The organism is Mesorhizobium tianshanense (genome assembly GCF_007830515.1).
Taxonomy (GTDB): Bacteria; Pseudomonadota; Alphaproteobacteria; order Rhizobiales; family Rhizobiaceae; genus Mesorhizobium; species Mesorhizobium tianshanense.
Window position 1 is genome coordinate 1 of the sequence record NZ_VLKT01000056.1, and the last position, 42982, is coordinate 42982.

Below are 42982 nucleotides of genomic sequence, written 5' to 3' on the forward strand. Positions count from 1 at the left end.
GTCAGCATTCGATACACCGAGCGCCTGGCTGAGGCCGGCGTCGAGCCGTCCGTGGGCAGTGTCGGCGACAGCTACGACAATGCTCTCGCCGAAACGATCAACGGCCTCTACAAGGCCGAGGTGATCCATCGACGCGGACCATGGCGCTCGTTCGAGGCCGTCGAGTTCGCGACGTTGGAATGGGTCGACTGGTTCAACAATCGCCGGCTGCTGGAGCCCATCGGCAACATCCCGCCGGCCGAAGCCGAGGAACGCTACTATGCCATGCTGGAAGAACCAGCCATGGCCGCGTGACTCAAACGAAACGGCCTCTGGAAAACCCGGCGCGGTTCAGTGAGCCGCATCTTGGCGTCGATGAGGGATTGCGGTGTCCAGCCTTTTACTCATCCCTGGAACTGTTCGGTGTGCCAATGGATCTTGCCGTCAATCTTCATCGGCTGTGGATCAATAAGCGCTTGGGCAGATGCTCGGGGTGCACCTCGAGTAAGGCGATCTTCACCGTCGCTTTGCAACGGCTGCAGTCGAATTTGAGCTTCAGGGGATCGACGCCGCCGCCATAGACCATCATCAGGTCCGCTGACCGACACAAGCAGACCTTCGTGTTGTATGTTGGAATACTTTCTCCGTCCGTAACAACGAAGGACTCCAACGATGGCTATCCATACGCAACGGCTTCAATTTGCCGGCCATTCCGGCGCGACTTTGGCCGCTCGCCTCGATCTGCCGAACGGACAGCTGCGTGCCTACGCTTTATTCGCGCATTGCTTCACATGCTCCAAGGATTTGGCGGCAGCGCGCCGTATAGCGGCGGAGCTCGCGCGTGAAGGTGTCGCTGTCCTGCGCTTCGACTTCACCGGCTTGGGGTCGAGCGAGGGCGAATTCGCCTCGACGAATTTCACCTCAAATGTTGCCGACCTTCTTTCGGCCGTCGACTATCTGCGCAATCACTACCAGGCACCGTCTTTGCTTATCGGCCACTCGCTCGGAGGAGCGGCTGTCCTAGCGGTGGCCAAAGATGTTCCCGAGGTGCGTGCCGTCGCCACAATTGGCGCGCCGGCCGATGTCGCCCACGTGTTGAAGAATTTCGGAACGAGCCTCAAGGAGATCCAAGAGAGCGGTGAGGCGGAAGTCGATCTTGCCGGGCGCAGGTTCCTTGTCAAAAAGCAGTTCGTCGATGACGCGCGTGCGCAGCGCATCAGCGACGCTGTTGCGGCTCTGAAAAAGCCGCTCCTCATCCTCCATTCACCCCTTGACCAGACGGTGGGGATCGAAAACGCCACGAACATCTTCGTGGCGGCGAAGCATCCAAAAAGCTTTATCTCACTCGACCGGGCTGACCATCTTCTCACCAAGCCCGAAGACGCGATCTTCGCGGCGCGGGTCATTTCAGGATGGCTGACGCACTATCTCACCCCCGACGAACCGCAAGGCATGGCGCCGGTCGAGCATGTCGGCGTCACTGAGACGGGCGAAGGTAAGTTTCAGAATGCGGTGCAGGCGGGCCGGCATCGCCTCTTTGCCGATGAACCCGAACGCGCAGGTGGGCTCGATTCCGGACCCTCGCCCTACGATTTCCTGTCGATTGCGCTAGGCGCCTGCACATCAATGACACTACGCGTTTATGCCGAACATAAAAAGCTGACACTTGGGCGCATCAGCGTCGACGTCTCGCACGCCAAAATCCATGCCCGGGACTGCGAGGAGTGCACGGAGGCGGAACGAGGCGGTGGCGCCAGGATCGACCGCTTCGAGCGCGTCATTTCGGTAGAGGGCGAGGTCTCCGAAGAGCTTCGCGCGAAGATTGCGGAAATTGCCGCCAAGTGCCCCGTTCACAGAACGCTCGAAACCGTCGCGAAGGTAGCAACTGTCGTGAAACCAGAAAGCGAGTCAATGTTTGTGACGGCTTTGACAGGGCCGCCTGCCAAGTTTCCATAATTGGATCCATCCGGTGGTCCGCCTGCTACCCGGCCACATTCAATTTCGAGAACCGGCTGACCGTAGTAGTCGCAGAAAGTTGCTTCCGGATCGCGATCAAAGACCAGCAACATCGATCACTGCCTGAGCAAAAGCCTCAGGCGCTTCCTGGGGCAGGTTGTGACCTATGCCGCCTGAGATGGTGCGGTGCTCGTATTTGCCCGAAAACATGTTGGCGTACGCGCTTGGTTCCGGATGCGGCGCGCCGTTGGCGTCACTCTCAAGGGTGATCGTCGGCACGGTGATGACCGGCGCCTTGGCGAGCCGCTGCTCCAACTCGTCATACCGCGTCTCTCCGTCAGCCAGTCCTAGCCGCCAGCGATAGTTGTGAATCACGATGTCGACGTGATCCGGATTGTCGAATGCCGTCGCACTCCGTTCGAATGTGGCATCGTCGAAACTCCACTGCGGCGAAGCGATCTGCCAAATCAGCTTCGCGAAATCGCGCGTGTATTTTTCGTAGCCGGCGCGACCGCGTTCAGTGGCAAAATAATATTGATACCACCACTGCAACTCGGCTTTCGGCGGCAACGGCATCATGCCGAGCTTCTGATTGCCGATTAGATAGCCGCTCACCGAGACCATTGCCTTGCAGCGTTCCGGCCAAAGCGCGGCAATGATGTTCGCGGTTCGCGCTCCCCAGTCGCAGCCGGCAATCGTGGCTTTCTCAATCCGCAACGCATCGATCAGAGCGATAACGTCGGTGCCGAATGCTGACTGCTGGGCATTGCGCGGAGCCTCGTTTGACAGGAAGCGTGTTGTGCCGTAGCCGCGCAGGTAGGGCACGATGACCCGAAGTCCCTTTGCCGCAAGGATGGGGGCGACGTCGACATATGTGTGGATGTCGTACGGCCAGCCGTGCAGTAGGATGATCGACGGTCCGTCGTTGGGACCGATTTCCGCGTAGCCAATATTTAGCACACCGGCCTCGATCTGCTTCAACGAGCCGAACGACGTGTTCGTACCTGGCTTGATGGTCGTCGCCCCTGTGCCATCCGTCGCGCTGGATTGCGCGTCTGCCGACGCGGCCATTATCAACGGGGCTGCTGCAATCATCGCGGCAGCGCCGAAGAGGTCGCGGCGGCGGTGATCGATTCGCTCGAGATATTGATTCCTATTCATGACCGAACCTTTGATATTGCGGATGCGAGGGCGGTGGCGGAAAGGCGACCAGCCGCTCAGGCTGGGACTTCAACCCGCGTGAATTCAGCGGCGTTCGATTTCACGAACTCGTATACACTCGTCGCTTTTCTTCCGGTGAGGTTCGACAGGTCATCTGTCATACGATCATACCGGCCCGCTGCATGCAGTTCGGCCATTACTGCCAGATGTTTAGCGAGATGCGTCGGCACTCCAAGCTCGCGGAGCTTGTCGACCCACGGCGAGATCGGCACATCGCGATAGCGTATCGTACGGCCAAGCGCAGTGGAGAATGCGCGCGCGAAGTGGTCCAAATCCGCAGATTCATAACCGGTAAGATTGTACACTCGGCCGATGTGGTGGGCAGGATCGTCGAGTATCACGGAAACCGCGTGTGCCACATCAACAGCCGAAATCGGCGATGTCCTGCTGTTGCCCAACGGGAGGGCCAATTCGTCGCGGTCTCTCACGCCAGCAGCGGCAAGACGCAGGAAAATGCTTTCCAGGAAAACCGTTGGCCGCAGTGTGATGATCGGCAGCCCCGACCACGCCAATGCCTGTTCGGCAAGCCAGTGCAGCTTGTGCTGCGGGCTGTCAGTGGTCTCAATGATGCTCATCTGGGTCACCGTCATCTGCGACATATTCACGAACGCCTCAATGCCATGATGGCGCGCCACGGCGGCGACGTTGACCGTGGCTTCGAGATAAGCCGCAGAGACTGACATTCCAAAATAGATGTGCCGGCAACCTTCGACGGCCCGGTGCATCGAGGCAAGATCGATCAGGTCGCCCTGCACAACCTCGGCCCCGAGTTGTCGCAGGCGCTCAGCGCGTTCATCCTCGCGCCGGACCAACGCGCGCACCTTGTGACCTTTGGCGAGTAGCATTGCGGTGACGTGGCGGCCGATAGCTCCGATATCGCCGGCCGCTCCGGTCACGAGAATAGGGCTGGCGTGTGGGACCTTTCTGATCATATGGTTCGACCTGCGTTGTGAGCCGTAGCGGCTCTCCTTGGGTTTAGTTTTCGGGAGTGCCTCGTTACGCCGCCGCAGCGATCCGGTAGCGTGCCGGCACGAGGTTGAGGGACAGGTTCGGGATGAGCTTCTGCCGCGCCGCCTCGTAGGCGAGCCAGTCGGCCGCGTCAGGCAGCGAGGGTATGGTGATGAGTTCGCCCTGGTCGAGGCCGGCAAGCGCGGCGTCGACCAAGTCGTCCGACCGCATGACCATCTGCTCCGGCAACTGCTCTACCGAGCTGCCTGCCGCGTCCCAGAAGTTCGTGGCGGTCGCACCGGGCAGAACGGCCTGGATATGCACGTTCTTGTTCGCGAGCTCCTTGTGGAGCGACAGGCTGAGCGCCAACACGAAGGCTTTCGTCGCGCCATAGACACCGTTCAGGATTTCCGGCGCGATGGCAACGGCCGACGAAATGTTGATGATCGTGCCGCCGCTGCGGGCGACGAACGCCGGGACCACGGCGTAGGTGAGACGGGTGAGCGCCGTTACGTTAAGCGCGATCATCTCCTCCATGGCGTCGGTGTCAGACTCCAGCAGCGGCGCGACGGCGCCAACGCCGGCGTTGTTGACCAGCATGGTGATGCCGGAATCTGTGGCGAGCAGCGCCTCGATGCGGTTCAAATCGGCTTTGTTGTTGAGGTCGGCCGCGACGACGTTGACGGCGCGGCCGGTCGTGCCGGCAATACGCTTTGCCACCTCGGCCAGCTTCTCTTGGCTTCGCGCCACGAGGATCAGGTCATGACCGCGGCGTGCCAATCGGTCCGCATAGATCGCGCCAATCCCTGAGGAGGCGCCCGTCACCACTGCAATGCCCTTGAGGCTCGTAGACATTGTTCTTGCTCCTGTTCGGTTGCGCGGCTGAGGCGCGCGAGTTCACATGCGGCGGACCGGGATCGATTCCCCGGTCCGCGCCTCGGGAGGAGAGCGGGCCGCCCCGCTCACTGGGATGATGTCTTCCTCTGGGCACACAGATCGACTGTCAGAGCAGCCAAAGCTATTGCACGATGGTATCGGCAATACTTTTGTCTTGGTGGAACGGCGAGACACCTATTTACCGCCCAAAACCGACACCAAGGCACAATAGACCTTTGGATTGGCCCGGCGCATGCTCATGCGCGCAGACACACGCGAAAGGATGGCAATGGAGATGGATCTCGGCCGCGTCTTCGACGCGCTTCCGGCCATGGTGTGGACTGCGCAGCCCGACGGGCATTTCGACTTCGCCAATCGACGCTGGTCCGACTACACCGGTCTCAGCCTCGATGAAGCCCATGGCTGGGAGTGGCAGGCCGCGGTAAATCCAGACGACATGCCCACGGTACTCGAACGCTGGCGATCGATTCTGGCGACTGGCGAGCCCGGCGACTTGGAAGCGCGCGTACGGGGCTTCGATGGGCAGTACCATTGGTTCCGCGTCCAGTGCAGTCCGATGCGGGACGATGCCGGACAGATCATTAAATGGTGTGGAGTGGGCACGGACGTCGACGATTTTCGCCGAGCTAAGGAGACCCTTAGGCGGCGCGAGCTTGATTTTCAGCTGATCGTCGACAGCATTCCGATGCCGGTCGCCGTGACCACACCGTCGGGCGAGGTCGAGGGCCTCAATCAGCTCACCCTCGATTACTTTGGCAAAACATTCGAAGAACTGAAAGGCTGGAAGGCCTCTGACGTTGTCCATCCGGATGACCTGGAGCGGACGATCGCTGCTCAGCTGGATGCGCACCGGAAGGGCCGCACCTACAATGTCGAGAGCCGCCACCGCCGTGCTGACGGCGTCTATCGCTGGCACAACGTCCTTGGCCTGCCTTTGCGTGATCCGCAAGGCAACATCCTCCGTTGGTTTCATTTGCTGGTCGATATCGACGATCGCAAGCGGGCTGAGGACGCGCTCAGCGCAAGCGAAAGTTATGCCCGATCGATCGTGGACAGTATTCCAGGCATGATCGCGGCCTTTACGCCAAATGGTGAGCTCGAATTCGTCAACCGCCAGATCATCGAGTTCTTTGGCAAGCCACTTGAGGAGTTGAAGCGCTGGGCAACCAGCGATATGACACACCCGGAGGACCTACCGCGTGCCGTCGAGTACTTCACGCGATCGATCGCGTCGGGTGAGCCCTTCACAGACGAAGTCCGCGCTCGACGTTTCGATGGCGTCTACCGCTGGTTTCAGTCTCGCGGATTTCCGCTTCGGGACACGAACGGGCGCATCGTCCGCTGGTACAACCTGCTCATTGACATTGACGAGCGCAAGCGCGCCGAAGAAGCCCTCACGGCGCGCGAGCGAAATCTCAACGAGATCATCAACACGATTCCCGTTCTAGCATGGTCTGCCCGCCCAGATGGTTCCACCGAATTCTTCAACCAGCACTATCTTCATTATGCGGGCCTTTCGATCGGTCAATCAAAGGATTGGGTGCCGACAACTGCGCTGTCCGATTACTGGGACCTGACAGCGGCGGTCCATCCAGACGACGTGGACGGACTTACTGCTGCTTGGGAGGTCATTTTAGCATCCGGAAAATCGGGGGAAGCTGAGGCACGCCTCCGCCGTTTCGACGGCATTTATCGATGGTTTCTAGTTCGTGCCAATCCGCTGTGCGACGAATCCGGGAATATCCTAAAATGGTACGGAGTAAGCATCGACATTGACGACCGGAAGCGCGCCGAGCAAGCGCTTCGTCAGAGCGAGCGCAGTTTCAAACTAATCATCGACACTATTCCGGCTCTCGCTTGGTCGGCTCGTCCTGATGGTTCAGCCGAATTCTTCAGCAAGCACTATCTCGACTACGTCGGTCTTTCGGCCGAGCAGGCACAGAATTGGGGCTGGACCGTCGCCGTTCATCCCGACGATCTCAGCGGGCTGGCGGCCACGTGGCAGGCAATCATGACTTCCGGAAAGCCAGGAGAGGCCGAAGCGCGGCTGCGCCGGTTTGACGGCGAATATAGATGGCTCCTGTTCCGCGCCAACCCATTGCGCGATGCATCCGGGAACATCGTCAAATGGTATGGGGTCAATACTGATATCGATGACCGCAAACGCGCGGAGACCAACCTTGCTCGAGAGAAGCATCTGCTGGAGATGATTGCGTCGGGCAGTCCGCTTCGTGATGTTCTCAGCGCACTATGCGAGATGGTCGAAGAGGCTGGCCCCGGCTGCTATTGTGATGTTCACCCGATCGATTGGAGCGGCCCAAGCATTGAATACAGCGTGGCGCCCTCGCTTCCTGCCAGTTACACCGACCCGATTGCTGGGCTCTCTCTTAACGGCGACGCTTTGCCCTGCGCGATAGCAGTCCGTGAGAAGGCACAGGTAGTCGCGGAGGACATGGATACGGATCCGCGGTGGCGCGACTCCTCTGTTCGAATCCACGTTCTGGAGCACGGATTGAGATCGGTCTGGAGTACGCCGATTTATGCAAAAAATGGACGTATCCTTGGCACACTTTGCCTCTATCAGCGCCAGCCTGCCAGCCCGTCGCCGCAGCATCAAAGTCTCATCGCTCATGCGACGCACCTCGCGAGCATCGCCATCGAACGTTCGCGGACTGAAGCGGCGCTTAGGCGCAGTGAAACGCTGCTCGCCGAAGGTCAACAGCTCAGTTCGACCGGCAGCTTCTCTTGGCGCGTGGACACGGACGAGATCGCGTTTTCGGAAGAACTTTGTCGTATATTCAAGTTTGACCCGAATGCCGTTGTAACGCTCGAGCAGTTTCGTGCGCGAGTCCACCCGGACGACATGCCCTCGCTGTCGGCGCAATTAGATCGGGTTCGCGCTGGCCACGGCTATCCGGGTTACGAGATCCGGCTTCGCATGCCGGATGATAGGGTGAAGTACCTGCGCACCTTTGGTCGTGTGGTCCGTCACCAGGATGGCGGACTTGAGTGCCTAGCTGCGGTCCAGGACGTGACGGAGCGCCGGCTCGCGGACGAGGCACTGAGCAAGGCCCGTTCGGAACTCGCACATGTCAGCAGGATTACGAGCCTCGGAGCGTTGACGGCGTCGATTGCCCATGAAGTCAACCAACCGCTGTCGGGCATCATAACCAATGCCGGCACCTGCCTTCGTATGCTGGCCGCCGATCCGCCGAACATGGACGGCGCGCGGGAGACCGCGCGACGCACCATCCGCGACGGTAACCGTGCAGCCGACGTGATCACGCGACTGCGCGCACTCTTCAGTAAGAGAACCCCGTCGATCGAGCCCGTCGATCTCAACGAAGCTGCACGAGAGGTGATCGATCTGTTGTCGAGTGATCTTCAAAGAAGCCGGGTGGTTCTACGCACCGCATTTGCCGACGGTCTTCCGCTTGCAGGCGGAGACCGCGTGCAGCTTCAGCAGGTCATCATGAATCTGCTGCGTAATGCTGCCGATGCAATGAGCGGTGTTGACGATCGCCCAAGGCGGCTGCTTATGAAGACCGAAGCGGACGAGGACAATCATGTACGTCTGACCGTGCAGGACGCCGGCGTCGGGCTGACGTCCGAAGCTGCGGAGCGGCTTTTCGAGGCGTTCTACACGACCAAAAACGACGGTATGGGGATCGGCTTGTCCGTCAGCCGCTCCATCATCGAGAGCCATAACGGCCGCTTGTGGGCAGCATCCAATGATGGACCCGGGGCCACGTTTTCGTTTTCCATCCCCAAGTACTCAGGGGATGAGGCACCCGCGCAAGATATCAGCGCTGCGGGGGCGTCCATCACCAGCAGTGTCCAAGTGTAGCGGGGATTTCATGAATATTGCGCATCCACTCGTATCGGTCGTCGATGACGACGAGTCCGTACGGGAGTCGCTACCCGATCTGATCAAGGAGTTCGGCTTCAGCGTGAGGGCGTTCTCCTCGGCGGAAGAGTTTCTGGCGTCTGATATTGTCGACAAGACCAAATGCTTGATCCTCGACGTCTCCATGCCAGGGATGACAGGCCCCGACCTGCAGCGGGAACTCAAACGTCGGGGCCTTCCGATTCCGATCGTCTTCATCACTGCGCATCGGGACGACACCGTTCGGCCGCGTTTGCTCGAGCGAGGCGCGGTGGAGTGCCTATTCAAGCCGTTCAGCGATGCGGCCCTTCAGGAAGCGCTCAGTTCAGCGCTCAGTGAGCCCTAGCGTCACGCCATTTTGTGGCCATCTCGTGGAGATATAAGCAATGATTACGCGTTTGGCGACTGCACTGGGCGACGGAGCGAGATCGGCATCCATGTCGCACGAAATACCTCTCGTATTCGTCGTTGACGACGATGTTTCCGTGCGCGAGTCCCTCGAATTGCTGATCCGCTCCGCTGGGTGGCAGCCGGAGACATTTGAGTCGGCGCGTGGATTCCTGGCTTGTCCCCGTCCGCTGGTTCCGAACTGTCTGATCTTGGACGTCAATCTCCCGGATCTCAGCGGGCTCGATCTGCAGCGGTTCGTCTCCGTCGAACGGACCGACATGCCGATCATCTTCGTCACGGGCTACGGCGACGTGCCGATGACCGTCAAGGCGATGAAGGCCGGGGCTGTCGAGTTCCTCACGAAGCCGTTCAGCGACGAGGTGCTGCTGACTGCGATCGAGCAGGCGCTCGAGCGCAGCAGGAGCGTGCTTGCATTAGACTCTGAGATTCATGCGCTGCGGGATCGTCACGCATCCCTTAGCCGTCGGGAGCGAGAGGTCATGGCGCTGGTGGTCACCGGCCTGCTGAACAAGCAGGTCGGCTTCGAGCTCGGTATCAGCGAGATCACCGTGAAGGCACATCGAGGCCAGGTGATGCGTAAAATGAAGGCTCGCTCTCTCCCCGACCTGGTCAACATGGCGGCGAGGCTCGGAATCGCACATTAACTAGGGATTTGGCAACCAGTAGCGCTCCGTCTTGATCAAGGCCGGATCTATTCCAGCCGCGAACGTTCCCCCTCGGTCGCCGTCTCCAACGAAAGGATTCGAACCGCAGATCAGGACTGGGCGAACCGGCATTCTCATGGCCGCGGAACAGAAAACGAAAACGTAGCCCCCGGGCCATCGTTTAGAGCCGCCGATAGGCGGCCATGATGGTTCTCAATAATCGAGCGGCTCACTGCAAGTCCGACTCCCATCCCGGCATTCTTCGTACTGTAAAAAGCCTCGAATAGTTTTTTCATAGTGTGAGGGTCGAAACCGACCCCCGCATCCTTCACGCTCAACCGCACCGAATCCCCTTCCTCCCGTTCGGTTCTGATCAGCAAGTCTCTTGGACGATCATCGACCGTTGTCATAGCGTCCAACGCGTTCCGTAGCAGATTCAGGACGACTTGCTGCAACTGAATGCGATCTGCCGAGACACACGGGAGGTCGTCGGCGAGTTCAGTCCGCAAAATCACCTGACTGTTCTGGATCTCACCAAGCGACAGCGCAATCACCTCTCGCGCCGCCTCATTAAGGTCCACTGGCTCAAATGCGGGCTCTTTGTTGCTAAACAGAGCACGCAGCCGCGTAATAACCTGCGAGGCGCGGTCACCGTCTCGCATGGTGCGCCGCACGGCTTCTCGCACTCCGTCAAGGTCTTGGGGATCGCTGGTCAGCATTCGCAAACAGGTACCGCAGTTCGTAATGATGCCTGTCAGCGGCTGGTTAATTTCGTGCGCAATCGACGCGGACAACTGCCCTAGCGTCGCGATTCGGCTTGCGTGTGCGAGTTCCAACTGAATTTCGTGGTATCGCCGCCGCTCATCCTCGAGGCGCTTCGTATCTGTCATATCGCGATAGATCACGTACCCAACCCTCCCACCACTATTGGATGGAACCGGAACGCAGATAAGGGAGACTGGCACATGCTTGCCGTCCTTACGTCTGCGGATGGTCTCAACGGCGAATGCCTCCCCCGTATGGAACATCCGATACAAGAAACCTTCGACCTCCTCCTGACGATCGTCCAGTGCAATGAGTTCCTTGATTCCCTGACCGATCGCTTCTTCTGCCGTGTACCCAAAAATCTTCGTGAACTCCGGGTTGACACGCGTAATCCTGAAGTCGCCATCGACCATGACAACAGCTTCTGGAACCCGCGCGAACAGTTCACTGAGATGTGCCTTTTGATCCTCGAGCTCGTTGCCGAAGCGGACCAGCGTCTGCAGGTCCGCTTGCAGGACATCGCGGCAATGCAATAGGAGTTCCTGGTAGAGGTCGCTGTATCGATTAGCCTTATCATCAAGGACGCAGATGGTTCCAAACATCCGCCCATCAGGCCAGACAACGGGGAACCCCAAATACGACACCATCCCCACTTGGATCTCAGGAGCCAGCTTCCACTGATCGTCTTCCAAGGCGTCGATAACAAGCAGCGGTTCGCGGCTCTTGATTACAGCTTCGCAAAAGGTACCGATATTCATCGAGAAAGTATCATCGACTGGAAAAGGATTTCCCTCCGAGTTGCTAGAAGCCAGGATTCTGTAATGCGTGTAATGCGGCGGTTCGAGTTTGCACACCACCGCCGACGGCACGTGCACGATATTTGCCAAGAGGTCGGCGATCCGCTGCCATTTCCGAAGAACATCGGACGGAATTGCGATCTCTGCAGAATCTGACTTCATGCCCCGGCCTCTGTGAAGCGTCCCGTGGGATCGTCACCTCTCCAGCGAAACGCCACATGGTAGCGGATTTGGCCACGTGGACACCTCGATGGCCCGAATTGCCCAGGCTAGAGTCGGAGCGCTCGCGCCAGTCATTAGCCCACGCCCACGCCGGACGATGGAACTCACTCACGTAGTATGGACTTACCCCCACTAAGGTCTATGAGACTTTGGTATCGGATCTCCACTGCTGCCTTCGTGGCGAGTACCCGCCTGACCACTCTACTGCATTGCACCGATCACAGTTGGTATTAGCTCCGAGACCGTCGGATGGATCGGCACTGCCCATTGAAGGTCGCGATACTGTGTGCCTGCGTTAATTGCCTCGAGGATGCCGTGGATCGCCTCGTCACCGCCCGTCCCGAGAATCGCGGCTCCGAGGATCTTGCCCGTTTCCGCGTTGGCGACAACCTTCATGAATCCGAGCGTCTCGCCCTTCTCGACAGCGCGGCTGACTCGCGTCATCGGCCGCGTGCCGACGAGAACGGAGAGGCCGGCCACCCGCGCTTCCGCTTTGCTCATGCCGGCGCGTCCCAGCGGCGGGTCGATGTAGAGCGGGTAGCCCGCAACCCGGTCGCTCAACGGGTGCGCAGAAATGCGAGAAGACGCGAACTCTAGAAAGTCTGACGCTCTTTGCAGGTTCCGAATTCAGCGAGGTGCATCACGTCTGTGCATTCTTGAACTACCTTGAACTACGACGTGGAAGCCCTTTCGCGCCTTGTTCCCTTTGCGCCAACAAAGGGTCACGTCGGCAACCCCCGGGGCACGCTCTAGTATCTTGAACGGCTGACTGCGGCCGATATCGCCACGACGGCCGCCGAGCAAAGAGGCAAGATCAACTTGGGGCCGACACGGAAGCCTCTTTTCGTGACGGCCGCTTCAATCAGGACTGCAGCTTATGCCACGCTTAGCGGCCCAGACTGATGCCAAAGTATTGACGACACCATCGTGCAATAGATTTGCCTCCACATTTGATTGAACCTGCTCATAGCATCCGACTATGGAGATGTTCTCCGTGATAAGGAAATCGCGTCATGAAACAATTGTCTCTCATCGCGCCGATTCTATCAGAGTTTCGTGAATTCGTCGCGCCACACTACCGGCCGGAGCTTCACTACATGCGCGGCCCCGGCCCAGCCTACGCGCGCAGCAAGGTCATGGTCGACACGCCGAGACCGCGCGGCGACCGGTGATGATGATGTAGGACTTCGGCAAAGAGGGGCGCCAGCGGCGTGTTCCGTTTAGTGCCTTCAAGAGTCGATTTCCACAGCTCGCAGGCGGCCTTTGCCGATCACTGGAGCGACTGCGGCCAGTACAGGAGTTCTGATATGAAACTGAAGCACGCACTCGACTGCAAACGTGATCCGCTCTGCCGCTGCCATGCCAGTGATCCGCTCTGCCGCTGCCGTATCAAATGCGACGTGGACAGCGACAGCAAGCCGGCGCGCCACAAGGGCTTGGCGGGCATGACGCTGCCGGCTCTGGGCATCGCCTTTGTGGTCGGCGCTTGCGGACTCCTCATGGCGCCAGATGCGCGGGCGCATGACGCGTTGCCAACCACCGCGCAGCCGCACGGATGGACTTATCCCTTCTCCTGTTGCTCCGGCTACGATTGCCGTGAAGTCGCAGAAAACGCCATCAGAGAGCGGCCGGAAGGCTACGTCATCGAGGGTACCGGGGAGGTGATTGCCTACACGGACAGCCGCATTAAGAACAGCCCCGATGGCGTTTTTCATTGGTGTTCGGTGGCCGGAGCAAATGACGGGCACACGGTGTGCCTATTTGCACCGCAGAGAGGGTTCTAGTTCTCACAACGGTTCGCTCCTAGCCACGTTGCTACTTCTGGATCGCCACGACCATGAAATCTGCACACGACAGCCCGATCCTCGTCCCGCAAACCATGCGTCTGGCATTCGAAGACGACACGACGGTTGAGGCATTCAGTTTGCTGGCTAGCCTGACCGAGATTGAGACTCTCCTCAATAATACTTGGGAGCCGAATATTCGTTTCGATCTACAGATCAGCCCGGCTAATCCAGTTGTGACATGCAGTCGTGTTGGCCTTCAAAGCGCTATCATGAACCTGCTGTTCAATGCGCGCGACGCAATGCCGAACGGCGGCGTGATCTCATTCGTCGCTGCTCTTATCTATGAAGGGCAGGTCGCGACGGATGTTGAGCTACGTGTAACAGACAACGGGTTCGGCATAACCAAGGATACGCTGCTCCGTGCCACCGATCCTTTTTTCACCACAAAGACGACCGGATTAGGCGGCCTTGGCTTGCCAATGGTGATGAGCTTTGTCCATGGGGCAGGAGGACGCCTCTACATCGAAAGCGAACCAGGCGTCGGCACGACCGTGACCTTGCGATTGCCCATTTCCGAGACGGAGGCTCAGCACCAGCCGGCTTCGCCGGAGTTGCCGAAGGTCAATAGCGCTTCGAGTTGCCATTATCTTTCGGTATCTGGCCGGGACATCCGTCCATAAGTATCTCCCCGCGATGAATAGCGCATGCCGCTCGAACATGTCCTCTTGACCATGTTGTGGCGGGTGAAGGACCGCGCTGCACGACTTGACCAGCGTTGCTATTAGCTGCGAGAAGGACTCCGAACGCTCGCTCTTACCCCGATCTAATTACAGCCCCTGGGTTGGTGTCGCGGATGAGTCCGAACCGACCAGTTGAAAATCTGAGTGGTTGGGCGACCAGTGATTAGTCGTGCGCGATACGGGAATCGAACCCGTACGAGGCTTTCGCCACACCCGATTGGAAACCCTCTACTATGAGTGCTTTGGCATCGGATCCGTCTGCCATGTTGCGGCAATCGCGCGATCCAAACCCTAACCGAAATCTGCCGTTACGGCAACATGGGTCACACCAACGTATAGGTCCCAAAACTATTGGACCCGCAGCGTGACAAGCAGAGGGACCGAATGTGAAAATCATTCTAAGCATCCGGTAAGACTTTGGCTTTCCGCGCGCTCGGCACACTCGCGCAAACCGATGCAAAAGTATTGAGGATACCATCGTCCAATAGATTTGCCTGCTCGATTGACCAATTCTGTTCATTGCATCCGTACCAAGCGGATGTAAGAAGCGCACTGGAAATCGCGTCAGGAAAGCCGTCAGCTCGACGGTCAGTGGCTTCGCCTCGCCACCGTCAGCCTGCGAGAGTTTCCAGAGATGTTCTTCCGGCCACTCCGATGGAGAGAGGACATGATCGAAAAACAGCCTCTGACATCCCGGTATCGCAGCGTGCATGAGAACAGCACTGCGCGATCGGGGACCGATCCGCGAGTATTGCTCGCGTCGATCGTCCACGATTTCAACAATTTCCTCACCCCGATCGTCACGATCCTAGAGGAAATGCAAACTCACAAGATGGGCTCCCCAAGCCAACTCAGGCGCATCGATGCAGCATTATTCAGTGCGTTCCGCGCCAAAACACTGGCACGGCAGCTGCTTGATTTTGCGAACCCCCGGAAACTCCAGCCTTCGGCGGTCAATATTAGCCAGCTTCTGGAGTTTATCGAGCCAATCCTGGCGAGCGTGTTGCCTGCCGATATCATCCTTCGGTTCGATGTTGCCGAAGATCTTGCTCCTGCTTTCATCGATCGGCAGCTTATGGAACGGGCACTGCTTAATCTGATGCTCAACGCCCGCGATGCAATGCCGGACGGCGGCGAGGTTGTCGTTGCCGCCGCCATTGATCGACAGACCGGTAGCAGTGCCGCGACGCGCGAACCGATGATCCGCCTTTCGGTTGCCGATACCGGTATCGGCATGAGCCAGGCGACGCTGCGAAGTGCGGGGGTGCCCTACTTCTCGACCAAAAGTCACGGAACAGGCCTCGGCCTGGCAATGGTGAGCCAACTCATGGAAAGTCAAGGTGGTGGTCTGTCGATCACAAGCACCCCGTGCCAAGGAACTGCGATCGACCTGTGGCTGCCGGTGATGCCGTCTTCCATTACCGGATTGCGTTGACTATCGAACGGAAAATCGGGCCATGAAATTCCGGGAACTTATCTCACGGCCGGCAACAACGTTTTGCGTATTCGTGCAGATGCGCGACGCTGGCACAATCTCGCTCGATCATCCGGCCGGGCGCTCGTCCCGTCGGAGTTGAACGACGTTGCGGGCGCTCGACGAAACCGGGGCGATAGTGGCCGGGCAGGTCATGAGCGGTGGGCATGTCGCTCCGGCACGGAGGCCGCGCGTCGTGATCATTGGGGCCGGATTCGGCGGCATCAACGCGGCAATCGGGCTGAAGAAGGCGGACGTCGAAGTGACCGTCATCGACCGCCGCAATTACCACCTTTTTCAGCCGCTGCTCTACCAAGTCGCCACTGCTGGCCTGTCGCCCGCCCAAATCGCCATGCCGATCCGACACATACTGAGGCGCCAGAAGAATGCGACCGTGCTGATGGACAAGGTCGATGACATCGACAAGGACGCGCGTCTGGTGATCACGGGGAGCCGGCGCGTCCCCTATGACTGCCTCGTCGTCGCCACCGGCGCGCGGCATGCCTATTTCGGCCATGACGACTGGGAGGAGTTGGCGCCCGGCTTGAAGACTATCGGCGACGCAACCGAGGTCCGTGCCCGCATCCTCGCGGCCTTCGAGAAGGCGGGGGTGAACGAAGACCCCACCTCGCGCGCCAGGCTGCTGACCTTTGTGATCGTCGGCGGTGGGCCGACCGGCGTCGAGCTCGCCGGCGCGATCGCCGAGTTGGCGCGCAAGGCGATCGTCAGCGAGTTCCGCCGTATCGACTCCTCGACCGCTCGTATTGTGTTGGCCGAAGCCGGACCGCGTATGCTACCGGCATTTCCGGAAAGCCTGTCGGCGTCGGCAAAGAAGCAGCCGGAAAGGCTCGGCGTCGAGGTGCGGCTCGGCCAGGCCGTGACGCAATGCGACGAGAACGGCGTCGTGCTGGCTGATGGCCGTGCGATCGCGTCGGCCTGCGTGTTGTGGGCAGCCGGCGTGCAGGCTTCGCGCGCCGCCAAGTGGCTGAAGGCCGAACCCGACCGCTCCGGCCGCGTTATCGTCTGCGAGGATCTAAGTCTGCCGGCGCATCCTGAGGTCTTCGTCATTGGCGACACCGCCTTCGTGGTGGGCGAGGACGGCAAGCCGGTGCCGGGTATTGCGCCGGCGGCCAAGCAGATGGGTAAATATGTCGCCAAGGCTGATCAAGGGGCGGCTTGCGGGAAGACCGATCGGTCCGTTCCGCTACACCGACTATGGCAACCTCGCTACGATCGGCCGCAAGGCAGCCGTCGCCGATTTCGGCTGGATCAGGCTGAGCGGGTTCATCGCCTGGCTGCTGTGGAGCTTTGCGCACCTCTGGTTCCTGGTCGGCTTCCGCAACCGCATCGTCGTTTTCCTCGATTGGGCATGGGCCTATGTCACATTCGACCGCGGTGCACGCCTAATCACCGAACGACGCAGCACCTGATAGAGTCCCTTCCTGCGGATCGAACTCGGCCGCGACCAGTGGCGCTGCTCCTGCTGGCGGATCTGTCCACGGCTGGCTTCGGGCGGCTCACCTGGGAGCGCGGACGCAGTGCGATAAGTCAAAAGCCAAATGCATCTTCCCAGATTGCGCGGTGAGGCACAAAGGACGGTGACAGATGCACTCGCCCAAAGACCAGATAGCGCGGGACGCTGACTCAGCACAGCGCGAACATCTCCCCTCAAGCATACAGGTTAGCACGTTCGGATCGCATCGAAGCCGTTCTCGGGAGCGGTCGTCGCCTAAACCTTCGGCTCCATTGCACCGATCACAGTTGGGATGAGCTCTGAGACCGTTGGATGGATCGGCACAGCCCACTGAAATTCCCGATATGGCGTGCCGGCGTTGATGGCATCGAGTATGCCGTGGACGGCCTCGCCGCCGCCTGGCCCCAGGATCGCGGCGCCGAGGATTTTGCCCGTCTCGGCATTCGCGACGACCTTCATGAATCCAAGCGTCTCGCCCTTCTCGACAGCGCGCCCGACACGCGTCATCGGCCGCGTGCCGACGAGAGCGGACAGACCGGCTCTCCGCGCTTCCGCCTCACTCATCCCAGCGCGCCCCAGCGGCGGATCGATGTAGAGCGCATAGCCCGGCACCCGGTCGCTGACCTTGCGGGCTTCGCCGTCGAGCAGATTGGCTGCGACGATTTCGAAATCGTTGTATGCCGTGTGGGTAAAAGCACCGCGGCCGTTGCATTCGCCGAGCGCGAAGACACCTCCGACATTGGTTGAGAGACGGTCGTCGACCGTGACGAAGCCGCGAGCGTCCCGCGTGATTCCTGCCTCCTCGAGGCCGAGGTCTTCCGTGTTGGGGCGGCGCCCGACAGCGAGTAGCACGTGACTGCCGACCACGTCGCGGGGCTCGCGCGCACAGTGAAGGCCGACGCGGATTTCATCGCCGTGTGGCTCGAAGCGGATACATTCGGCGTCGAGTCTGATCGTAATACCTTCGCGTTCGAGAATGTCTTTGATCGAGGCGGAGACGTCTTCGTCCTCGCGCGAGACCAAACGGGGACCTTTCTCCACGACGGTGACGTCGGCGCCGAAACGGCGGAACATCTGGGCGAATTCGAGCCCGACATAGCTACCACCTACCACGACAAGATGGCGCGGCACCTGATCCAGCGCCACCATGTCGGTGTTGTCGAGGACCTTGACCAGTCGATGCCGGGTATATCCGGCCTCGCCGCCCGGCCGCCGACGTTGATGAATACCCTCGGCGCCGAGAGCGTTTCGCCGCCGACCTCGACCGCGTGCGGTCCGATAAACCGGGCATGGCCCCGGATAACGGTGCAGTTCTCCATACCGGTCAGCCAGTTCTCGAGGCCCGAACGGGCATCGAGCGATATTTTGGCTGCACGCGCGTGGCCCTTCTTCATGTCAACTGCGATCTCGCCTTCCAACGAGACGCCGTAGTCGTTCGCGCGCCGGGCGAGATGCGCGGCATAAGCGCTGGCGACCATCGTTTTGGTGGGCATACAGCCGGTGTTGACGCAGGTCCCGCCGAAGAATTTGCGCTCGATCAGAGCGACCTTGAGACCTGCGGCTGTCAAGCGTCCAGCCAGGGAGGGTCCCGCTTGCCCGGCTCCTATGATGATGGCGTCGAAGCTATCGTTCATGACACGCCTCCTAGGACCTGCGCAGCGCCATGATCGCAATCGCGATCTCGAACGGTGCCGCGGGCAGGCTGCGGTCGAAACCGCCGGCGAGCCTTGCGCGCCGCGCCGTCCAGCGTCCCGATGAGGGCGCCGACCGGGCCGCCGATCAGTCCGGCGACGTAGCGGGTCGGCATTAAATCGAAATTGGAAGATCCGGTCATAGCGGTCTCCTGACTAGCGCTTCAAGGCGCCGGCAAGTCGCCGGACCTCCGCTTGTACGTCGGTCGCGCCGTAGCGTTCAGTCTTGATTATGGCCGGATCTATTCCGGCCGCGATCGTTCCCTCGGCCGCTGTCTCGACGAACGGATGTGAACCGCAGATCATAACCTGGCGCACCGGCATCTTCATGGCCCCGACGATGCCAGCGATGAATTCGGTATCAATACGGCCAGCCCGGAATGGATGCGCTCCGGCCTCACGTGTCAGTGCCACCATCAGGCTGAAGCCGTCGCCTGAAGCCGCCAATTTCGAAAGCTCGTCAAAGAACAGTAGATCCTCGCGTAACCGGGCCGAAAACACCAAAACTACCGGTACCTGCGATACAATTGCTGCTCGGTGACGCAGCATCGACATGAATGGTGCCACGCCCGAGCCGCCGCCAATGAAAAGCACCGGGCCGCCGTCCTCAGGGCTCCAGTTGAAGTGTCCACCGATAGGGCCGCCTATCTCAATTTCATCTTCCACCTGCGCGACGTCATGCATGAAGGGTGAGACCTCGCCGTCATCAAACCTTTCAATCGCGAGTTCGAGCTCTTCTGCTGTGCCAAGCCCTGGCGCGGAGGCGATCGAGTAGCTGCGTTGGGCGCGATAACCGTCTGGTGCCGTCAGCCGCAGCAAAACGTGCTGACCGGGCCGGAACGAAAAGGGCTCCGGGCGACGAAAGAAGAAGCTTTTCACGCGCGGCGACAGCGTCTCGATACGTGTAATGATCGCGTTTTGCCAGTTCATGGATGTGTCAATCGTTCGTGTAGCGCTGTTCCCGCCACGGATCCCCGTAGCGGTGGTAGCCGCGCAGTTCCCAGAATCCCAGCTCGTCCTTCTGGGTGAACTGCAGCCCGTTGATCCACTTGGCCGACTTCCAGAAATAAAGATGCGGCACGAGCAGTCGCGACGGCCCGCCATGGTCGGGCGGGATCGGCTTTCCTTCATAGCGCAGCGCAACCATAGCCTTGCCGACGACGAGGTCGGCGGTCGGCACATTGGTGGTGTAGCCGTCATAGGAATGGGCGAACGTGAAGCCGGTCGGCGGCTCGATGCCGGCGTCGCCGAGGATGTCGTCCACCAGCACTCCCTCCCACGCCGTGTCGAACTTCGACCATGTGGTCACGCAATGGATGTCGCGCGTCATCCTGGTCTGCGGCAGCGCGTTGAATTCGGTCCAGTTCCAGCTCTTCACCGGCCTGATGCCGTCCTTCAGCGTGAACGACCAGTCCTCCGTTTTGATGCGTGGCGTCGGCCCGGCCGTGAGCACCGGGAAATCCGCGACGACATGCTGACCCGGCGGAAGACGCATCGACTGATCGAAATTGCCCGCCTTGCCCGCAAAGCCCCGTGTCACCATGGCGATACCCCTTTCTGGTTTTGAACGGTTGGTAAGGATGAAGAGAAGAAGTTCACGTCGCCGATGTCGATGGAGACCAACAGCATGTTCAGGATGGGGCGACGATCCGGCCCGCGCGCATAAGCACGACGCTTGGTCGGTAGACGAATACCGTCGGCCTCAGCATAGGTTGACGTTAACTGCGCGGCGGCTAAGCCGCCTGCAATGTTCACAGTGTAGTCATGGCGGCGCAGCATCAGGTCTTCACCGAAGTAGAAGTCCTGAACGAGGCAATGCGTCTCAATCGAACCAGGAAAGCAAGCGCGCAGCACTCGCCACGTCTCTTCGCCTTCCCGCCACGGCTCAGTCTCCTCGACCCGAACGCCGTCCATCGCAAGAAGGAAGGGTGTGGCTAGATAGGTCCACAGGGCCTCGCCGTTGAAATAGGCTCGATGCAGTGGGTCCCAAGGCGTATTCATCTGGTGGCCCGCAAACGAATCCCTGGGTGCGTGGCGCTCAGCAACCAGCGCGCCATCGAGCTTCTCAATGGCGATCCGCTCGGGCGTAAACATCGTGCGCTGATCGGGAGCTCCATAGGGCGATACGGACGAGCGTTCCTCATGCAACCACACGGCCATGCGGCGCGGGGCTGAATCCTGCAGCACGCCTTTGAGCGCGAACAAGCCCCCGCCGCTTACGATCGTGGCCTCGACCTTTTCGTAGCGCGTCCAGCGGTCCACCCCACCGTGTGCGTCCAGAATTCTGGCAAGCAGCTCGTTCATCCCGTATTTCCGTTCATACCGGCTGCTTCAAGGCGGAGGCCTCGACGGGCAGCTTTCGCAGGCGCTTGCCGGTGGCCGCGAAGATCGCATTGGTAACGGCGGGGCCGATGGCCGAAGTTCCGGCCTCGCCCATGCCGCCTGGCAACTCCTGGCTTTGCACGATGTGGACCTCGATATTCGGCGCCTCGTCCATGCGCAGGATTTGGTAAGTGTCGAAGTTGCCCTGCTCGACGCGGCCGTCCTTGAGCGTGATCTCGCCATAGAGCGCCGCGGTGATGCCGAATATGATCCCGCCCTGAATCTGAGCCGCGACAGTGTCGGGATTGACAGCTGTGCCACAATCGACCGCGCAGACGACGCGCCGAACGCGAACTGTGCCGTCCTTCGCTACTTCAACCTCGGCAATCTGCGCCATGTGGGTTGCAAACGCGTTCTGTAGTGAGACCCCCCGGCCGACCCGTGGCGGCAACCTCTCCCCCCAGCCGATCCTTTCGGCGGCGAGCGCGAGGACAGCCTTAGCCCGAGGCGTCTTGTCGAGCAGCGCGAGCCGGTATGCGACCGGGTCTTGCTTCACGGCCGCCGCCAGCTCGTCCATGAAGCTTTCGACCACAAAGACATTGCGCGAGGGTCCGACACTGCGCCAAAACGCGGTCGGAATGCCAGGCGGCTCCACCCGCACATACTCGACGTGCAGGTTCGGGAGGTCGTAAACGAGGTCGATGGCGCCTTCGGTCGTGTCTGGATCGAGACCATTGTTGAACGCGGGCGGCAGGTATCTCGCGATGACCGACGAGCCGGCATAGTGGTTGTTCCAGGCGACCGGCATTCCCATGCCGTCGAGGCCGGCGGACAGCCGGTGGGCGAACATCGGCCGATACATGTCGTGTTGGATGTCTTCTTCACGCGTCCACACGACCTTGACGGGGCCGTCGACGTGTTTGGCAATCTCCACAGCGCGAGCGATCCAGTCTGCCTCGAGCCTGCGGCCGAAACCGCCGCCGATCAGGTGATTGTGCACGACGACCTTGTCCAATGGCAGGCCAGCGGTTTCCGCAGCAGTCGCCTGGGCCTTTGCGAGGGCTTGCGTGCCAACCCAGATCTCGCAGCCATCCTCGCGCAGATGGACCGTGCAGTTCATCGGCTCCATAGTCGCATGCGCGAGGAACGGAAGCCGATAGGTTGCCTCGACCTTGGTGGCGGCGCCCGCCATCGCGTGGTCGACATCGCCAATGTTTTCCGCAACGGCTCCCGGCGTGAGCAACGCCTCGTCGAGTTCGGCGGCGATCGCTTCGGTGGTGAGCCTGGCGTGCGGCCCGTCGTCCCATTCAGTGACCAGTGCCTCGAGGCCCTTCTTCGCCGCGCCCATGTGGTCGGCCACCACGGCGACAGCGTCGTCGAGCCTCACAATCTGACGCACGCCATTGATAGCCTTGGCCGCCGTATCGTCGACGCTTTTCAACCGACCGCCGAAGACCGGCGACTGGGCAAGGGTCGCGACCTTCACCCCGGGCGGGCGAACGTCAATGCCGAAGACCGCCGTTCCGTTCACCTTCGCGGGCGTGTCGAGGCGCTTGGCCGGCGTGCCGATGAGGTTGAAGTCCTGCGGTCGCTTTAGCGCGACGTTTTCGGGAACAGGCATTCGTGCCGCTTCCGCGGCAAGCTCGCCGTAGCTCAAGCGCCGTCCCGTCGCCTCGTGAATCACCTCACCGCGTTCCGCGTGGCAGCTCGTCGGGTCGACATTCCAGTGTCTCGCCGCCGCGGTCACAAGCATGTTCCTCGCGACAGCACCGGCCTGGCGGAGCGGCTGCCATGCCCCGCGGATGGCATTTGAGTTGCCGGTCGCCTGAATTCCCAGCAACGGGTTCACGTAAAGCTTTTCGTTGGGCGGAGCATGTTCCAGCCGAATCTGTTGGAGCTCCACCTCCAGCTCTTCAGCGATTAGCATTGGTATCGCCGTATAGGTGCCCTGACCCATTTCGACGTAAGGCATAATCAGGACGATCTTGCCGTCACTGCCGATCCGGACAAAGGCGTTCGGCGTGAAGACATTGTCGGCGGCGGCTTCGGCTTCGCCGGTTGCGAACGGCAGGCGAAGACTCAGCACCAGACCTCCGCCCGCAGCGGCGCCGGCCCGGAGAAAGTTGCGCCGGGAGAGGGTGTTCACCGAGGGCGGTTCGCTCGGACCGGAAACTCGGGGTGCCTGTTGATCGACTATCATGGCTGACCCTCCTCTCAGGTCGCTGCGGCCTGCTTGATGGCTTCGCGAATGCGGGCATAGGTTCCGCAGCGGCAAATGTTGCCCGACATTGCGTCGTCGATTTCGGCATCGGTTGGATTGGCGTTGGTGGCGAGGAGGTCCGCAGCAGACATGATCTGGCCCGACTGGCAGTAGCCGCACTGAACGACTTCCCGATCGAGCCAGGCCTTCTGGATCCTTGCGCCCACCACCGTCGCGCCGATTGCCTCGATCGTCGTGATCTCGGAGGTTCCGACGCTGTCGATGGGCGTGACGCAGGAGCGGATGGCGACCCCGTCGACATGCACGGTGCAGGCACCGCAGAGCGCCATACCGCAGCCGAATTTCGTGCCGGTCATGCCAAGCACGTCCCGCAGCACCCACAACAAAGGAGTGTCGTCGTCGACATCCACGATATGCGCCTGGCCGTTGACTTTGATGGTGAAGATCATGGCGTCCTCTGCTGCATGGCGGCGATCGTCCGTATTGTCCACGGGTGCTGCATCCGAGTTGTCGACGCGAGCCGGTTAGTTAGTGCCCACACCTTGGAATCTCGCCTGGCCCGGCGCACAAGATCGACTGTTCTGCGACAACAAATCTATTGCACGATGGTGTCGCCGATACGTTGGTATTGTTCGCGCGCAGGAATTCCAACTTATTGATCGCGGCCGGCGAAGACACCTGGCAGACTTCGTTTGCCAATACCAAAGTATTGGTGACACCATCGCACTATCGATTCAGCGCGACTCCTCTGGCATGCTGGGCCGCATCCGGTGTCATATCAGTCAGACACGAGATACTTTGAAGGAAAACAACAGTCGCGACCTCCAACAGGCGCGAATACCTCTGCGAAAAATTGGCCGGCTCGTTCACTCAAGGAGCATGAAATGATCGCCAGCAGCACAGTTCGTGAAGCCGACTTGGATCAGTCGGATAATTCAATGATGGCTTGGCGCGTGCATCAGTTTGGAGGCCCGGACGTTATGAGGTTCGAACAAGTCTCTCGGCCCAAGCCCGGTCCCGGCGAAGTCCTCATTAAGATTGAAGCTGCAGGGGTCGGACCATGGGATGGCTGGATTAGAGCTGGCAAGAGCGTTTTGCCGCAACCGCTCCCCCTCACTTTAGGCTCGGATCTGTCCGGTGAAATCGTCGCCTTGGGGCCTGAGGTGTCTGACTTGCGTGCGGGCGAACAGGTTTATGGGGTTACGAACCCCCGTTTTGTCGGCGCCTACGCCGAATTTGCCGTGGCTTCCGCGGCGATGGTATCAAGAAAGCCAAACTCGCTAACCCACACTGAAGCTGCCTCTGTTCCTGTCATTGCCGTGACTGCCTGGCAGGGGTTGTTTGACCAAGCCCAACTAAAAGCTGGCCAGACAGTGCTCATTCATGGAGGGGCAGGGAATGTTGGAGCCTATGCGGTCCAGCTGGCCCGTCGCGCGGGTCTGCGAACTTTCGCGACGGCTGCCACGGAGGACCTACCCTTTGTGCACGAGCTCGGCGCTAGCTCGGTGATCGATTTCCAGACCCAGCGCTTTGAGGACGCGATTCGCGACGCGGACGTGGTCATCGATCTAGTCGGTGGCGAAACACAGGAGCGTTCGTTTCAGGTCCTCCGTCGAGGCGGCAAGCTGATTTCGGCAGTTTCAAGTCCAGATCAGAACCTCGCTCAGAGCCATGGTGTCGAAGCAGCCTTCTTTCTGGTCAAGGTCACAAGCCAACATCTGGCGGAGATCGCAGGCCTGATCGACGGTGGAAATCTCAAAACTCATGTCGGTGCGGTCCTACCCTTCGCGGATGCGCACGAGGCCCACCTAATGCTCGAGGGCGTACGGCCTCGGCCGAAGGGAAAGATCGTCCTCACCGTTGGGACAACCTAAGCGATCAAACCGGCAGCAGGCCGTACAGTCTGTTTGAGATGTGGATCAATTGACGATGGCCCGCGCCCAGGAACGCGTAAGCGCGTCGACGTGATATGAGCTGGGTCTCTACCGCTTGGAGGTAGTAAGCTTGATCGACTTCGAGTGGACGGTCCTGATCCCACTTTTCTCCGGCCTGATCGGCGCGTTGGTAGGCGGCGGCATCGGCTACTTTGCCCAAATCCGGACTCTCGAGGCAGATCTCGCTGTGCGACGAAAGTCTTTGGCTCAAGCGCTGGCTGCCGAAATTGAGGCGTTCCAGAGGATCGTCAACAGACGGGACATGCCCGCCCGGTGCCAAGCGGCGGCCGACGCCGCGAGGGCGGGGAACGAAAACGCCGTTCGGGAGTGGCTAAGCGAACAGGACGGGAGAATGGAAATCCTGTCGATCTACCACGCGAATTTGGGAAATATCGGCCTTCTTGGTCCTGTTTGTGTGGAGCTAGTGACTTTTGTCGGCCTAGTCCAGGCCATCTTGAGCACGATCAGGGGAGCCCACGAGGGGATTTATGACAGACTGGATGGCGGGCAGGTTGCCGATCTATTTGAAGGTGAACTAGAGTTGTGGCGTTTATCGGAGAAACTGGCCACGAAGGTAATTGCCGATTTGAGAGCTATCACCTGACCGCGCAGCGCATGGGCGGGTGCAAGACCCGAGGTTTCTCGGATCGCGCCGTCGGCGCGTGATCCAAGCCCTCAACTGGGGGGCCTTGAATATGCGACCGTGAGTGGGCTGTCATCAAGCCGATGCTAAAGGCAAGCCACGCGGGTGCTGCGGGTGAACGACCGTCGTGTCTTCCTCAACTGCATCTTCTGGGTCTTCCGACTGGGCGCCATGGAACCGTAGACGACCTGCTACACCAGCTTCGTTCGATGGGGTCGGTCAGTGTTTGGAATCGCAGCATAGCGCTCGCCGCTGGCGCATGATGCGGCTGTCCAGGTTATGATCGATTGTGCGGGTCCATCAGCAGGGCGCTCCTTTCGCGAGCGGCGAGGTCGAATGCCGGTGGAAATTTGCCGCATGGCCGGCCGCCCAGGAGCGGCGGGCGCGCGAGGCAATCTGCCGCTCCTAGATCTTGTGTGGAAAGTCGCCGAAGGGCTCGGCGACTCCTCTAGCTGATGTTTCAGCATCGGATTGTCCGACCGCTTTGCACTTTTCGGTCCAATGCTTACTCCTTCTCCTGCGTGTGCGCCTCCAGAAACCACAACAGCTTGTCGAGCGAGCGCGAGTAGGCGGTGAAAATGTCCGCGGTGCCGGCGTCGCCCGTCTCGTCGCTATCGTCGATCGCGGAGCGCGCCAGCTTCGCCGCTTGCGCATAGCGTTCGATGAGTGCCGCCAGATGGTCCTTCGTCTTGGAAATGTCGGTCGGGTATGGCTTCAACGGCGTCGCCTTCGCGATCACTTGCGACGTGCCTTCCGCAATGCCGCCAAGCTGCACCGCGCGCTCCGCGATCGTGTCGACGTGGCCGTCGATCTCCGTGCGGAACGCGTCGAGCATCTCGTGGACAGCAATGAACTGCGGACCCTTGACGTTCCAGTGGGCTTGCTTGGTGAGCAGAGCGAGATCGATCGCGTCGGCGAGCCGGGCGTTTAGAAGTGCGATTGATGCCTTCTTGGCATTGGAGTCGAGATCGTTCCTGGTGGCGATGGCGTCCATTGGGGCTCCCTCAAAAACTTGGCCTGGCTGGCAAATCGATCACGCGGTAGCCGCTGCTCACCAGGGCAGCGGCTTGCCGGCCTGTTCCGCCACCATGTACTCGGCATACCAATCCGGCCAGTTCTCGTCCCGCTGGCCGCCGTTCCGCTTCTCGTGCTCGCCGTGGGCGGCCGACGCGCGCCGCATCGCGTTCGCCAGGTCGGAGGCGGAGGTGAAGCTCGTCGTGTTCGAATCGATCCGGCCCGGGAACCGGGCGTTGATCTCCTGCAATAGCCAGGTGTTGCCGTCCGGGTCCTTGAACGTGGCGTAGGTGTGGTAACTGCGCCGCTCCGGATCCAGGCCAGGCACCGGCGGATGTCCCGGGCCGGCGACATGGAAGATTTCGCTCACATCGACACTACGGCTGACAAGCTCGGCGCGCGCCGCCTCGATATCTGAGACGACGAGAAAGAGCCCACTCGCAGTGCCTGGCGCGGCCGGTGTGACTCCCTTGCCGAAGTGGATCGAGGCGGGGGAGCCCGGAGGCGTGAACTGCACGCCCCGGAAGGTATCGCCGACGACGAAATCGGCATCGAGCCTCCATCCGAGATTGCTATAAAAGTCCTTGGCGCGTTCGACGTCCGACACGGGGATGGCGGTCACCTCGAACTTCAGGTCGACGGGTCGCGCGCTCTCGATTACAGCCTCGTTGTGCACTTGAGTCATGGTGGCCATTTGGGTCTCCTTAAGCTTGATGATGATGCGTGGGATCGTTCACTTACCTTGCACGGCAAGCGGTTTGCCTTTTTCGACGATGTAGGTGGCGAGCTCTGTCGCGTTGCCACTGCCGACGTTTTTCACAGCGTGGGGGGTTCCATACGGGATGAACAGCACCTCGCCGGCCTTGACCGTTATTTGCGGCTGGCCCTCGAGCTCGTACTCAAGCACGCCCTCGATGACATAGACGAGCTCTTCACCTGGATGGATATGCGTGGCAGCAACTGCCCCGGGAGGGAAATCGACGCGCACCTGGATGACCTCGCGTCGCGGGACGCTCAGATTGTGCTGCATGAGATTTGTGCGCTCGAGTTCTGCGAACTGCGCCTGCGCCGTCTGCTGTGCCAAAGCGCTTGCGACAATTAGCGCCGCTGCCGCGATGATCCGTGTGATTTTCATGTCATTCTCCTCGTCTCAACGGTGCTGGTCCGGGTGCTCAGGCGACGAGCGCCATGGGCATCGCACGGAAGCTGATCGCCACTCGGTTGTAAGCGTTCATAAGGCCGATCGCGATCGTCAGGTCGACCAGTTGCTTCTCGCCAAAGGCTGCGGCCGCAGCCGAGTAAGCGTCATCCGGCACGCCCCGGTCGCCGAGGCGAGTCACGACTTCCGCCCACGCGAGCGCCGCCTTTTCCCGCTCGTCGAAGATGCTGCCGGCCTCGGGCCACACGGCGACGAGGACAAGATGCTCGACAGGCAATCCGGCCTTGAGGAGGTCGCGCGAATGCGTGTCGATGCAATAGGCGCATCCGTTGATCTGCGAAACGCGCAGGAACACAAGATCGACTAGACGCGAGGAAAACCCCGACTGGCGCACGTGTGCGTAGACGACGCCGAGCGCCTTCATCCCGGCCGGCGAGGCCGCGTAGTAGTTCATCCGCTGAGACATGTTTCGTGCCCTTCGGTGCGGTGCTTCATTGCGGGTCGGGGATCACCAGCTGCTCATCGGGCCCGTCGACGACGAGCACGGCAAGCAGGCGCGCCGGCTCGCTGTCACTCGCATTCCCGCTCACCCGATGATAGGAGCCGGGCTTCTCGAACCACGCTTCACCGGCCCGGTAGATGCGGGCAGGCTCCTCACCGACCTGGCTCCGGATCGCGCCCGAGACGACATAGGCGTAGATGAACGCGGAGTGAGGGTGATGGTGCGCGGCCGAACTCGCCCTAGGTTCGTAGTCTACGACGTGGGCGACCAGGCGCTTCCCTGGCAGATGCGGAATTGGCTCGTCCGCCGCGACGGTGACGGTTTCGCCGGTAGCTGTGTCGTGCGCTTGCGCCATCTCCGACAGCAAACCGCTGCCGATGAACAATGCCGCTACGACGCGGGCCACAGATCGGGTCGTTTTCATGTAGATATCCTCTCGTCCTTGCGGGGTTGAGCGATCAGCCTGCGGACCTAAGCGACCTGAAGGCCGCACGCAGTTCGGCCGAGAAAAGCTTCGGCTCCTCCCAGGCGGCAAAGTGTCCGCCTTTGTCGACCTCGTTGAAGTACGCGAGGTCAGGATAGACCGCCTCGACCCAACTGCGCGGAGAAGCCCAGATCTCGCCGGGAAAAGTCGTGAAGCCGACTGGAACCTTGACCGCCGGAGGAGGCTGGCCGCTCGCAAGCGCTGCGGCCAGCGCTCGTGCGTCCTCCCAATACGACCGGGCCGCCGACGCCGCGGTGCCGGTCAGCCAGTACAAGGTGATGTTGTCGACGATGGTATCCCGGGTGAGATTGCCCACGGGCTTGCCGTCGACGAACGCGCGGGAGATCTTGTAGTAGCTGTCGGTGTCGTGATCGAGCATCCAGGCCGCCAGCGCGACGGGTGAATCCAGCATGGCGTAGCTGATCGTCTGCGGCCGCGTCGCCATCTCGAGGAAATAACCGAAGCCATCGTCTCTGAACTTCGCGAACGCCCCGGCTGCTGTGCGTTCCTGTTCGGATTTCTTGGGCAGTTGGTCGCCGATGGCGAGCACCGCCGGCAGCAGGTTCAAGTGGTAGCCGACCAGACCCTCGACCGCCTGGCGGCCCATTAGGTCCGTGACGAGGGCGCCCACGTCGCCGCCCTGGGCGACGTAGCGAGTATAGCCTAGGCGGTGCATCAACTCCGCCCACGCCCGCGCAGTGCGGCCGGCGTCCCAACCGAGCTCGGTTGGTTCGCCCGAGAAGCCATAACCGGGCAGGGACGGCAGCACCAGGTGGAATGCGTCCTCGGGGTTGCCACCGTGCGCGGTTGGGTCGGTCAGGGGAGCGACGGTGTCGAGGAGTTCGACAACCGAGCCGGGCCAGCCGTGTGTCATGATCAGCGGCAACGCGTTCTCATGCCGTGACCTGACGTGGATGAAGTGGATATCGACCCCGTCGATCTCGGTGATGAACTGCGGCAGCGCGTTCAGTCGTGCCTCGCATTTGCGCCAGTCGTGCTCGCTCGTCCAGTAGCGGGCGAGCGCCCGCAGCGTCGCCAGTTGCACGCCCTGCGACCGATCGTCGACGAGCTCCTGGGTGGGCCAGCGCGTCGCCGCGATGCGGCCGCGGAGGTCATCGATCGCGGCTTGCGGCACTTTCACGGTGAAGGGACGAATGGAGCGATCCGAGGCCGCAGCGGCAAGCTGCTCGGGCAACAGGCTAACGGCGCCTGCGGCAGCAAAGGTGGCAAGGACGTCCCGTCGGGTTGGCGCTGTTCCGTACATGACTTTTCTCCTTCGTCTGACGATAGTGTTACGCAGTGAGGGTGCGCTGCGGATTCAGGTGGATTTGCGCAGCTGCCTGAAGGCAGCGCGCACCTCGCTAGCGAGGAGCTCTGGTTGCTCCCAGGCCGCGAAGTGGCCGCCCTTGTCGACCTCGTTGAAGTAGATCAGATTGCGATAGGCGCGCCGCGCCCAAGTCTCCGGCGCGCGATAGACTTCCCCCGGAAACACCGTGACGGCGACCGGGAGCGAGATGTCGCTGGTCTTCTGCGCTGCGGCGAGAATAACGCTTTGGCCGCTGGTCTCCCAGTACAGCCGCGCTGCCGAGGTTCCAGTGTTCGTCAGCCAATAGAGGGTGACATTGTCCAGCACGTCGTCTCGGTCGAGTACGCGCTCCGGCTCGCCGTTGTTGTAATCGAATATCCAGGCTGCAAGCCCCACCGGCGAGTCCGCCAGGGAGTAGCCGATCGTCTGTGGCCGAGTGCCCATTATCGCGCCGTAGGCCCTGTATTTCTTGAAGAATGTCTCGAGTGAGGCGAACGCCGCGCGCTCCTTCTCGGAGAGTCCCGCCGGCGCCGGTCCCCCGGCGGCGAGCGCAGCAGCCACCTCGGGCGGTATCGTCGCCGGCAGGTTGATGTGGATTCCGAGCAATCCCGCCGGCGCTTGGCGGGCCATCGCGCTCGAGACGGGGGAGCCCCAGTCACCGCCCTGGGCGACGTAGCGGTTGTAGCCGAGGCGCTGCATCAGTTCCGCCCAGGCTCGAGCGATGCGCTCGGGATTCCAGCCCGTGCCGGTCGGCTTGCCGGAGAAGCCGTAACCCGGCATCGAGGGGATCACGACGTCGAATGCGTCCTCCGCCTGGCCCCCATGGGCTGTCGGATCGGTCAGCGGCCCGATGACCTTCAGCTGCTCGATAACCGAGCCGGGCCAGCCGTGCGTGATGATGAGAGGCAAGGCATTGGCGTGACGGGATTTCACCTGGATGAAATGAATGTCGAGCCCGTCGATCTCGGTGATGAATTGCGGGAGTGCGTTCAGCTTGTGCTCAGCCTTGCGCCAGTCGTATTCGGTCCCCCAGTAGCGCATGGTCTCCTGGAAGCTCGCCAGCTTTATCCCTTGCGAGCGGTCATCGACCGTTTCCGGGTCGGGCAAGCGCGTCGCCGCGATGCGTCGCCGGAGTTCATCAATCTCCGCCTGAGGGATGTTGACCGTAAAGGGGCGGATCGGGTCGCTCCCGGCGGCGCGCAGCGTTCCCGGGAGTAGGCCGAGCGCTCCGGCGGCCGCCGCGGCGGCAAGTAGCCCGCGCCGGGTGGGCGTTAACGACATTGCTGGCATCCGAGCCTCCTCTGCCTTCGATCAATTCGGGACGTGACGTACAGATCGACTGTCAGTGACGGCAAATCTATTGCACGATGGTATCGGCAATACTTTCGTGTTGGCTTTGGTGAAGTAACGATCCAATTCGAAACCAGGCAGCCGACGTGGGCCGCGCGTGGACGAGTTCGCAACAGGTGTCAGCGGTCAGCTCATCTGCCGGCCGGATGGCGTTTCGCCTTAACGGGCCCAGGCCATTCACTCTGAGGGACGGAGTCCGGAGTTCAGTACGCGCTGAGCGGAGCGGTTTGGCCGCAGCGTGGTGCTTGGATGAATCGATTGAAACGACTACCCAACATGTCCGTGCCGCTATGCGCGAACTGATCGGCATGGTTCTCGCCGACTGCTAGAGTCGGGGCCATACATCGTCGGAGGTTCAAACAACGAGCGGAAGACATCTTCCGCCCGACACTTGTCATTTGACATAGCGTTCGCGGGCTTTCAAGCGCTCACCAAGGTGCGGCTAGCTTGTGAGTTTGAACGTTTCTGGCCGACATCTGCATGGCTAAGACACGCCGTCACCCACTGGGCGTAGGCGTCGAGGAAATTGGTGAGAAAGTCCAGAGTCCTCTCATCTGCCAGTGCCCCACTCTCGTCGAAGATTTCGCTAGCGTGGCTCAAGTAGGCTTCAGGTTGCTGCATGACTAGCACGTTGAGGAAAACGAACATCTGGCGGAGGTGGTGATTGGCCCCGAACCCCCCGATTGCGCCCGGCGAAGCCGTGATCACCCCACCTGGCTTTCCGTTCCACACGCTTGCCCCATATGGACGGGACCCCACGTCAATTGCGTTCTTGAGCGCTCCCGGAACGGATCGGTTATACTCCGGCGTCACGAAGAGAATGGCGTCTGCCGCTTTGATGCGTTCACGGAATTCCTGCCACTCCGGCGGCGCGTTCTCCTCGATGTCTTCATTGTAGAACGGCAGATCACCGATGCCGACAATCTCCAGGCTGAGGTCATCGGGCCGCAGACGGACAAGCAGCTCGGCAATCTTCCGATTGAGCGAACCGACGCGGAGGCTTCCCACCAGAACAGCGATTTTATGGGGCATGATTGATCTCCTAATTGAGTGCGAATTTCCGGGGAGGGAATTTACCCCCGCCGTGTCCTTGGAGTGGCGGCACAGAAATCGGCTCTCAACAGAGACAAATCTATTGCCCCATAGTATCGGCGATACTTTCGGATCGGTTCTTGTTTGCTGGGCAGCGGAACTTGAGGTTTGACTGCTGGGCGTTCACCGAACGCGCCGAGGCCGCCGCTAGTGGCAGGCAAATATCGGCTTCTGGCCAACCTGGGCGCCCGAGATCTTCGCCGACAGCAGTTGCACGCGTCAACCAATGCCAAAGTATCGGCGACACCTTCATACAATAGACTTCATGCGGCTAAGCGGTAGCGTTGGGGATCTCCAGTGCGAATAAATTAAAAGCAACGAGTTTCACCATCATGACGGTGCCGAATGCGCTGACGCCAAGTAAGGTTCTGTTTCTTGGTACCGGCTTGGCCGGGTCACTATTCATTACCCTGTCGGCGCAGTTTCCGTCGACCAATATCGCAGACATCCAAGGTGGCCTCTTTTCCACGCCCGACGAGGCGTCGTGGATCTTGACGGTTTACACGATGGCCAGTTTTGCGGGGATCGTCACCTCGGGTTCTCTGATCAGATTTCTTGGCATCGGCCGATATCTCATAGTTGGCGCCACCACCTTTGCCGTCACCGCGTTGGCCTGTGCTACGGCCCCCGATCTCCAAGTGATGATCGCACTACGCACGATCCAGGGGTTTGCGGCGGGCGGTTTCGGTCCCGCGGCGTTCGTCGCCGTCTTCATGGTCACGGGCGGGCCTCGCCTTCCATTCGGCGTGACCTTGCTCGCTTTCGTGCTTCTGTTCCCCGGCTCGCTAGGACCGGTCATCGCCGGCTTTGTCGAAGACAGCTTTGGCTGGCAGACTCTGTTCCTGATCCAGGCCGGCATCGGTGCGATCTTGGCCCTCGCTGCACACGCCTGGGCGCCACATCAGGAAAGTCCAGATTTGTCGGCGCTCAAGACCGATTGGATCGCCCTGACCCTGCTGTCGATTGCACTGGCGACGCTAACGCTCTTGCTCAGTCAGGGCACGCGGCGTTTCTGGTTCGAGAACAAAACGATCCTCTGGTGTACTGCAGCTTCGATCGCCGCGTGGGCCGGGTTCGCATTTCTGCTGCGGTTCTCACCATTGCCGATCATGTTGCCCCAGCTGCTGGTCACGCGAAAATTCGGCGTCCCGATCGCACTCAACCTTGTGTTTCGCGTCAGCCTGGTCGTAACCGTGTATCTCGTTCCGCAGTTCCTTGCGGTCATTCAAGGCTATCGGCCCTTAGAGATCGCTGAGTTGATGCTATGGGCGGCAATCCCGCAGCTCGTCGCATTCCCGCTAGTCTGGCATCTCATACATCGTTTCGACATGCGCGCAGTCATGGCGCTCGGCTTTGCGCTGTGCGCCGTAGGGGCCGCGTTGGTGCTCGACGGCACCGCGCTCTTTGCCGCCGATCAATTCCGTCTGGCGCTCGTGGTCTTCTCGATAGGCCAATTGCTGTTCCTAGTACCGGCCATGGTCGTCGGCACGTCCGTGCTGAAGCCTGCAGACCTTCCGACAGCCTCCCTTGCTTTCAACGCAACGACGCTCGGAGGCGCCACCCTTGGGGTCGGGTTGGTGTCCCATTTCGTCACCGAACGCGAAAAATATCACTCCAGCGTCATTACCGAGAATGTGTCGCTCTACCACACGCTCGATGCTGATCGTCTGACGACGGTCGCGGGAGCGCTCGCAAACCGACTTGTCGACGACAGCGACACGACAGCCCGCGCGGTCGGTCTCTTAGCCTCGACTGCGCGGCGGGAGGCGTGGGTATTGGCGTTCAACGACGCGTTGCTTCTTGTTGTTTCCATTCTGTTGATCGGCGCGATCGGGATCTTCGGGATCGGCCGCTCGCCACCCTTGCGGCCGCCGAGCGTTGGCGGAGGAGCGTGACCATGAAGCTGCTAAGCGCCGGATTGAGCAGTCTGCTTGTGGCCGGAGCGGTGTTTGCCGCGGCGGCGACTTCGTTACAGCCGGGACGATGGCTCACGGTTCTGCGTTCGACTTCGACCGACAATGCCTACGTGCGCGGCGACGTCACGCCCATCAGTCCGAGGGTCGGCGGTTTCATCGTCGAGGTCGCCGTGAGTGACAACCAGGCGGTGTCGGCTGGGGACATTCTGTTCCGGATTGATGACCGTGACTATCGCGCACGGGTCGACCAAGCTGCCGCCGGGGTCGCCATGCACCGCGCGTTGCTCGCCAATCTTTCCAGCCGGATCGACTTGCAGCGCGCTGTTGTTGAACAGGCGATCGCGGCGTTGCAAGGTGCCGAAGCCGACGCCAACCGCGCCGCGCGCGATTTCGCGCGCGCTCACAAACTGACCAAAGGCGGTTGGGCTTCGCAGTCGATGAGCGATCAAACGGAAGCGGATCATCTACGAGCGCGCGCGAAGATCGCCGAAGCCCGGGCAAACCTGGCTGCCGCTCGGCAGCAGATGCAGGTGCTTGAGACCCAGCGCCCGCAGCTTGAGGCCGACATCGCCGCCGCCACGGCGGCCCTGACGCTGGCCGAGATCGAACTTGAGAGTACCGTCGTGCGGTCGCCCGCTGAGGGTTGGGTGGCTGAACGCCAGGCCAGGGTCGGGCAGTATGTCCGCGCGGGTACTCTGCTGGTTGCGGTCGTGCCTCAAGATTTCTGGGTCGTCGCCAATTTCAAAGAGACACAGATTGCGGGCCTGCGGATTGGAGACAGTATAGCGATCTCGATCGATGCGATTCCCGGGAGAGAGTTCAACGGGCGCGTCGAGAGCCTGTCCCCTGCCAGCGGAGCACAGTTCGCGCTCCTGCCGGCTGACAACGCAACTGGCAATTTCACCCGGATCGTCCAGCGCATTCCGGTCAAGATCACCTTCGATCCAGGACAAGCCGACCTCGATCGTCTGCGGCCCGGAATGTCGGCTGTGGTGGTCCTGTCTTCCGGAACCCAAGACATGGCCGTAGCGGGAGTTGGTGCTCCCAAACGCTGAGGCGGCGCGATGCGGCGATGGCCGCTAGCCAGCAACGCCGGCTCCGACTGCAGCGGTGCGCGAGATCAGGCGCCTGCTAAGTATTCTTGATACCGTACCTCCCGCCGGACAGCCCGCTGATCATGCAAACCGATGCGAAGGTATCGCCAATACCTTCGTGCAATAGTATCGTGGCAGCCGTTGTTGCATTGTTGTGCAAAGGCTGAACAACAGCCTTAGCAATCCCCGTGACGTCCCGCGAATTTGGACCAAAATTTCGAAATAATGGAGCAGGTGATGAAATACGCAAAGACCAATGAAGCGGTCAGCAGGCTCACGCCGGCGCAGTATCAGGTAACCCAGGAACACGGCACTGAGCGCCCCTTCACAGGGGAGTATCATGACAACAAGGAGCCGGGCATTTATATCGACGTCGTTTCCGGCGAACCGCTGTTCTCCTCGACCGACAAGTTCGACTCCGGCACCGGCTGGCCGAGCTTCACCAAGCCCGTCGTGGCGGCAAACGTCAACGAACTGCGGGACGACACGCATGGTGTGATCCGCACCGAAGTTCGCTCAGTGCATGGCGATAGTCACCTTGGCCATGTCTTTCCCGACGGCCCTGAAGACCAGGGCGGGTTGCGCTACTGCATCAATTCGGCAGCACTGCGCTTCATCCCGCGCGACGAAATGGAGGCCGAGGGGTATGGCGCTTATCTCAGCTTGGTAGAGGAGATCTAAAATGACCGAGAAAGCTGTTCTGGCCGGTGGCTGCTTCTGGGGCATGCAGGACCTTATCCGCAAGCTGCCCGGGGTGATCGAAACCCGCGTCGGCTATACCGGCGGCGACGTGCTGTATGCGACCTATCGCAATCACGGCAACCATGCTGAGGGCATCGAGATCATCTTCGATCCCGAGATGATCAGCTATCGTCGGATCCTGGAGTATTTCTTCCAGATTCACGATCCCACCACACGAAATCGACAGGGCAACGACTTCGGCAGCTCCTATCGCTCGGCAATCTACTACGTCGACGACGAGCAAAAGCGCATAGCCGAGGACACCATCGCAGATGTGGACGCTTCGGGCCTGTGGCCGGGTAAAGTCATGACCGAGGTCGAGCCGGCGGGAGACTTCTGGTATGCGGAGCCGGAGCACCAGGATTACCTGGAGCGCTACCCCGGCGGCTACAGCTGCCATTACCCGCGCTCCGACTGGGTGCTGCCACGCCGGGTCGCGGCCGAATAGCCGGCAGGCTCATCTGCATCCGTGAAGAACGAGAGCCGCTACACATTCCGGCATGCCTGGTCGATGCGACCGGTTCTGATCGCAATGAGCATTGGGTACCTGGGGGATCGATTCGGCGTGAGGGCACTCAGGCAATAGGATTACCGCAGCCGAGCTCCATTCCTCGCCGACAAGCACACCAGCCGCGCTCATCGGATGATCAAAGGAGAGGCAAGGTTAAAGGCAGAGATGACCAAAGTATATGAACTCTCGGCTTTCCTGGACAGTCTTGGAAGGCTTCCCAATGGCTTTACACGTGGCAGCTATGGCGGGTCGGCCTATGGCATCACCATCGACAGATCGACCGGCTGCACGAAGCTATTCGCTCGTGAACTCGGGGGCCGCGAAATTGTTAGCTTCAATCTCTATCGTACCCCGGCGGGTGAAGTTCATTTGCGACCGTGCGAAATGTCTTCGGCCAAGGTGATCGACTTCGTTCGTGGCTTCTCCGCAGACACGTCTGGATAGTCCCCGGCGACAGGCAAAGGAGTCTAAGATGACCACGCGAGGTTTGGCGAGCACGCGCCGGAAAAGGCCCACGCGCTTCGGCCAGCATTTGTTCGGAAACTTTCCGGTTCGCAATGTCCTCGTCTGCGGCTCAAATACCTTTCTCGGCGCCGCGGGCGCGACTTCGATTGCCTAATGAGCGAATTCCTCGTGAACATAACAGGGTCAGGCCCTGCAGCCGCAACCATGAAGATTTGGGCGGGCATAGCTTTGCTCGGGGTGTTGGGATTTGTCCTCGGCTTCGCGCTTAACCAAGGATCGATTTGCACAGTCATTGCCACGAGGGAATTGGTCTCGGAGAAGAGGCCGGCGCGATTCATTGTGCTCGTCGAGGGCGCCGTGTTGGCGGCGCTCGTCTACGCAATCCTCAAAGCGTCGCCGACGATGCCACAGGGTTGGTTGCCACTCGCCTATCTGGTTCCGGCAGCCATGTTGTTCGGGCTCGGTACGTATCTGAACGGTGCATGCGTGTTCGGGTCGGTTGGGCATATAGGAAATGGCGAAATTGACTTCGGATTCGCGTTTCTCGGCATCTTTGCGGTTTTTTACGCCGAATCTCTGTTCGATCTGGTTCCGGATCAGCCGCCAACAAGTGCTTCGCTGCCGGTTGGACCGGCCCTTATCGCACTTGCACTGTTGGCCGTTCTGGCGCTGAGATTCGGTGTATCACGAAGATCAGAATCCAACTTCATGCGGCTGACTTTGTCGATGGGAGCGATCGGGATCACCTTTACGCTGGTGGCCATTTTCGAACCCGGGTTCTCGATCACAGCACCGATCGGATCGATCGTTTCGATACCTGTCGCTGGCGCCGTGATCTCGGTCTGCATGTTCGCGGGCAGCTTTGCTTCCGCAAGATTTATGAGGCGGCGCTTCACGCTAAAATGGCCGACAGTCAAGACTGCAGTCAGGAGAACGCTTGCCGGCACCCTTATGGGATTGGGTGCGCTACTTATTCCCGGCGGGAACGATACGCTGCTGATGATTGGTTTGCCCATGGGAGCATGGCAGGCCGTGCTTGCTTATGTACTTTTCGTTGCGACGCTCGCCGTCCTCATTGCCAAATTCGGTTCGATGGCAAAATCCTGGTCATGCGGTGACACTAAACGGTGAGAACCCTCATTTCCTTTGGTTGTGTGCGTCAAGTTCTGCAAAAAGGGGCGGCCATGGAGCTGGTCATGCGGCTTGGCGCAGAGCGAGCTTCTTGTGCGCGCACGGTTTCGTCCAGCCGATTTCGGCACCCAGATAAATCATAACAAAGGGATTTTCTTGCGGTTCGGTTTCGTGCGCCAGCCGGGTTTTGCATCTGGTTGCAAAATTTCCTGACTGTGCTCACGAGCGATTGGAGTGCTTTGTCGGTGTGACGCTTCAGTATCGAATGACCAGGAAACCTTAACAGGCGTAACGTCGTCTATCTCGATTGCTCGTGCGCAGCCAGCATATGTGAACGGCCGCCGATCCTCTTCCCGGTAAAATACATGGACCGGGAGATTGCCACAGAGCAATTTGACGATCTGCGGCTGCCGAACGTTCGATCCGTTTTTCGCTCGCCAAACCAGGACGTTCCCATCCCAATAATTTTCATAGTCGTGCCCCGTTCTGCCTGCCGTGCCGATATTGCAGAAAACATAGAACGCGCCTTCATATTCGCTGTAGCCGGTATCCCAGTTTCCGCCGCGCCTTTCGTGTGGGACATTCAGAGTCTCCTGCACGTCGGCACGCGTGTAGTTTTGCCCAATGTCGAAAGCTGCCATGGCCGCGTTGTCCCGTTTTTTTAATACTGAAGTTCGTCGATAATCTCGAAGCAGACAATCGATGGGTGATGTAGAGTTGAGTTGTGTAATACCAAGCGCTGCCATTGCATGCGTGCCTAAATTGGTTCAGATGACTCCGACGCCGTTATCACCGTGCGAAGACTTAGAGTCGCAGATTATCGGCAAAAAGGCCGTGAGGGGGACAGAGACCATTCGGAGATTCGTGGATCTATTCGCGGGCTGCGGGGGGCTGTCCCTTGGGCTTTCCCAAGCAGGGTTAAAGGGGGTGTTTGCAATCGAGCGCGATCGGATGGCGTTCGATACATTCTCATCAAATCTGGTCAGCGAAATTTCGCCGAGAGGGTATCGCTTCGATTGGCCAGGTTGGTTGGAACAGAAGGCTTGGGGCATTGACGACCTGCTCGACGAGCATAACGGCAACCTTGCTCAGCTGAGTTGCCATCTGGACATACTGGCGGGCGGACCACCGTGCCAGGGGTTTAGCTTTGCGGGAAGAAGGATGGAGGATGATCCGCGAAATCTGCTCTTCAATAAATACGTTGAAGCTGTCGCCCTGCTGAAACCCTCGGCGCTGATCCTTGAAAATGTTCCGGGCATGAGGATTGCTCACCGAAGCGCCGCCGTAGTCGACCTGTTTGGTCAGCCTCAACCACAGAAGCAGTCCTTCTACCAGAGACTAGCGGACAGCCTTGATGCGGTGGGCTACGACGTGGAGGCACGACTTCTCGACGCATCAAGTTTTGGGGTTCCCCAAAAGCGATCGCGACTCATTGCGATAGGGATACGGAAGGATGTGGCCAGGTCGCTGGAGGGTGGTGCTGGACGCGCTTTTGAATGGATAGAAACAGCCCGCCAAGACCAGCTTCGCGACCTGCATTTGAGCGACGGAGTTACCGCGCGCGAGGCGATTTCCGATCTTGAGGTAGGCGGCCGTCCACTTGCGATTTGCCACGACGCAGAGTCACCCAAAGGCTTCTATGAGGCACTCCCTAGGCCTCCATCCAGCGTCTACCAGAAGCTTATGCGTGAGGGCTCGAACGACACGCCCAACAGCATGCGGCTTGCGCGCCACGGCGATGAAGTCAGAGATCGGTTTGCACGGATTCTGGCCGAGTGTCGGAAAGGCGTGCGTATGAACGACGAAGACCGTCGTGAGTATGGCTTGAAAAAGCATCGCATCTATCCGATGGCGCCGGACGACCCAGCGCCAACCATTACGACTTTGCCGGACGATGTACTGCACTATTCCGAGCCTCGAATCTTAACAGTCAGGGAAAGTGCTCGACTTCAATCCTTTCCCGACTGGTTCAAGTTCAGAGGTAAATACACGACTGGAGGGGATCGCCGGACACGCGAGTGCCCCCGCTATACTCAGGTAGGGAACGCAGTGCCCCCTTACCTGGCCAGAGCTATCGGAGTGGCGATACGAGCCACTTTGGATGAAGCTGAGCTAAACAGCAGGATATTTGGATCGCAAGAGCCGCACGCGGCGGCCGCGGCTGGATAAATTTCGAGATGAACCGGCTGAAGATTGCTTCAGGCCATGATCTCCACGAGGTCCGGTAGTGCCTTGGCCACCCTGCCGAGCAGGGATCCCACCGTGCTTGAAGGATAGTGTAGCGTAATCGCCAGTGTATCGATGGGACGTGTAATTGGGATCATGCACCAGCGCCAGGCGACAGCCTCTGCTAGTCTGGCCGCGTCCGGCAACTCCGTCCCTTTGGCTGCCTCCTGACCGGCCAACGCCTCCTGCTTCTTCCGCTCCCAGAATCCATCAAGGCCGTCGAGCACCGTGGTCCAGCCTTCCAAACCCCGGCAAGACTCGTACTGGAGCACGCGCAAAGCGGTCACCGATCGCGGGAAGTTGCGCCTCGCGATTTCATCGACGCCGTCCCATGCCTCCCACGATTTGGCTTCAAAGGCGCGGGCCAAGAGGCTGTGCCTTCTAGCACTATCCTGAATCACCGTCGTTGGTATGACGCAATGGAGCATGTCGATGGGCATGTTTCCTGCGCGCAGTGCGTCTTCTAGCAGCGATTCTTGCAGGTCGGGCATTTGGTCGTAGCGCCCATGGATGACAAGGACCCTGCCGCCCGGCGCCCTCTGGTTCATGCCTACGTGCCAAGGCAACCCAGCCTCCTCGGCAAATGCGTTTGCGAATGCGCAAAGGTTGGATTTCATTCGCAAGCCGTCGTCGAGGTGGCGTCTCCCGACGTTCGGCGTGTTGGCGACGGAATCCTTCCAATTGGTGGCGGACCCGCGAACTAACTGGGCGATTCCGTCTGCGAGCGAAATCGCATTGCCGCCGTACAAGCGCACAAGGAGGTCTGCCTCTGGCTGCGGCCAGTCTTGTGCCTCGTCGACAAGGATTGCATCGAAACCGAGCTCGAGCGGGTTCGCTGCCTTCACTCCAGCAACCTCCGTGTCACCGAGCGCACCCGCGCTGAAATACTCGAGTGCTTCCTTGCAGCGTGGTACGTAGTTGTCGAAGATACCTTCCTCATTGGGTGCCAGGCCAAGCTTGTTGAGCCACGAGTAGAGGAAAGACATAACGGTCCGGACGGCAATGCCGCCACCTTCGCTATCGCTTGGAATGGACATCAGGGCCAGCGTCCGCTGGATATCCGCGGCGAGCGCTGTGTTGTAGGTCAGGACGAGGGAGCGTTTTCCCTGGGCAAGATAGGCCTCGTAGGCCGATTGCAACAGCAGGACCGTCTTTCCAGTGCCACCGTGTCCCCGAAGATGGATGCGATGCTCACCGAGGAGCGTCGCGAGCTCCTTCGCCTCGGCGGGCCGCGCCGCAATGCGGTCCATCTTCTTGCGATCCAGCGAGGATGGCACGATGGACCTGAAGAGTGGATCCTCAAGTATCCTTTCGAGTGTGCCTTGGTCACCAGAACTTATTACAGGCCCGACCGCTTGTTGCTGAATGCCATTAACCGTGGCCATTGCAACTAGAAGGCTAGTCGCGTCGAAATTTGCGGCGACGGCACCCGCAGCGGGCTGGATGCGGCCCCGGTCTTTGGGTAGCTCAGGAATGCCCGTGAGCATGACGCAACGGTAGACCCAAGGATTGGTCGCGGTCGTTTCCTGCAAGTATTGGCCGAGCGCGTATTTCTGGGCATCGTTCTGCCCGGTGGCGTCCTTCCAGCCACTTGGATATTTCGCCTTCACGCCGCCGGCAGAGATCTGCAGCCCTTTGTCTCCCTGGCTTTTCACTGCGCATTTCGCAAAAGCCGGACAGGGGTTCCGCTAATTCCCGGACAGTGGTTTCGCTAATGTCGGGACAGTCTGGCGGCGTCGGTCCTCGGGTGCCTTGTTGCGTTCATGGATGATTGATTTCGCCGTTTTCGGTGCCGGTCAAGAGGGGCGCGGCCTTTTGCTTTCGCATGCTGTCGCCCTGAAGCACGATGCGGTGGGCGTTGTGCACGATCCGGTCGAGAATGGCGTCAGCGACCGTGGGGTCTGCGATCAGGTCATGCCATCTGGCCACCGGGACCTGGGCGGTGATCAGGGTGGATTTGCGGCGATAGCGTTCCTCGA

40 protein-coding genes, 1 tRNA gene and 3 pseudogenes are annotated in these 42982 nt (G+C 60.3%); 19 read left to right on the forward strand and 25 right to left on the reverse strand.

What is annotated here, in order from left to right:
* The coding region (locus tag IQ26_RS31330) for an integrase core domain-containing protein (RefSeq protein ID WP_145722261.1) at positions 1-294 on the forward strand (294 nt) is incomplete at its 5' end.
* Positions 295-430: 136 nt separating this feature from the next.
* Here the strand turns inward: IQ26_RS31330 and IQ26_RS31335 are convergent.
* Positions 431-568 (reverse strand): hypothetical protein, encoded by a 138-nt coding sequence (locus tag IQ26_RS31335; protein ID WP_240547321.1) that lies wholly within the window; start codon positions 566-568, stop codon positions 431-433.
* An 83-nt stretch (positions 569-651) separates the two neighbouring features.
* Between IQ26_RS31335 and IQ26_RS31340 the strand changes: the two genes are divergently transcribed.
* The gene (locus IQ26_RS31340) at positions 652-1935 is read left to right on the forward strand and encodes a bifunctional alpha/beta hydrolase/OsmC family protein (RefSeq protein ID WP_145722262.1); all 1284 of its coding nucleotides are present in this window, start codon (positions 652-654) and stop codon (positions 1933-1935) included.
* Between the two features lie 96 nt (positions 1936-2031).
* Here the strand turns inward: IQ26_RS31340 and IQ26_RS31345 are convergent, their stop codons facing one another.
* From IQ26_RS31345 to IQ26_RS31355, 3 genes are all read right to left on the reverse strand, one after another.
* Positions 2032-3096 (reverse strand): alpha/beta fold hydrolase, encoded by a 1065-nt coding sequence (locus IQ26_RS31345; RefSeq protein WP_145722263.1) that lies wholly within the window; start codon positions 3094-3096, stop codon positions 2032-2034.
* A 56-nt stretch (positions 3097-3152) separates the two neighbouring features.
* On the reverse strand, positions 3153-4088 hold the full coding sequence (locus tag IQ26_RS31350) for an NmrA family NAD(P)-binding protein (RefSeq protein ID WP_145722264.1): 936 nt from the start codon (positions 4086-4088) through the stop codon (positions 3153-3155).
* A gap of 64 nt (positions 4089-4152) precedes the next feature.
* Positions 4153-4959, reverse strand: coding sequence for an SDR family NAD(P)-dependent oxidoreductase (locus tag IQ26_RS31355; RefSeq protein WP_145722265.1), 807 nt, complete (start codon positions 4957-4959; stop codon positions 4153-4155).
* A gap of 310 nt (positions 4960-5269) precedes the next feature.
* Here IQ26_RS31355 and IQ26_RS31360 point away from each other — a divergent pair, with 310 nt between their 5' ends.
* From IQ26_RS31360 to IQ26_RS31370, 3 genes are all read left to right on the forward strand, one after another.
* A complete protein-coding gene (locus IQ26_RS31360; protein ID WP_162458125.1) occupies positions 5270-8848 on the forward strand; it encodes a PAS domain-containing protein in 3579 nt (1192 codons plus the stop codon).
* Positions 8849-8858: 10 nt separating this feature from the next.
* Positions 8859-9233, forward strand: coding sequence for a response regulator (locus tag IQ26_RS31365; protein WP_145722267.1), 375 nt, complete (start codon positions 8859-8861; stop codon positions 9231-9233).
* Positions 9234-9324: 91 nt separating this feature from the next.
* Positions 9325-9942 carry a response regulator transcription factor gene (locus IQ26_RS31370; RefSeq protein ID WP_145722292.1) on the forward strand — a complete coding sequence of 206 codons (618 nt, stop codon included), beginning with the start codon at positions 9325-9327 and terminating at the stop codon, positions 9940-9942.
* 134 nt (positions 9943-10076) lie between these two features.
* Here IQ26_RS31370 and IQ26_RS31375 read toward each other — a convergent pair whose 3' ends face one another.
* Positions 10077-11666, reverse strand: a complete 1590-nt coding sequence (locus IQ26_RS31375) for a GAF domain-containing sensor histidine kinase (protein ID WP_145722268.1) — start codon at positions 11664-11666, stop codon at positions 10077-10079.
* 261 nt (positions 11667-11927) lie between these two features.
* Positions 11928-12287: pseudogene (locus IQ26_RS31380) on the reverse strand (pyruvate/2-oxoglutarate dehydrogenase complex dihydrolipoamide dehydrogenase); the annotation flags it as partial.
* A gap of 452 nt (positions 12288-12739) precedes the next feature.
* On the opposite strand from IQ26_RS31380, the gene IQ26_RS39840 reads away from it, so the two are divergent.
* The 3 genes from IQ26_RS39840 to IQ26_RS31390 all read left to right on the forward strand — a co-directional run bounded on the left by IQ26_RS39840 (position 12740) and on the right by IQ26_RS31390 (position 14193).
* Positions 12740-12898, forward strand: a complete 159-nt coding sequence (locus tag IQ26_RS39840) for a hypothetical protein (RefSeq protein WP_167522718.1) — start codon at positions 12740-12742, stop codon at positions 12896-12898.
* A 135-nt stretch (positions 12899-13033) separates the two neighbouring features.
* Complete coding sequence (locus tag IQ26_RS31385) at positions 13034-13510, forward strand: hypothetical protein (protein ID WP_240547322.1); 477 nt, start codon at positions 13034-13036, stop codon at positions 13508-13510.
* Between the two features lie 53 nt (positions 13511-13563).
* Positions 13564-14193 carry a sensor histidine kinase gene (locus IQ26_RS31390; protein WP_145722269.1) on the forward strand — a complete coding sequence of 210 codons (630 nt, stop codon included), beginning with the start codon at positions 13564-13566 and terminating at the stop codon, positions 14191-14193.
* Positions 14194-14423: 230 nt separating this feature from the next.
* Here IQ26_RS31390 and IQ26_RS39280 read toward each other — a convergent pair.
* Positions 14424-14534: transfer RNA gene (locus IQ26_RS39280), tRNA-OTHER, on the reverse strand.
* 386 nt (positions 14535-14920) lie between these two features.
* Here IQ26_RS39280 and IQ26_RS31395 point away from each other — a divergent pair.
* Both IQ26_RS31395 and IQ26_RS31400 read left to right on the forward strand, forming a co-directional pair.
* Positions 14921-15688, forward strand: coding sequence for a two-component system sensor histidine kinase NtrB (locus IQ26_RS31395; RefSeq protein ID WP_240547323.1), 768 nt, complete (start codon positions 14921-14923; stop codon positions 15686-15688).
* A 193-nt stretch (positions 15689-15881) separates the two neighbouring features.
* Positions 15882-17157 (forward strand): annotated as a pseudogene (locus IQ26_RS31400) (NAD(P)/FAD-dependent oxidoreductase).
* A gap of 299 nt (positions 17158-17456) precedes the next feature.
* Here the strand turns inward: IQ26_RS31400 and IQ26_RS31405 are convergent.
* The 7 genes and pseudogenes from IQ26_RS31405 to IQ26_RS31435 all read right to left on the reverse strand — a co-directional run bounded on the left by IQ26_RS31405 (position 17457) and on the right by IQ26_RS31435 (position 23884).
* Positions 17457-18835 (reverse strand): annotated as a pseudogene (locus IQ26_RS31405) (FAD-containing oxidoreductase).
* Positions 18832-19035, reverse strand: a complete 204-nt coding sequence (locus tag IQ26_RS31410) for a hypothetical protein (protein ID WP_145722271.1) — start codon at positions 19033-19035, stop codon at positions 18832-18834. The pseudogene IQ26_RS31405 and the gene IQ26_RS31410 overlap by 4 nt, the downstream one beginning before the upstream one ends.
* 13 nt (positions 19036-19048) lie before the next feature.
* Positions 19049-19822 (reverse strand): FAD-binding oxidoreductase, encoded by a 774-nt coding sequence (locus IQ26_RS31415; RefSeq protein ID WP_145722272.1) that lies wholly within the window; start codon positions 19820-19822, stop codon positions 19049-19051.
* A 7-nt stretch (positions 19823-19829) separates the two neighbouring features.
* Entirely contained in the window at positions 19830-20435 is a 606-nt protein-coding gene (locus IQ26_RS31420; protein WP_145722273.1) for a sulfite oxidase-like oxidoreductase, read from the reverse strand.
* A complete protein-coding gene (locus tag IQ26_RS31425) occupies positions 20429-21196 on the reverse strand; it encodes a hypothetical protein (RefSeq protein ID WP_145722274.1) in 768 nt (255 codons plus the stop codon). Before IQ26_RS31425 ends, IQ26_RS31420 begins: the two co-directional genes overlap by 7 nt.
* A 13-nt stretch (positions 21197-21209) precedes the next feature.
* Positions 21210-23414, reverse strand: a complete 2205-nt coding sequence (locus tag IQ26_RS31430) for a xanthine dehydrogenase family protein molybdopterin-binding subunit (protein ID WP_145722275.1) — start codon at positions 23412-23414, stop codon at positions 21210-21212.
* Positions 23415-23428: 14 nt separating this feature from the next.
* Positions 23429-23884, reverse strand: a complete 456-nt coding sequence (locus IQ26_RS31435) for a (2Fe-2S)-binding protein (protein WP_145722294.1) — start codon at positions 23882-23884, stop codon at positions 23429-23431.
* Between the two features lie 435 nt (positions 23885-24319).
* Between IQ26_RS31435 and IQ26_RS31440 the strand changes: the two genes are divergently transcribed.
* Together IQ26_RS31440 and IQ26_RS31445 are read left to right on the forward strand one after the other, a co-directional pair.
* The gene (locus tag IQ26_RS31440; RefSeq protein WP_240547324.1) at positions 24320-25309 is read left to right on the forward strand and encodes an NADP-dependent oxidoreductase; all 990 of its coding nucleotides are present in this window, start codon (positions 24320-24322) and stop codon (positions 25307-25309) included.
* 130 nt (positions 25310-25439) lie between these two features.
* Positions 25440-25973, forward strand: coding sequence for a hypothetical protein (locus tag IQ26_RS31445; RefSeq protein ID WP_145722276.1), 534 nt, complete (start codon positions 25440-25442; stop codon positions 25971-25973).
* 544 nt (positions 25974-26517) lie between these two features.
* Here the strand turns inward: IQ26_RS31445 and dps are convergent.
* The 8 genes from dps to IQ26_RS31485 form a co-directional block, all read right to left on the reverse strand.
* Complete coding sequence (dps, locus tag IQ26_RS31450; RefSeq protein WP_145722277.1) at positions 26518-27006, reverse strand: DNA starvation/stationary phase protection protein Dps; 489 nt, start codon at positions 27004-27006, stop codon at positions 26518-26520.
* A gap of 57 nt (positions 27007-27063) precedes the next feature.
* A complete protein-coding gene (locus IQ26_RS31455) occupies positions 27064-27720 on the reverse strand; it encodes a VOC family protein (protein WP_145722278.1) in 657 nt (218 codons plus the stop codon).
* Between the two features lie 39 nt (positions 27721-27759).
* Positions 27760-28161, reverse strand: a complete 402-nt coding sequence (locus tag IQ26_RS31460; protein WP_145722279.1) for a cupin domain-containing protein — start codon at positions 28159-28161, stop codon at positions 27760-27762.
* 37 nt (positions 28162-28198) lie between these two features.
* Positions 28199-28651 carry a carboxymuconolactone decarboxylase family protein gene (locus IQ26_RS31465; RefSeq protein ID WP_145722280.1) on the reverse strand — a complete coding sequence of 151 codons (453 nt, stop codon included), beginning with the start codon at positions 28649-28651 and terminating at the stop codon, positions 28199-28201.
* Between the two features lie 25 nt (positions 28652-28676).
* On the reverse strand, positions 28677-29111 hold the full coding sequence (locus tag IQ26_RS31470; RefSeq protein ID WP_145722281.1) for a cupin domain-containing protein: 435 nt from the start codon (positions 29109-29111) through the stop codon (positions 28677-28679).
* 34 nt (positions 29112-29145) lie between these two features.
* Positions 29146-30435 carry an epoxide hydrolase family protein gene (locus tag IQ26_RS31475; protein WP_145722282.1) on the reverse strand — a complete coding sequence of 430 codons (1290 nt, stop codon included), beginning with the start codon at positions 30433-30435 and terminating at the stop codon, positions 29146-29148.
* A 54-nt stretch (positions 30436-30489) separates the two neighbouring features.
* Positions 30490-31767 carry an epoxide hydrolase family protein gene (locus tag IQ26_RS31480; protein ID WP_145722283.1) on the reverse strand — a complete coding sequence of 426 codons (1278 nt, stop codon included), beginning with the start codon at positions 31765-31767 and terminating at the stop codon, positions 30490-30492.
* Between the two features lie 480 nt (positions 31768-32247).
* Positions 32248-32859, reverse strand: a complete 612-nt coding sequence (locus IQ26_RS31485; RefSeq protein WP_145722284.1) for an NADPH-dependent FMN reductase — start codon at positions 32857-32859, stop codon at positions 32248-32250.
* A 344-nt stretch (positions 32860-33203) separates the two neighbouring features.
* Here IQ26_RS31485 and IQ26_RS31490 point away from each other — a divergent pair, with 344 nt between their 5' ends.
* The 6 genes from IQ26_RS31490 to IQ26_RS31515 all read left to right on the forward strand — a co-directional run bounded on the left by IQ26_RS31490 (position 33204) and on the right by IQ26_RS31515 (position 38777).
* Positions 33204-34814 carry an MFS transporter gene (locus IQ26_RS31490; RefSeq protein ID WP_240547325.1) on the forward strand — a complete coding sequence of 537 codons (1611 nt, stop codon included), beginning with the start codon at positions 33204-33206 and terminating at the stop codon, positions 34812-34814.
* Between the two features lie 2 nt (positions 34815-34816).
* On the forward strand, positions 34817-35890 hold the full coding sequence (locus tag IQ26_RS31495; protein ID WP_240547327.1) for an HlyD family secretion protein: 1074 nt from the start codon (positions 34817-34819) through the stop codon (positions 35888-35890).
* A gap of 276 nt (positions 35891-36166) precedes the next feature.
* Positions 36167-36610 (forward strand): peptide-methionine (R)-S-oxide reductase MsrB, encoded by a 444-nt coding sequence (gene msrB / locus IQ26_RS31500; RefSeq protein ID WP_145722286.1) that lies wholly within the window; start codon positions 36167-36169, stop codon positions 36608-36610.
* A gap of 1 nt (position 36611) precedes the next feature.
* Positions 36612-37118: a peptide-methionine (S)-S-oxide reductase MsrA gene (gene msrA, locus IQ26_RS31505; RefSeq protein ID WP_145722287.1), complete on the forward strand. Its 507-nt coding sequence runs from the start codon at positions 36612-36614 to the stop codon at positions 37116-37118.
* A gap of 228 nt (positions 37119-37346) precedes the next feature.
* Positions 37347-37625, forward strand: coding sequence for a hypothetical protein (locus tag IQ26_RS31510; protein ID WP_145722288.1), 279 nt, complete (start codon positions 37347-37349; stop codon positions 37623-37625).
* 174 nt (positions 37626-37799) lie between these two features.
* The gene (locus tag IQ26_RS31515) at positions 37800-38777 is read left to right on the forward strand and encodes a YeeE/YedE thiosulfate transporter family protein (RefSeq protein ID WP_145722289.1); all 978 of its coding nucleotides are present in this window, start codon (positions 37800-37802) and stop codon (positions 38775-38777) included.
* Between the two features lie 137 nt (positions 38778-38914).
* On the opposite strand, the gene IQ26_RS31520 is transcribed toward IQ26_RS31515, so the two are convergent.
* Positions 38915-39418 (reverse strand): DUF3427 domain-containing protein, encoded by a 504-nt coding sequence (locus IQ26_RS31520; protein WP_338101653.1) that lies wholly within the window; start codon positions 39416-39418, stop codon positions 38915-38917.
* Positions 39419-39479: 61 nt separating this feature from the next.
* Here IQ26_RS31520 and IQ26_RS31525 point away from each other — a divergent pair, with 61 nt between their 5' ends.
* Positions 39480-40946, forward strand: a complete 1467-nt coding sequence (locus IQ26_RS31525) for a DNA cytosine methyltransferase (RefSeq protein ID WP_240547326.1) — start codon at positions 39480-39482, stop codon at positions 40944-40946.
* A gap of 29 nt (positions 40947-40975) precedes the next feature.
* Here the strand turns inward: IQ26_RS31525 and IQ26_RS31530 are convergent, their stop codons facing one another.
* Together IQ26_RS31530 and IQ26_RS31535 are read right to left on the reverse strand one after the other, a co-directional pair.
* The gene (locus IQ26_RS31530) at positions 40976-42658 is read right to left on the reverse strand and encodes a DEAD/DEAH box helicase (RefSeq protein WP_145722291.1); all 1683 of its coding nucleotides are present in this window, start codon (positions 42656-42658) and stop codon (positions 40976-40978) included.
* 106 nt (positions 42659-42764) lie between these two features.
* On the reverse strand, positions 42765-42982 hold a 218-nt coding region (locus IQ26_RS31535; protein WP_162458126.1), incomplete at its 5' end, for an ATP-binding protein.

Bases quoted from the DNA above. Each gene is read 5' to 3' on its own strand.
- IQ26_RS31520 (WP_338101653.1), bottom strand. From the start codon at position 39,418: ATGGCAGCTTTCGACATTGGGCAAAACTACACGCGTGCCGACGTGCAG.
- IQ26_RS31430 (WP_145722275.1), bottom strand. From the start codon at position 23,414: ATGATAGTCGATCAACAGGCACCCCGAGTTTCCGGTCCGAGCGAACCG.
- IQ26_RS31485 (WP_145722284.1), bottom strand. From the start codon at position 32,859: ATGCCCCATAAAATCGCTGTTCTGGTGGGAAGCCTCCGCGTCGGTTCG.
- IQ26_RS31415 (WP_145722272.1), bottom strand. From the start codon at position 19,822: ATGAACTGGCAAAACGCGATCATTACACGTATCGAGACGCTGTCGCCG.
- IQ26_RS31470 (WP_145722281.1), bottom strand. From the start codon at position 29,111: ATGAAAACGACCCGATCTGTGGCCCGCGTCGTAGCGGCATTGTTCATC.
- IQ26_RS31365 (WP_145722267.1), top strand. From the start codon at position 8,859: ATGAATATTGCGCATCCACTCGTATCGGTCGTCGATGACGACGAGTCC.
- IQ26_RS31390 (WP_145722269.1), top strand. From the start codon at position 13,564: ATGAAATCTGCACACGACAGCCCGATCCTCGTCCCGCAAACCATGCGT.
- IQ26_RS31350 (WP_145722264.1), bottom strand. From the start codon at position 4,088: ATGATCAGAAAGGTCCCACACGCCAGCCCTATTCTCGTGACCGGAGCG.
- IQ26_RS31525 (WP_240547326.1), top strand. From the start codon at position 39,480: ATGGGTGATGTAGAGTTGAGTTGTGTAATACCAAGCGCTGCCATTGCA.
- IQ26_RS31340 (WP_145722262.1), top strand. From the start codon at position 652: ATGGCTATCCATACGCAACGGCTTCAATTTGCCGGCCATTCCGGCGCG.
- IQ26_RS31480 (WP_145722283.1), bottom strand. From the start codon at position 31,767: ATGCCAGCAATGTCGTTAACGCCCACCCGGCGCGGGCTACTTGCCGCC.
- IQ26_RS31515 (WP_145722289.1), top strand. From the start codon at position 37,800: ATGAGCGAATTCCTCGTGAACATAACAGGGTCAGGCCCTGCAGCCGCA.
- IQ26_RS31475 (WP_145722282.1), bottom strand. From the start codon at position 30,435: ATGTACGGAACAGCGCCAACCCGACGGGACGTCCTTGCCACCTTTGCT.
- IQ26_RS31425 (WP_145722274.1), bottom strand. From the start codon at position 21,196: ATGAACGAGCTGCTTGCCAGAATTCTGGACGCACACGGTGGGGTGGAC.
- IQ26_RS31345 (WP_145722263.1), bottom strand. From the start codon at position 3,096: ATGAATAGGAATCAATATCTCGAGCGAATCGATCACCGCCGCCGCGAC.
- IQ26_RS31435 (WP_145722294.1), bottom strand. From the start codon at position 23,884: ATGATCTTCACCATCAAAGTCAACGGCCAGGCGCATATCGTGGATGTC.
- IQ26_RS31385 (WP_240547322.1), top strand. From the start codon at position 13,034: ATGAAACTGAAGCACGCACTCGACTGCAAACGTGATCCGCTCTGCCGC.
- IQ26_RS31495 (WP_240547327.1), top strand. From the start codon at position 34,817: ATGAAGCTGCTAAGCGCCGGATTGAGCAGTCTGCTTGTGGCCGGAGCG.
- IQ26_RS31440 (WP_240547324.1), top strand. From the start codon at position 24,320: ATGATCGCCAGCAGCACAGTTCGTGAAGCCGACTTGGATCAGTCGGAT.
- IQ26_RS31455 (WP_145722278.1), bottom strand. From the start codon at position 27,720: ATGGCCACCATGACTCAAGTGCACAACGAGGCTGTAATCGAGAGCGCG.
- IQ26_RS31360 (WP_162458125.1), top strand. From the start codon at position 5,270: ATGGAGATGGATCTCGGCCGCGTCTTCGACGCGCTTCCGGCCATGGTG.
- IQ26_RS31370 (WP_145722292.1), top strand. From the start codon at position 9,325: ATGTCGCACGAAATACCTCTCGTATTCGTCGTTGACGACGATGTTTCC.
- IQ26_RS31355 (WP_145722265.1), bottom strand. From the start codon at position 4,959: ATGTCTACGAGCCTCAAGGGCATTGCAGTGGTGACGGGCGCCTCCTCA.
- IQ26_RS31510 (WP_145722288.1), top strand. From the start codon at position 37,347: ATGACCAAAGTATATGAACTCTCGGCTTTCCTGGACAGTCTTGGAAGG.
- IQ26_RS31335 (WP_240547321.1), bottom strand. From the start codon at position 568: ATGATGGTCTATGGCGGCGGCGTCGATCCCCTGAAGCTCAAATTCGAC.
- IQ26_RS31395 (WP_240547323.1), top strand. From the start codon at position 14,921: ATGATCGAAAAACAGCCTCTGACATCCCGGTATCGCAGCGTGCATGAG.
- IQ26_RS31465 (WP_145722280.1), bottom strand. From the start codon at position 28,651: ATGTCTCAGCGGATGAACTACTACGCGGCCTCGCCGGCCGGGATGAAG.
- msrA (WP_145722287.1), top strand. From the start codon at position 36,612: ATGACCGAGAAAGCTGTTCTGGCCGGTGGCTGCTTCTGGGGCATGCAG.
- msrB (WP_145722286.1), top strand. From the start codon at position 36,167: ATGAAATACGCAAAGACCAATGAAGCGGTCAGCAGGCTCACGCCGGCG.
- IQ26_RS31420 (WP_145722273.1), bottom strand. From the start codon at position 20,435: ATGGTGACACGGGGCTTTGCGGGCAAGGCGGGCAATTTCGATCAGTCG.
- IQ26_RS31375 (WP_145722268.1), bottom strand. From the start codon at position 11,666: ATGAAGTCAGATTCTGCAGAGATCGCAATTCCGTCCGATGTTCTTCGG.
- IQ26_RS39840 (WP_167522718.1), top strand. From the start codon at position 12,740: ATGAAACAATTGTCTCTCATCGCGCCGATTCTATCAGAGTTTCGTGAA.
- IQ26_RS31410 (WP_145722271.1), bottom strand. From the start codon at position 19,035: ATGACCGGATCTTCCAATTTCGATTTAATGCCGACCCGCTACGTCGCC.
- IQ26_RS31460 (WP_145722279.1), bottom strand. From the start codon at position 28,161: ATGAAAATCACACGGATCATCGCGGCAGCGGCGCTAATTGTCGCAAGC.
- dps (WP_145722277.1), bottom strand. From the start codon at position 27,006: ATGGACGCCATCGCCACCAGGAACGATCTCGACTCCAATGCCAAGAAG.